This window comes from Novosphingobium sp. BL-S-20, from assembly GCF_055521635.1.
Genome location: NZ_CM145493.1, coordinates 863,730 through 921,400, shown reverse-complemented (window position 1 = coordinate 921,400; position 57,671 = coordinate 863,730). Strand labels below are relative to the sequence as shown.

The 57,671-nt window shown below is 63.2% G+C and carries 48 protein-coding genes (2 of these 48 cut by a window edge); 14 read left to right on the top strand and 34 right to left on the bottom strand.

The window, feature by feature from the left end:
* From ACZ1II_RS03945 to ACZ1II_RS03935, 3 genes are all read right to left on the bottom strand, one after another.
* Nucleotides 1–963, bottom strand: the beginning of a protein-coding gene (locus ACZ1II_RS03945) for an adenosylcobalamin-dependent ribonucleoside-diphosphate reductase (RefSeq protein ID WP_465144497.1). It extends 1,353 nt beyond the left edge of the window; 963 of the gene's 2,316 nt are visible here — the first part of the coding sequence; its start codon is at nucleotides 961–963; its stop codon lies beyond the left edge, outside the window.
* Nucleotides 964–1,483: 520 nt separating this feature from the next.
* The gene (locus ACZ1II_RS03940; RefSeq protein WP_465144496.1) at nucleotides 1,484–2,053 is read right to left on the bottom strand and encodes a TetR/AcrR family transcriptional regulator; all 570 of its coding nucleotides are present in this window, start codon (nucleotides 2,051–2,053) and stop codon (nucleotides 1,484–1,486) included.
* Between the two features lie 139 nt (nucleotides 2,054–2,192).
* Complete coding sequence (locus ACZ1II_RS03935; RefSeq protein WP_465144495.1) at nucleotides 2,193–2,942, bottom strand: siderophore-interacting protein; 750 nt, start codon at nucleotides 2,940–2,942, stop codon at nucleotides 2,193–2,195.
* A gap of 419 nt (nucleotides 2,943–3,361) precedes the next feature.
* Between ACZ1II_RS03935 and ACZ1II_RS03930 the strand changes: the two genes are divergently transcribed.
* Nucleotides 3,362–6,286 (top strand): TonB-dependent receptor, encoded by a 2,925-nt coding sequence (locus tag ACZ1II_RS03930; protein WP_465144494.1) that lies wholly within the window; start codon nucleotides 3,362–3,364, stop codon nucleotides 6,284–6,286.
* A gap of 71 nt (nucleotides 6,287–6,357) precedes the next feature.
* Here the strand turns inward: ACZ1II_RS03930 and ACZ1II_RS03925 are convergent, their stop codons facing one another.
* The 3 genes from ACZ1II_RS03925 to frc are packed head-to-tail and all read right to left on the bottom strand — an operon-like array spanning nucleotide 6,358 to nucleotide 10,006.
* Nucleotides 6,358–6,951: a YoaK family protein gene (locus ACZ1II_RS03925; RefSeq protein WP_465144493.1), complete on the bottom strand. Its 594-nt coding sequence runs from the start codon at nucleotides 6,949–6,951 to the stop codon at nucleotides 6,358–6,360.
* 50 nt (nucleotides 6,952–7,001) lie between these two features.
* The gene (gene oxc, locus ACZ1II_RS03920; protein ID WP_465144492.1) at nucleotides 7,002–8,711 is read right to left on the bottom strand and encodes an oxalyl-CoA decarboxylase; all 1,710 of its coding nucleotides are present in this window, start codon (nucleotides 8,709–8,711) and stop codon (nucleotides 7,002–7,004) included.
* Nucleotides 8,712–8,755: 44 nt separating this feature from the next.
* The gene (frc, locus tag ACZ1II_RS03915) at nucleotides 8,756–10,006 is read right to left on the bottom strand and encodes a formyl-CoA transferase (protein WP_465144491.1); all 1,251 of its coding nucleotides are present in this window, start codon (nucleotides 10,004–10,006) and stop codon (nucleotides 8,756–8,758) included.
* Nucleotides 10,007–10,444: 438 nt separating this feature from the next.
* On the opposite strand from frc, the gene ACZ1II_RS03910 reads away from it, so the two are divergent.
* The 5 genes from ACZ1II_RS03910 (at nucleotide 10,445) to ACZ1II_RS03890 (ending at nucleotide 17,790) form a co-directional block, all read left to right on the top strand.
* Nucleotides 10,445–11,773 (top strand): outer membrane beta-barrel protein, encoded by a 1,329-nt coding sequence (locus tag ACZ1II_RS03910; protein ID WP_465144490.1) that lies wholly within the window; start codon nucleotides 10,445–10,447, stop codon nucleotides 11,771–11,773.
* Nucleotides 11,774–11,816: 43 nt separating this feature from the next.
* A complete protein-coding gene (locus ACZ1II_RS03905) occupies nucleotides 11,817–14,051 on the top strand; it encodes a GumC family protein (RefSeq protein ID WP_465144489.1) in 2,235 nt (744 codons plus the stop codon).
* Between the two features lie 94 nt (nucleotides 14,052–14,145).
* Complete coding sequence (locus ACZ1II_RS03900; protein ID WP_465144488.1) at nucleotides 14,146–14,691, top strand: polysaccharide biosynthesis/export family protein; 546 nt, start codon at nucleotides 14,146–14,148, stop codon at nucleotides 14,689–14,691.
* A gap of 493 nt (nucleotides 14,692–15,184) precedes the next feature.
* Nucleotides 15,185–16,639 (top strand): hypothetical protein, encoded by a 1,455-nt coding sequence (locus ACZ1II_RS03895; protein ID WP_465144487.1) that lies wholly within the window; start codon nucleotides 15,185–15,187, stop codon nucleotides 16,637–16,639.
* A complete protein-coding gene (locus tag ACZ1II_RS03890; protein WP_465144486.1) occupies nucleotides 16,636–17,790 on the top strand; it encodes an acyltransferase family protein in 1,155 nt (384 codons plus the stop codon). The genes ACZ1II_RS03895 and ACZ1II_RS03890 overlap by 4 nt, the downstream gene beginning before the upstream one ends.
* A 45-nt stretch (nucleotides 17,791–17,835) precedes the next feature.
* Here the strand turns inward: ACZ1II_RS03890 and ACZ1II_RS03885 are convergent, their stop codons facing one another.
* The 9 genes from ACZ1II_RS03885 to ACZ1II_RS03845 all read right to left on the bottom strand — a co-directional run bounded on the left by ACZ1II_RS03885 (nucleotide 17,836) and on the right by ACZ1II_RS03845 (nucleotide 28,314).
* A complete protein-coding gene (locus tag ACZ1II_RS03885) occupies nucleotides 17,836–20,364 on the bottom strand; it encodes a TonB-dependent receptor plug domain-containing protein (RefSeq protein ID WP_465144485.1) in 2,529 nt (842 codons plus the stop codon).
* A gap of 96 nt (nucleotides 20,365–20,460) precedes the next feature.
* The gene (locus tag ACZ1II_RS03880; RefSeq protein WP_465144484.1) at nucleotides 20,461–21,399 is read right to left on the bottom strand and encodes an ABC transporter substrate-binding protein; all 939 of its coding nucleotides are present in this window, start codon (nucleotides 21,397–21,399) and stop codon (nucleotides 20,461–20,463) included.
* Nucleotides 21,400–21,402: 3 nt separating this feature from the next.
* The gene (locus ACZ1II_RS03875) at nucleotides 21,403–22,263 is read right to left on the bottom strand and encodes a TauD/TfdA dioxygenase family protein (protein WP_465144483.1); all 861 of its coding nucleotides are present in this window, start codon (nucleotides 22,261–22,263) and stop codon (nucleotides 21,403–21,405) included.
* 26 nt (nucleotides 22,264–22,289) lie between these two features.
* A complete protein-coding gene (locus ACZ1II_RS03870) occupies nucleotides 22,290–23,624 on the bottom strand; it encodes an LLM class flavin-dependent oxidoreductase (protein WP_465144482.1) in 1,335 nt (444 codons plus the stop codon).
* A gap of 105 nt (nucleotides 23,625–23,729) precedes the next feature.
* A complete protein-coding gene (locus ACZ1II_RS03865; RefSeq protein ID WP_465144481.1) occupies nucleotides 23,730–24,821 on the bottom strand; it encodes an LLM class flavin-dependent oxidoreductase in 1,092 nt (363 codons plus the stop codon).
* 22 nt (nucleotides 24,822–24,843) lie between these two features.
* Entirely contained in the window at nucleotides 24,844–26,076 is a 1,233-nt protein-coding gene (locus tag ACZ1II_RS03860; protein WP_465144480.1) for a rhodanese-like domain-containing protein, read from the bottom strand.
* Nucleotides 26,073–26,693: a cysteine dioxygenase family protein gene (locus ACZ1II_RS03855; RefSeq protein ID WP_465144479.1), complete on the bottom strand. Its 621-nt coding sequence runs from the start codon at nucleotides 26,691–26,693 to the stop codon at nucleotides 26,073–26,075. The genes ACZ1II_RS03860 and ACZ1II_RS03855 overlap by 4 nt, the downstream gene beginning before the upstream one ends.
* On the bottom strand, nucleotides 26,690–27,478 hold the full coding sequence (locus tag ACZ1II_RS03850) for an ABC transporter ATP-binding protein (RefSeq protein WP_465144478.1): 789 nt from the start codon (nucleotides 27,476–27,478) through the stop codon (nucleotides 26,690–26,692). The genes ACZ1II_RS03855 and ACZ1II_RS03850 overlap by 4 nt, the downstream gene beginning before the upstream one ends.
* 53 nt (nucleotides 27,479–27,531) lie before the next feature.
* Complete coding sequence (locus ACZ1II_RS03845) at nucleotides 27,532–28,314, bottom strand: ABC transporter permease (protein WP_465144477.1); 783 nt, start codon at nucleotides 28,312–28,314, stop codon at nucleotides 27,532–27,534.
* 264 nt (nucleotides 28,315–28,578) lie between these two features.
* Here ACZ1II_RS03845 and ACZ1II_RS03840 point away from each other — a divergent pair, with 264 nt between their 5' ends.
* A complete protein-coding gene (locus ACZ1II_RS03840) occupies nucleotides 28,579–29,256 on the top strand; it encodes a peroxiredoxin-like family protein (protein ID WP_465144476.1) in 678 nt (225 codons plus the stop codon).
* Between the two features lie 10 nt (nucleotides 29,257–29,266).
* Here ACZ1II_RS03840 and ACZ1II_RS03835 read toward each other — a convergent pair whose 3' ends face one another.
* Both ACZ1II_RS03835 and ACZ1II_RS03830 read right to left on the bottom strand, forming a co-directional pair.
* Nucleotides 29,267–30,538 carry a glycoside hydrolase family 28 protein gene (locus ACZ1II_RS03835; protein ID WP_465144475.1) on the bottom strand — a complete coding sequence of 424 codons (1,272 nt, stop codon included), beginning with the start codon at nucleotides 30,536–30,538 and terminating at the stop codon, nucleotides 29,267–29,269.
* 164 nt (nucleotides 30,539–30,702) lie between these two features.
* Nucleotides 30,703–31,173 carry a c-type cytochrome gene (locus tag ACZ1II_RS03830; RefSeq protein ID WP_465144474.1) on the bottom strand — a complete coding sequence of 157 codons (471 nt, stop codon included), beginning with the start codon at nucleotides 31,171–31,173 and terminating at the stop codon, nucleotides 30,703–30,705.
* Nucleotides 31,174–31,306: 133 nt separating this feature from the next.
* Here ACZ1II_RS03830 and gloA2 point away from each other — a divergent pair, with 133 nt between their 5' ends.
* The 4 genes from gloA2 (at nucleotide 31,307) to tenA (ending at nucleotide 34,114) form a co-directional block, all read left to right on the top strand.
* Nucleotides 31,307–31,687, top strand: coding sequence for an SMU1112c/YaeR family gloxylase I-like metalloprotein (gene gloA2, locus ACZ1II_RS03825; protein ID WP_465144473.1), 381 nt, complete (start codon nucleotides 31,307–31,309; stop codon nucleotides 31,685–31,687).
* A 107-nt stretch (nucleotides 31,688–31,794) separates the two neighbouring features.
* Nucleotides 31,795–32,574, top strand: a complete 780-nt coding sequence (locus ACZ1II_RS03820; RefSeq protein WP_465144472.1) for a hypothetical protein — start codon at nucleotides 31,795–31,797, stop codon at nucleotides 32,572–32,574.
* 65 nt (nucleotides 32,575–32,639) lie between these two features.
* On the top strand, nucleotides 32,640–33,455 hold the full coding sequence (locus ACZ1II_RS03815; protein ID WP_465144471.1) for a S1/P1 nuclease: 816 nt from the start codon (nucleotides 32,640–32,642) through the stop codon (nucleotides 33,453–33,455).
* Entirely contained in the window at nucleotides 33,452–34,114 is a 663-nt protein-coding gene (gene tenA, locus ACZ1II_RS03810; protein WP_465144470.1) for a thiaminase II, read from the top strand. The genes ACZ1II_RS03815 and tenA overlap by 4 nt, the downstream gene beginning before the upstream one ends.
* A gap of 22 nt (nucleotides 34,115–34,136) precedes the next feature.
* On the opposite strand, the gene ACZ1II_RS03805 is transcribed toward tenA, so the two are convergent.
* The 17 genes from ACZ1II_RS03805 to ACZ1II_RS03725 all read right to left on the bottom strand — a co-directional run bounded on the left by ACZ1II_RS03805 (nucleotide 34,137) and on the right by ACZ1II_RS03725 (nucleotide 54,260).
* Nucleotides 34,137–35,480: an Hsp70 family protein gene (locus ACZ1II_RS03805; RefSeq protein ID WP_465144469.1), complete on the bottom strand. Its 1,344-nt coding sequence runs from the start codon at nucleotides 35,478–35,480 to the stop codon at nucleotides 34,137–34,139.
* A 157-nt stretch (nucleotides 35,481–35,637) separates the two neighbouring features.
* Entirely contained in the window at nucleotides 35,638–38,064 is a 2,427-nt protein-coding gene (locus ACZ1II_RS03800) for a glycoside hydrolase family 2 TIM barrel-domain containing protein (RefSeq protein ID WP_465144468.1), read from the bottom strand.
* A 431-nt stretch (nucleotides 38,065–38,495) separates the two neighbouring features.
* A complete protein-coding gene (locus ACZ1II_RS03795; RefSeq protein WP_465144467.1) occupies nucleotides 38,496–39,107 on the bottom strand; it encodes a hypothetical protein in 612 nt (203 codons plus the stop codon).
* 50 nt (nucleotides 39,108–39,157) lie between these two features.
* Nucleotides 39,158–40,138: a sterol desaturase family protein gene (locus ACZ1II_RS03790; protein ID WP_465144466.1), complete on the bottom strand. Its 981-nt coding sequence runs from the start codon at nucleotides 40,136–40,138 to the stop codon at nucleotides 39,158–39,160.
* A 301-nt stretch (nucleotides 40,139–40,439) separates the two neighbouring features.
* Nucleotides 40,440–40,784, bottom strand: coding sequence for a UrcA family protein (locus ACZ1II_RS03785; protein WP_465144465.1), 345 nt, complete (start codon nucleotides 40,782–40,784; stop codon nucleotides 40,440–40,442).
* A gap of 113 nt (nucleotides 40,785–40,897) precedes the next feature.
* Nucleotides 40,898–41,317, bottom strand: coding sequence for a hypothetical protein (locus ACZ1II_RS03780; protein ID WP_465144464.1), 420 nt, complete (start codon nucleotides 41,315–41,317; stop codon nucleotides 40,898–40,900).
* A gap of 271 nt (nucleotides 41,318–41,588) precedes the next feature.
* Nucleotides 41,589–42,527: a LysR family transcriptional regulator gene (locus ACZ1II_RS03775; RefSeq protein WP_465144463.1), complete on the bottom strand. Its 939-nt coding sequence runs from the start codon at nucleotides 42,525–42,527 to the stop codon at nucleotides 41,589–41,591.
* A gap of 114 nt (nucleotides 42,528–42,641) precedes the next feature.
* Nucleotides 42,642–43,571: a Vgb family protein gene (locus tag ACZ1II_RS03770; RefSeq protein WP_465144462.1), complete on the bottom strand. Its 930-nt coding sequence runs from the start codon at nucleotides 43,569–43,571 to the stop codon at nucleotides 42,642–42,644.
* A gap of 28 nt (nucleotides 43,572–43,599) precedes the next feature.
* Nucleotides 43,600–45,369, bottom strand: a complete 1,770-nt coding sequence (gene atzF, locus ACZ1II_RS03765; RefSeq protein ID WP_465144461.1) for an allophanate hydrolase — start codon at nucleotides 45,367–45,369, stop codon at nucleotides 43,600–43,602.
* Nucleotides 45,366–48,962, bottom strand: a complete 3,597-nt coding sequence (uca, locus tag ACZ1II_RS03760; RefSeq protein ID WP_465144460.1) for an urea carboxylase — start codon at nucleotides 48,960–48,962, stop codon at nucleotides 45,366–45,368. The genes atzF and uca overlap by 4 nt, the downstream gene beginning before the upstream one ends.
* Nucleotides 48,959–49,594 (bottom strand): urea amidolyase associated protein UAAP2, encoded by a 636-nt coding sequence (locus ACZ1II_RS03755; protein ID WP_465144459.1) that lies wholly within the window; start codon nucleotides 49,592–49,594, stop codon nucleotides 48,959–48,961. The genes uca and ACZ1II_RS03755 overlap by 4 nt, the downstream gene beginning before the upstream one ends.
* Before the next feature lie 14 nt (nucleotides 49,595–49,608).
* Nucleotides 49,609–50,433 carry an urea amidolyase associated protein UAAP1 gene (locus ACZ1II_RS03750; protein WP_465144458.1) on the bottom strand — a complete coding sequence of 275 codons (825 nt, stop codon included), beginning with the start codon at nucleotides 50,431–50,433 and terminating at the stop codon, nucleotides 49,609–49,611.
* On the bottom strand, nucleotides 50,430–50,909 hold the full coding sequence (locus tag ACZ1II_RS03745; RefSeq protein ID WP_465144457.1) for a CopG family ribbon-helix-helix protein: 480 nt from the start codon (nucleotides 50,907–50,909) through the stop codon (nucleotides 50,430–50,432). The genes ACZ1II_RS03750 and ACZ1II_RS03745 overlap by 4 nt, the downstream gene beginning before the upstream one ends.
* Before the next feature lie 13 nt (nucleotides 50,910–50,922).
* Nucleotides 50,923–51,705, bottom strand: a complete 783-nt coding sequence (locus ACZ1II_RS03740) for an ATP-binding cassette domain-containing protein (RefSeq protein ID WP_465144456.1) — start codon at nucleotides 51,703–51,705, stop codon at nucleotides 50,923–50,925.
* Complete coding sequence (locus tag ACZ1II_RS03735; RefSeq protein WP_465144524.1) at nucleotides 51,702–52,517, bottom strand: ABC transporter permease; 816 nt, start codon at nucleotides 52,515–52,517, stop codon at nucleotides 51,702–51,704. Before ACZ1II_RS03735 ends, ACZ1II_RS03740 begins: the two co-directional genes overlap by 4 nt.
* A 45-nt stretch (nucleotides 52,518–52,562) precedes the next feature.
* Nucleotides 52,563–53,654: a putative urea ABC transporter substrate-binding protein gene (locus ACZ1II_RS03730; RefSeq protein WP_465144455.1), complete on the bottom strand. Its 1,092-nt coding sequence runs from the start codon at nucleotides 53,652–53,654 to the stop codon at nucleotides 52,563–52,565.
* A gap of 135 nt (nucleotides 53,655–53,789) precedes the next feature.
* The gene (locus ACZ1II_RS03725) at nucleotides 53,790–54,260 is read right to left on the bottom strand and encodes a CopG family ribbon-helix-helix protein (protein WP_465144523.1); all 471 of its coding nucleotides are present in this window, start codon (nucleotides 54,258–54,260) and stop codon (nucleotides 53,790–53,792) included.
* A gap of 270 nt (nucleotides 54,261–54,530) precedes the next feature.
* Between ACZ1II_RS03725 and ACZ1II_RS03720 the strand changes: the two genes are divergently transcribed.
* From ACZ1II_RS03720 to ACZ1II_RS03710, 3 genes are all read left to right on the top strand, one after another.
* Nucleotides 54,531–55,607: an MBL fold metallo-hydrolase gene (locus tag ACZ1II_RS03720; protein WP_465144454.1), complete on the top strand. Its 1,077-nt coding sequence runs from the start codon at nucleotides 54,531–54,533 to the stop codon at nucleotides 55,605–55,607.
* A gap of 26 nt (nucleotides 55,608–55,633) precedes the next feature.
* Nucleotides 55,634–56,647 (top strand): MBL fold metallo-hydrolase, encoded by a 1,014-nt coding sequence (locus ACZ1II_RS03715; protein ID WP_465144453.1) that lies wholly within the window; start codon nucleotides 55,634–55,636, stop codon nucleotides 56,645–56,647.
* Nucleotides 56,648–57,038: 391 nt separating this feature from the next.
* A protein-coding gene (locus ACZ1II_RS03710; protein WP_465144522.1) for a sterol desaturase family protein crosses the window boundary here: on the top strand, nucleotides 57,039–57,671 show its 5' portion. The gene runs 228 nt beyond the window's last position; only the first 633 of its 861 coding nucleotides appear in the window; its start codon is at nucleotides 57,039–57,041; the stop codon falls past the right edge of the window.

Here is a 57,671-nt window from a genome sequence, read left to right as displayed (position 1 = left end):
CTCGCTGGTAAAAGGATCGAGCACCATGTTGGCGAGATTGACGTGACCGAGATCGCAATCGCCGTTGGGCGGCAGGGGCTGCTCGCCGCAGGGGTTGGTCGCGGAAATCGTCTCACAATAGGAAAGGTTGTTGAGCCGGTTCACCCGGTCCACGAAGACGACGCCGGGTTCCGCATATTCGTAAGTCGTGCGGGTGATGAGATCGAACAGTTCCGCCGCGCGCATGCGGCGATAGACGTACCAGGGCTTGCCGTCGCGCTCGGTTACGGCGACATGGCTGCCGTCGGCGCGCGGGATCGGGAAGCCCAGGTCCCAGTCGCCGTCGGCCTCCAGCGCGGCCATGAAATCGTCGGTGATCGCCACCGAGACGTTGAAGTTCTTGAGCACGTCCTTGCGCGTCTTCGCCTCGATGAAGGCGATCACGTCCGGGTGCCAGACCGGCAGCATCGCCATCATCGCCCCGCGCCGCGAGCCGCTGCTGCGGATCGTCACGCACATGCCGTCCCACATGACCATGAAGGGGATCACGCCCGAAGAGACCGAAGCGGTGCGCGCCACCAGGGCGCCGTCCGGGCGGATCGTGCCGAAATCCATGCCGATGCCGCCGCCCTGCTGCTGGGTGAAGGCAGCGACTTTCAGCGCATCCATGATGCCGACGCCCGGCAGGTCCGGTTCGGTATCCATGGAATCCTGGATCGTCGGACTGACGAAGCAGTTTATCCAGGTGACGCGCTTGCCGGTGCCCGCGCCTGCGAAGATGCGCCCGCCGGGCACCCAGTCACGCGCCTCCAGCGCCGCCAGCGCCTGTGCGGCATGGGCCGGATCGTCCTTGGCATAGACCCCCGCGACGACGCGGCGGAACGTGTCCGAAGGGCTCTGCTCGTCGGCGTGGCGATACTTCTCCTTCCAGACGTGGAGGGTAACGGGCTGGTCGAGCGGGCCGGACGAAGTCGGGGCGGACATGTTGGTTCCTTGTAGAAAGCGGATGGACGGCGGGCGCGCGCCTGCCCGAGGACCATCACCGGTGTAACGGCCTCCAGGCGCATTTGGTTGTCGGTGAGCGATGGCCGCTTCAGGGCGGAGCGATAGTCACGACCGGGGAATGGGTGTGCGTCGAACTGCGCAACCTAAACCCCGTCGCCCCCGCGAAGGCGGGGCCCCGCTTCCTTTGGCGAGGCCGCGGGCAAGAAGCGGGGTCCCCGCCTGCCCTTTGGGCAGTTCATCCTGAGCGGCCGGCCTGCCGGCCAGCCGAAGGGCGGGGACGACGGGGAAGGAACTGCAAAACTCAAGCGCGAAACCCACCGCGGCCTGCGTCCGGCCGCCCTGAAGGCGTGAATCATCAGGGCGCGAAGCGGCGCCTGGGCAGCGATCATGGCGGTATCTCCATCGCGCCCAACCCTTTGGGCAGCGATGGAGATCAGGATACCGATCGGTTTTTCAAATACAACCCGGCACCGAAATTTTCATGGTGGAGGAAGGCTGCTCAGCGCTCCAGCAAGGGCGGAAGCGCAAGCCGCACGAGGTCTCCGGCACGCGGCTCTGCCACGAACGTCAGGGCCGGAGCGAAGGCGATCTCGAACAACAGCGCCCCCAGCGTCTCGGCCTCGGCAGTGCAGTGCGGGAAGCGGCCCAGAAGGTATATCCCAAGCCTCTGCCATTGCGACCGGACGATCGCTTCCTGGCGGCGCAGCGAGTCCTTCCCCTGCGCCACGCGGGCATGTTCCAGGATCGTCAGCGACCAGCCGCCGAACTGCGACCGCTCATCCGCCCATTCTGCTAGGATATCCACGATATCTGCGGATTCCGATACCTTCTCCAGACGCCCCAACAGGCCCTGAAGGTTCTCTTCGTTCTCCGATTCCAGCACGGCGAGGAAGATCGCCTCCTTGCCGTCGAAGTTCGAATAGACCGCCCCCTTGCTATAGCCCGCCGCCTCGGCGATGCGATCCAGCGAGGTCACGGCATAGCCGTCGCGGCGAAACAGTTCGCGCGCGGATTCCAACAGCCGCAGGCGCGTCAGCGCCTGGGTTTCGCTTCGCGTCAAGCGCGTCATATGCCCACTTCTCCTGTCGGCCCGCCTCTTCCGGGCGGCCTTTTCCTGGTCTTGCCGACAGGGCGCCCGCAAGGCGCCATGTCGGATACTCATTGGAATTTCGTATTCCCGTTTCCGCCCGCTGGAAACGGGTTTCGGGTCAGCTTTCGAACTTCTCGGTCGTATCCGCCGCACCCTTGACCCAATAGCCGCTGGCCTTGAGCCATTGCGGCACATGGCCAAGGTCTTCCAGCACGTAAGTCCGCAAGGTCCGCGTCACGCCGCCCTCGGCGGCAATGAAGATGAAACCGTCGCCCGGCGGCGGCACGAAAGTACGCAAAGCCTCCAGCAGCGGCGCGGCATCCGCTGCCTGTCCGGCGGGACGATGGACCCAGATCGCCTCATGCCGCGCCTCGGTCTCGAAAGACTGTTCCTCCGCTGCCCCGGTCACGGCCACGATGCTCGTGACCGGAGTGCCCGGCGCGAATTCCTCGATCCGGCGGCCGATCGCGGGGAGCGCGGTCTCGTCGCCGACCAGCAGCCACCAGTCGAAGTCCTGCGGCACCACCAGCGAGCCGCGCGGCCCGCCTATCCGCGCCTCGTCACCGACTTTCGCACCGACGGCCCAAGCCGTAACCGGCCCGGCCTCGTGAATAGCGAAATCGATGGTCAGTTCGTTCCGCTCGGCATCGTAGCGACGCGGCGTATAGTCGCGCATCGCCATGCCGCCCGCCTCCCCTTCCGGTACGAAGACCTTGATGTGATCGTCGGGCGCGAGGCTGGTGAAACCGGCGAGTTCCTCGCCCGCCAGGGTAAGACGCAGCATGTTCGGCGTGACATGCTCGGTCCGGCTGACCGCCAGCGTGCGGCGGTGCAGTTCGTGGCGAATGCGGTTGATCTGATGCTTCAATGGGCTCTCCTGCGAGCGGGCTGGGCCTTCCCTTCTATTCAGATACTCACGGGTATCCGCATCTGCAAGAGCGCACAGCAATAAAATCTTACGACAGCCCACTCTTTCGCCCATCATTGCTATGAGGTTTTCTTATAGAATATTGTCCAATTCACTCAGTCATTTGCATAGATTTCGAGATCGAACGCCGCAGCCCGAAAGCGGCAAGTCCCGGCGGAAATCGGCTTCCAACGGATCGGTTTCAGGAATTTCCGGATGGGTTGGAAATACAGGCCATACCCCTCAAAAATCCCGCAATATGGTTTTACATTCCAAATATATAGAAGAAGTTGGCCCCGGAAAAACAATAATTTGTCGGACTAATAGAGGCATCCGCTATCCATTCTCCACTGATTCAGTTGAGAACAGGGGTGCGATAGATGACGAAGAACCGGCGATCGAAACGACTAGCATGGCATGCGGCAGCCACCACGATCCTGGCGGGGAATTGGGCCTTTGCCGCCGGGGCCGAGGAAGCGCCGCCACCCGAGGACCCGCAGATCGTCGTGGTCGGCACCCGCGCCAGCCTTGAATCGGCGATCGCCCGCAAGCGCAGTGCGGATACCGTGGCGGATTCGATCGTGGCGGAAGACGTCTCCCAATTCCCGGACAAGAACATCGGCGAGGCGCTTCAGCGTATCACCGGCGTCCAGTTGCAGCGGGAATTCGGCGAAGGCGTCGCCGTCTCCATCCGCGGCGTCGAGCCGGACCTCAACCGCGTGGAGATCAACGGCGTCTCCCTGCTCGGCAACAGCGGGAGCGGCGAGCGCGGGGCAGACTTCCGCGAACTCGCCTCGGAACTGGTGAAATCGATCGACGTCTTCAAGGGCTATACCGCCGACATGACCGAAGGCGGCATCGGCGGGACGGTATCGATCAAGACCCGCAAGCCGCTGGAACTCCAGAAGCCGCTGCTTTCGGCCATGCTCTCGGGCCAGGTGCTGGACGGCGCCGACAAGACGGTAAGGCCCCGCGCCAACCTGACGGCGGGCCGCAAGTTCCTGAACGGCCGCCTGGGCGTGCTGTTCAACGTCACCTACGACCACAACCTCACGCGCGGCGACTTCATCCGCAATACCGAGTGGGTACGCCTGGCTGATTTCAACGGCGACGACCGGGTGGTCGTACCCAATCCGAACTTCAGCGACATCACTTCGCTGGCCGGTTGCCGCCGCGTCCCGCAGGGTCCGGACTTGCGCGCGGCTTGCCAGCGGCAGTTCTACGACAACACGCCGCGCATTCCCCGCTACGGCATCTGGACGCGCGACGACAAGCGCATCTCGGCCATGGGAACCCTGCAATACCAGTTCACCGACAATCTCAACGCCTGGGTCGAAGGACAATACAACCGCCGCCGCAACCGGATGATCGATTACAACTATGCGATCAACCTGGCCGCGGCCACGCGCTTCGCCACCGGCACGGTGGTCACGGACGAGAACAACAACGCGGTCGAGCTGATCACGGCCCCTACCGCCCCCACCGACACCACTGGCGCGGGATCGATCTTCAGCTCCACCAAGCGCGACTTCATCTACAACCAGCGCTCGCGCTATCTCTCGGGCGGTTTCGACTGGGAGGTCGACCGGCTGCACCTGACCGGCTTGGCCGTCTCCTCGAAAGCCACGGTGAAGAGCGACAGCAAGACGATCAGCCTCAGCGCCTCGATTCCCTCGATCAGCATCGTGCTCGATCCCGATACCGGCATTCCCCGCTTCACGTTCCCGGAGGGTTACGATCCCGCCGACGTCTCTACTTACACGAGCGGCATCCGCCCCGTCGGCCCGTCGCTGGAGTATCGCCCCGACGAAGTGACCACGAAGGAAACCCAGTTCAAGCTGGACGCCGATTACGATCTGGACAGCCCTGTGCTGCGCAGTCTTGAGGCGGGTGTCCAATACCGCAAGTCGGGATCGCTACGCTATCGCGGCGGCGGGCGCGTCGAGCCTGACGGAACCACCGTGCCGACCGCCAATGTCGATTATGACGTCGCGATCCGGTCGAACGGTGCGACCGCGCTGGTCTGGACTCCGGAAAAGCTCGCGCAGTTCATCGCCGATTCCTCGGAACAGACCCCGGGCACCTTCTTCAACGGCGGCGGCATCGACACAACCGGCCTGCCGCAATCCTGGCTCGCGCCGAATTTCGATGCCGTGGCCGACTATTTCGATCTGTCCGGTTTCAATCGCGACTGCATCCGGACCTGCAACGGTCTGGCGCAGATCCCCGATCACGACTTGTCCGAGACGATCGCCGCGACGTACCTCAAGGCCAATCTGGAAGGCGAACTGCTGGGCCTCTCGCTTTCCGGCAATGTCGGCGTGCGCTATGTCGCCACCCGCACCCATGTGACCGGCTCCAACGTCCGGCGCGAGCGGGTGACCGATCCGGTCAGCGGCACCAATAGCATCGTGATCGTCGGCACCCAGTCGGTAACGCTGAACAACCGTTACGACGACATCCTGCCCAGCGCCAACCTGGCGGTGGATTTCGGCCGCAACGTGACCCTGCGCCTCGGCTATGCGAAAGTCATGGCCCGTCCGAAGCCGACCGACCTCGTTCCCAATGCCAACTGCATCTACGACCTCACCCTGGATGCCGAGGAAGGAACGCTCGACACTTGCGCGGCGGGCAATCCCGACCTCAAGCCCTACCGCGCCAACCAGTTCGACGTGAACCTGGCCTGGTACGCCAACCGCGACACGCTGTTCAACGCCTCGTTCTTCTACAAGGACGTGAAGAGCTTCATCCTCGGCCGCACGCTGCGTACCGGGGTGGACCTGTTCAAGGACGGAATCCTCTACGACGTGACCCAGCCGATCAACGGCGGCGGCGCCAAAATCCGCGGCGTTGAGCTTTCCGCGCAGACGGCTTTCACTTTCCTGCCCTCCCCGCTCGACGGGTTCGGCGCCATCGTGAACTATACCTACAGCACCGCGCAGGACGTCGGTCTCTACAACGAACTCGACGGCTCGGAACTGGACTTCCCCGGACTTTCCAAGCACAGCTACAACCTGATCGCCTATTACGACAAATACGGCATCAACGCGCGACTGGCCTATAACGGCAGGAGCAAGTACCTGCTGACAGCCGCCGAACGCTCGGGCAATCCGGTGTACCGGGACGGTACCGGCTATCTGGACGCCCGCGTCTCCTACCGGATTCCGCGAACCGGGGTCTCGGTATTCGTGGAAGCCAAGAACCTTACCGGCGAAACGGAACGTGCGACCGCTGGCGACATGCGCCTCACGGAAATCAGCTATCCGGGCAAGCGCTACCTCGCCGGCGCGACGATGCAGCTTTAGAGCATTTTACAACTTCAGACCCCGTTCGGGAATGCCCCTCACGAGGGGGCATTTCCGGCACGGAAACCGCTCTAGGACACGCCCGGAAAGATCGCGCATATCGCCATGCCCAGCAGCAGGACGACAACAGCCAGCGACAGCGCCAGTCCCATTCCCGCGAGTGCAAGCGCTCCCGCAAACACGCCCGCCACGAACGCACCCCAGGACAGGAAATTCGACAGAACCTGAAGCGGCCGGACCTTGCCCTGCAGGCAATGCACGAGCGAGGCCCCGAACGCGAAGAGCACCCCGGTGATGAAGCCCTTGCCGACATCGGCTCCCGCAATGGCCTGATGCTGGGTATTCTGCATACCCATGGCGACCGCGACAAGTGCCAGCCCGATCCGACCGTGCCCGGACAGAACGAGACCGATCGCAACCAGAAACACCGCAATCTCGCCCACGAATACCGCCACGAGCGCAAATTTCGTGCTGGTCTCGGCCAGCAAGGTGCCGAGGGCGCTTCCCAGTACGAAGGAAGCTATGATTGCAAGTATCAGCGCCACGGGGCGGCCTTCCGCCAGTGCCATGCCGAGCTGGGTGGAATTGCCGCTCATGAACGACACGTAGAGATGGCCAAGCTGAACATAGCCCACCGCATCGAGATAGCCGGCGATCCACGTCATCAGCAAGGCGAAACCCAGCCGATGACGCGGAGCGGTTCGCGCCGGGACGTTCATCCCCCCACCTGAATCCTGCTCCGCGGATTGAGGTTTCCGATATGACCGCTTTCGGTCCCCGCGGCAGGATCGATCATGCAGTTGATGAGCGCAGGCCTGCCCGACGCTATCGCCGCTTTCAGCGCCTGCTTCAGCGCCTCGGGCTCGTCCACATGGTAGCCGATCCCGCCGAAAGCCTCGATCATCTTCTCGTAACCGGCCCGCAGCAGGACGGTGGGAGCTGGGTCCGATCCGCCCGAAAGGTTGGTGCCGTCGCCGCGATAGATGCCGCCGTTGTTGAAGATCACGGTGGTCACCGGCAGATCGTAACGGCAGATCGTCTCCAGCTCCATTCCGCTGAAGCCGAAGGCGCTGTCCCCCTCGATGGCTATGACCGGCTTGCCCGTGGTAACCGCCGCACCGATGGCATAGCCCATCCCGATTCCCATCACCCCCCAGGTTCCGGTATCGAGCCGGTGGCGCGGGACCTTCATGTCGATGACGTTGCGGCAGATATCGAGCGTATTCGCGCCCTCGTTGACGAGATAGTGCTCAGGCGCGTCATCGAGTACGGCCTTGATCGCACCAAGCGCACCGTAGAACTCCATGGGCTGCGGACTGGCGGCAAGCCGGGCCGCCATGTGCTCGCCGTTGTGCCGCTTCTTTGCCTCCAGCGCAGTGATCCATTCGGGACTGGGCGCGATTTCCCGCGAATCCAGCCCCTCAAGCAGAGCGGCGACCGAGGAGCCGATGTCGCCTATCACAGGCGCGGCAATAGCCCGGTTGCTGTCAGCCTCGGTGGGTGCAATGTCGAGCTGGATGAACCTCGCCGCCGCCGACCATTGCGGACTTCGGCCGTGGCCCAGCAGCCAGTTGAGCCGGGCGCCCACCAGTACCACCACATCGGCCTCTGCCAGCGCCAGCGACCGAGCAGCGGCGGCCGACAGCGGGTGATCGTCCGGCAGCAGTCCCTTGGCCATCGACATCGGCAGGAAGGGAATGCCGGTCCGTTCTACCAGGCTGCGGATATCGGCATCGGCCTGCGCATAGGCGGCGCCCTTGCCCAGCAAGATCAGCGGCTTCTTCGCAGTGACCAGAAGATCCAGCGCCCGCTCGACGGCCTCGGGTGCAGGCAACTGACGCGGCGCGGCGTCCACCACCTCGATCAGCGACGCAGCCCCTTCGGCCGCGTCCATCGTCGCTGCGAGGACTTCTGCGGTCAGGTCCAGGTAGACCCCGCCCGGACGACCGGAAACGGCAGCCCGGATCGCGCGGGCAAGACCGATGCCGATATCCTCCGGCCGGTTCACCCGGAAGGCGGCCTTGGCATAAGGCTTGGCCGCGTTCATCTGGTCGAGTTCCTCATAATCGCCCTGCTGCAGATCGACGATCGCGCGGTTGCTGGAACCGCTGATCTGGATCATCGGAAACCCGTTCACCGTCGCATTGGCCAGCGCGACCAGGCCGTTGAGGAAGCCCGGAGCGGATACGGTAAGGCAGATGCCGGGCTTCCGGGTGAGATAGCCGGAAATCGCCGCGGCATTGCCCGCCGAAGCCTCATGGCGAAAGCCGATGTAACGAATCCCCGCACCCTGCGCGATACGCGCCAGATCGGTCACGGGAATTCCGGCGACACCGAAGATGCTGTCTATGCCGTTGAGCCGGAGGGCATCGACGATGAGATGAAAACCGTTGGTCAGCGAAACGGAATCGGTCGGGGTCGCCATGGAGGTCAACCTTTCGTGCAAGGACGCGGGAAACGGCGACGACTTCAGACCACGCCCGAAGCGTGCAGCGCCGCGATCTCGGCGGGCGTATAGCCAAGCTCGGCCAGAACCTCGTCCGAATGCTCGCCCAGCAACGGCGCGCCCTTGATATCCGGCGCGAAGGACGAAAACTTGATCGGGCTGCCCACGGTCAGGTACTTTCCGCGCTTCTCCTCCTCGACTTCGACGATCGATCCGCTGGCCCGCAGCGCCGGATCGTAGGCGATCTCCTTCATCGACAGCACCGGCGCGCAGGGCACCTCGAACTTCGACAGGATCGCCACGGCCTCGAACTTGGTCTTGTCGGCAAGCCAGACCTCGACCTCCCGGAAGATGTCGAAAAGATGGGCCTGCCGGGCCTTTGCGGTGGCATAGGCCGGATCGCCCTGCCACTCCGGATGGCCGACCGCTTCGCAGGTTCGCGCCCAGTTCTGCTCCTGGATGGTGAAATAGATATAGGCGTTGGGATCGCTCTCCCAGCCCTTGCACTTCAATATCCATCCCGGTTGGCCGCCGCCGCCCGCATTGCCGCCGCGCGGCACGGCATCGCCGAAAGGCGTATTCGGATACTGCGGATATTCCTCCAGGTAGCCGACCCGCTCCAGCCGCTCCTGGTCGCGCAGCTTGACCCGGCACAGATTGAGCACGGCATCCTGCATCGATACCGCCACCTTCTGCCCCTTCCCGGTCTTTTCCCGGTGCAGCAGCGCGGTCAGGATGCCGATCAGCAGGTGCATGCCGGAATTGCTGTCGCCCAGCGCCGCAGCGCTCACTGTCGGCGGGCCGTCCCAGAAGCCAGTCGTCGAAGCAGCGCCGCCAGCACACTGCGCGACGTTCTCGTAGACCTTGAGGTCCGCGTAAGGCGATTCCTCGCTAAAGCCCTTGATGGAACCGAACACGAGGCGAGGATTGAGTTCCTGGATACGCTCCCAGCTGAAGCCCATGCGGTCGAGCGCGCCCGGCGCGAAGTTCTCGACCATCACGTCCGCACCGCGGATCAGCTGTTCGAGGATGCGCTTGCCGTCCTCGGTCTTGGTGTCCAGTTCCAGAGACCGCTTGTTGCTGTTGAGCATCGTGAAATAGAGGGCATCGAGATCGGGAATGTCACGCAATTGCGACCGGGTAATATCGCCCTTTCCGGGGCGCTCGACCTTCAGGACGCTGGCGCCGTACCACGCCATCATCTGCGTACAGGCGGGACCTGCCTGAACTCCGGTAAAATCGACGACTTTTACACCTTCCAGCGGCAATACCATGATGATGCTCCAATTCCTGGAGACAAGAGGTGGTCGCCCCGCAAAGCGATTCAATAACACCAAGGTCTGTATGAACTTATACCGGGAAGCAGGATGCCCCTGCAGATCCGGCGATCTCCGTACTGCCTGGCAATAGAAAGTGCCTCATGGCGCCCGACACGGTCAGGCGTCGCCTGCGATCCGGTGACTGCCTCCATTCCGGACCAAGAATGCAAACGCCCGCACAATCGGCGCCTTTCCCTCGCCTTGACGATCGAAACACCCCTCCGTCCGAAAGCGGAACCTCGGCATCCGGATAGTTACCGCGCTTTCGGATCAATCAAGGCACGCGGTTCACCGAACACCTCCTGTAAGCCTTACTCACTTTTCCTAAGTCGAATCCCAAGGTTCGAATTGGACGATTAAGTAATGCCTCAATCCGCAAAGCGAACCGACCGGATGATACTGCGCGTAATGTTTCCAGGGCGCTTACCGGCGTTCAAGGCGTCGTCGAAGCGCAGGCTGTTCGAAACCATCGCGGCCTGGGGCGTCACGCTCTGCCCCGGAACCGTGCTTGCACAAGTTGGTGAGGGGACATCCATCGTCATCGCACCTCAGTTGAACCGTTCGGACGTTGCCGGAGCCCGGCTCGAACCGGACTATCAGCAACCGCCCATCCGGATTGGGTCGTTCGCCCTGCAACCCGCCCTTTCCATCGCCGGTGGATTTTCAGGCAATGTCTTCAACCGGAAAGAAGGCGTTTCGGACATCATGGTGCTCATCTCGCCAGCACTTCGCGTGAATGTCGAAACCCCGCCCTATGCGCTGAATCTCTCGGCCAGCGGCACCGCCCGCCGGTTCGCGAAATTCAAGGGCGAGAACAGCGAAGAGTTCGAAACCGCCGCAGAAGCGCGCCTGAATCCGGCAGCCGAAACAACCTTCACCGCCAAGGCCGACTATGCGCACCTGATCGAACCTCGCAGCAGTGCAGGAACGATCGCCGATGCATCGGAACCCGTGAGCTATCGCCGGATCGAAAGCAGCCTCGCGCTGGACTGGGCATTCGGCAAGTTCAGGCTGGTCCCGTCAGCCGGCTATCAGCAGCTTCATTACAATCCGCTCGCCCGAGAAAGCGGGCCGGATGTGGATCAGTCCTTCCGCGACACCCGCACCATCCGCGCAGAAGTGCAGCTGAACTACGATTTCACCGGCTTGGTTTCCAGCTTCATCAGCGCCACCGTGTCCGACAGCGATTCAACCGCCGGGCCTGACGATTTGCGGCGAAATTCGCGAAGTACCTCGGCCGTTGTCGGCCTCAAAGGCAGTGTCACACCCCTTCTATCGGCGCAGATCGGCATCGGCTACCAACGACGCGATTACACGTTGCAGATCTATCGCGATTTTGCGGGGATCACGTTTCTCGCAGATGTCCAGTGGTACGTCACGCCGCTGACGACGTTGCGCATCCAGGCCAACCGGACCTTCCAGAACAGCGGTGAACGGGAAGTCGCAGGCATCCTGAACGATACACTCATTGCCTCTGCCTATTTCGATCCCTTACGCAATCTGCGCCTGAGTCTCAGCGCGACGAGCGAAAGAGGGGCCTATCGCGATGTCGATACCCGAACTGCACGCCGAACGCTGCGCCTCGGCGGCCAGTACCGGCTGAACCCGATGCTATCCCTCGGCGGCTATGTTTCCGTCGTCGATCAGGACGTCGAAGGTACGCCTCTCGTCAGTGGCTTCAAGTCCATTTCCGCCGGCATCGGTGTCACCATCACCCCTTGATGCGGGGGTTGAATGTCCAGTTCGACTGCAAGGAGTGCCTCGCTTGAATCTTCCCGCGCTCTACGAATCTCCCGACGGTGTACCCCAGCTCATGACCGAAGCTGCCGCCGAATATCGGTTGTCGGAGGATCAAATCACGGTCAAATACCTTTTCGCCATGCTGCGGCGGCGCAGGGAAGCCTTTTTCCTGACCCTGGCCATCTGCGTTATCGTCGCGCTTCTCTGGACGACTGCTCTGCCGCGGACTTACCTGGCAACCGCCGATGTCGTCATGATAACCAAGCCGACCAAAGTCGTTCCCCACGAAGACGATAACGCCCCCACGGCCCCGGTTCGTTCGGAAGAAGTCGAAACGCAGATACAACTGATAACCTCACGCAAGATGGCGGAGCAGGTTCTGGATTCCATCGACCTTCTCCAGGATCGCAACTTCATCCTGGACGTGGCCTACCCACGGTCATTCCTGGACAATCTGCTCGTTTCGATTGGCTTCGACCGAAATGCCGGCAAGACTTTCGAAAACCTGCAACCGGACGCCTTGCGAAACAGGGCCGTGACGTATCTGCTCAGGCATCTCAACGTTACCCGCATCGGCGATTCCTACACATTGCGGCTTTCATTTTCGGATTCGAATGCCGAAAGGGCAGCACTGGTCACCAATAGCTTCGCCCGTTTCTATACGACGGATGACGCGCGCGAGACGGAAAAGGCCCACACTACAGCCGCTCGGGTGCTGAAGGGACGGGTTGACGAGTTGCGACGCTCGGCCAATGACGACTTTGCCGCCGTACAGGCTTATCGCATCCGCAACGGACTGCTCAGTTCCGCCGCGACAGGTCTGACCGAACAGGAAATTTCAACTTATAATCAGCAAGTTGCTCAAGCACGCGCAGAATCGGCGCGCGATACCGCAGCCCTTGCTAGCGCGCAGCGACAACTTCGGTCCGGTGGAGCGAACAATGTGGGCGAAGCGGCCACGTCGCCGGTCGTGACGGCCCTGCGAACCCAGCGGGCCCAGCTGATCGTCAAGGAACGGGATTTTTCGGAGCGCTATTTCGACAGCAACGACGACCTGATAACCGTGCGCCAGCAGATCGCCGATATCGACAGGCAGATTGCGGCCGAAGTCGCCCGTTCGATCAAATTGCTGGAAACCACCGCAGACACGTCGTCCCAACGGCTTGCCTCGCTGCTATCCAGTCGCAACGGCGCTCAATCGCAGTTGAGCACCGATAACAATGCGCTCGTCGTTCTGGCCGATCTCGAGAAGCGCGCAGAAGCGACGCAAGGCCTCTATCAATCCTACCTTGAACGCTACAATTCGATCATCGCCGGATCGGGATCGGAGCAGCCCACCGCAAGGCTGGTTTCCCCTGCCAATATCCCAACATTGCCGATTTCACCAAACTTGTCCTTGAATTTGGCTATCGGCTTTACCGTCGGAATACTGATGGGGGCGATCGTCGCCGTCGCGTCGGAATTATCCTATCGAGGCTTCACGACGCTCGACGACATCGAAAGCCGGCTGGGCTTTCGCGCGCTCGGCTTCATCCCCGCGCATCGCACCGTTGAGCCCTATTCGGCAACGCCGCTCGAAACGGTGCGCGAGCACTCGAACGGAGCATTTTCCGAATCCATACGCAATGTGATCGTCTCGATCCGTCAATCCGGCAACCGCCAAGGCAAAGTGATCGCAACGACATCGGCACTTCCCGGCGAAGGCAAATCGACCATCGCATCCTGTCGGGCCCGCTCGCTGGCCTTGGCAAACGAATACGTCATCGTCGTCGATTGCGACGTGATACGTGCCCAGTTGAGCAAGCAGTTCGGATTTCGCGATGAAGATCCCGGCCTCTACGAGGCGCTTCATTCCGAAAACTGGCAAATCACCCACTATCCCGATCCTGGATCGCCGTTGCGCATCCTCCCCATAACCCGCCCCTTTCCCAAAGGAGAACGCCTGACTGAAAAAGGCCGCCTCCACCGAGTAATCGCCAAGCTCAAGGAAGAATTTGACGTTATCGTTCTCGATTGCCCCCCCGTTCTGCCGATTGCGGAAGCGCGGGAAATCATCGCCCAGGCAGACAATATAATTTTTGCCGTGCACTGGCGCAAAACGATCGAGCGCATTGCGAAAGCCGCGATCAGGCAAATACCGGCACGGGAAACCAAGCGGCTTGGGATCGTTCTGAACAAAGTCGACATGAAGAAACAAAGTCGCTTTGGCGGAAACGATATTTCAAGTTTCTACAGAAGCTATCGCGGATATTACTCATGATCCACGCAATGCCCTCCATCGTCGAGATTTCGACGATTAAATCCACGCGCATTCATGCCGGACAAAAATATTCATGCCGATCGGAAGGTTCGCGATGAAACATGCAATTGTTCTTGCCTTGAGCGCCTTGCTTATCGCCTGCAGGTCAGTTCCCTCAGCGGAACTACCACGGGTCAGTCTCGTGCAATACCGGCTTGCAATCGGTGACAGGCTCCAATTGGATATATTTCGTGAAAAAGATCTTTCAGGAGAATACATCATTGACGGCAATGGCTTTCTGAGCTTGCCCATGGCCGGCAGCGTCGCCGCGGCGGGAAAAACCCTTCCAGAACTCCGCACCGAACTTTCTCAGATTTTCAGCCGTGAATATGTCCGAAATGCCAAAATAACTTTGGAAATATCGAGCTACAAGCCAATATATATACTGGGAGAAATTCAAAAACCTGGAGAGTACACCTATACAGAGGGAATGTCTGTCTTCGCACTCGTGGCAAAAGCAGGAGGCTTTACATACCGCGCAAATCAGGGCCGGGTTTATATTCGACATTCGAACGACAGCACCGAACAAGCATACCGCTTGACCAGCGGAGCCGCGGTGCTTCCTGGGGACACGATCCGCATATCCTCGCGATTTTTCTAAGATCTATTTTGAAATGAATCGCCGCGAACAGCGCTGACGGTTCCGAGGGCTATTCCCTGGAAGAAGCGCATCCCTCGTCGACGCATGCCAATCAATGAAATATGGGCAACTTGATAGGCATCTCGATAAAAAATACAACACCATATTGGACGAATTTTTTCTGAGATATCGAGAGTTTTCATCTAAAAATTGACCAGTCCTTTTAGAGATTGACTGCCGGTATGTTTAATTCTCACTCCTCACCTTTATGCCGAAAAATAGCGGAAGAATGCCTCAAAAATGTCCGCACAGGTATTCTCGAGGCGGCCATGGCCCACAAACTCATCCTACGAGCCAACGGCAATATCGCTCGAGTGGTAAGGTGGGCAATTAGTCCGGTGCTGCGAAATTCGCATTTCACGAGTTTCCAAACCAGCTCTAAGTCCGGGCCTAGTAGCGCCCGACTGACAAGTCGCGTTTCGATCAATTCTAGTATAGCAGCGCGTACTCAGTCGTGAATACGATCCCCATCATCATCTTCTGGGTACTCGTGTTCGCCGCCATGATCGCGCCGCGCCCCATGGCGCTTTACCTGTTCTTCGCAACGATGCCTTTCGGAGCATGCGCTGCTATCCCTACAATTGTCACCGGCGGACTGACATTCATCGCAACTCCGATCGTCGCGCTGGTCCTCATCGGCAAGGCCTTCCTGAACAGGCAGGGTCCAGCATCGTTCCTCGCCCTGGCTCTCCTTCCAGATCGCCTGCTGTTCCTTTTCGCCTTCTGGATCGTTGCGAGCGTGACGACGCTATTCATGCCGCGCCTGTTCGCAGGCAGGATACCCGTCGTTCCCGTGCGCGGCATTTTGAGCGAAAGCGCACCATTGTATCCATCGACGCAGAACCTGTCGCAGTGGGTATACATCACGATCTCAGTACTCACGGTTTTCGCCTTTGCGCAACTTCTCCAATCGGCACGTATGCGACAACATGCTTTGCAGGCCATGTGCCTCGGCGCCGCCGTGCTGATCGCCACAGGACTGCTCGACTACGCAAGTCAGTTCCTACCGCTCGACCCAGTCCTCGCCCCCTTCCGCACCGCGTCCTATGCACTGGCCACAGAGGTCGAAGTTCTCGGTTCGAAGCGCGTCGTCGGACTGATGCCCGAGGCATCAGCTTTTGGAAACTATTGCCTAGGCTTTCTGTGCGCGGTTCATTTCTATCGGCGCGCTATCGTCAATGCCAGATTGCGGAAGACGATCTGCCCCATTCTGATAGCACTGCTTTTCCTTCTGTGCTGGCAGGCAAAGTCATCGGCAACGTATGTGGGGGTCGTGATCTTCGTTCTGATGGCCATGCTGGAGTGGCTGCTGCGCATAAACGTGCACGGCCGGGACATGGCGATTTACAGGCAAGGTCTGCTTGGCGAATTGACGCTGCTCATCGGCATCCTGATCGCCGTCACGACGACACTACTGTTCAAGCCGGAGCTTCTGGACCCGATAGTCTCGATGATCGATCGAATGGTCCTGCAGAAAGCCTCTTCCTATTCGTTTGAGGAACGCGGGATGTGGCGCTACGTTGCTTTGTCCAGCCTGTTCGAAAGCCAGGGCATCGGCATAGGGCTGGGAAGCACGCGATCCTCCAGCAGCCTCGTCGCTGTCTTCAGCGCCACCGGGATACTGGGCGGGCTTTCCTTCTATACCTTTTCGCTGATCTCGTTCTTTCGCGCCCCTCGGTTCGGAACGGCGGAATCGCAAATCATAATCTCCGCATTTCGCTTTTCCTACATACCCGGTTTGACTGTGTCGCTGATGATCGCAGATGCCAACTTCGATCCGCTTACGGGGTTCGGCTTCGCAATCACCACTGCATTATCGATGACGCTCCGCCATCGACCGCCCCCACCCATCCGAACCGCTTCGGCACATAACTTAGGCAGCCCACCTTACGTGAAGGGTTTCGCATGAGGCGCATTGGCACGAAACACGCCCGGTACGGACTTCTCGACGAACTTCGCGGCATTGCCGCCGTGATCGTTCTAATTTTTCATATCGGCACCCGCGCCCAGGCTCCCGCCCTCGCGCCGAACGGTTATCTTGCCGTCGATTTCTTCTTCATGCTGAGCGGCTTCGTCATCGCGGAAGCCTATCGGGAGCGCCTTCTACAAGGCATGTCGTTCCGAGAATTCGCGGTACGACGCCTGGCAAGAATGATGCCGGTAGTCACGATGGGGATCTGCTTGGGCGCGGCCTATGCCTTGGCCCGCTGGATTATAGCCCCGTCCCGCTCGGACAGTCTCCCTGACATCCTTTCCGCGACCCTGCTGAACATGTTCCTTCTGCCGAAATGGTGGCCGGGGCATGCTTCGGGATGGGAGGCCTTTCCGATCAACGGCCCCTTGTGGTCCTTGTTTTTCGAACTCGTCATCAATTTCATCTGGGCAGGCCTCATCGTATTCCGCGGCCGCTTCACCCTCATCGTCCTCGCCCTCGCCGGATTGCTCAGCCTTTCAGGGCTGACGGCAATACAAGGGACTCTGGACATGGGCTGGGACATTCCCTCATTTCCCGGCGGCCTCGCGCGGGTCTGCTTCGGTTTCTCCGTGGGCTTGCTGATCCATGCCTATCGCAGACACCTGCCACGCCTTGGGAGAGCGGCGGGTGCCGTCGCCGCAGGCCTGCTGATCCTTTTTCTTGCCGCTCCGATATCGGGAAATGGATGGACACTGGGCATCGCAGCACTGGGCCTGCCGCTGATATTGATGCTCGCGATATGCTCGCCAAATGGAAGCGGTATTCCCGGCACACGCTTTCTGGGGAGTATTTCCTACGCTCTCTACGGTATCCATGTGCCGATACTCGCAATTTACTCCGGCGGCGCCGAGAAACTCTTCGGAATGAACCGCGCCGGTTTCGAATCCTACCTGCTTGTGCCGGTAATCATCCTCGCTGCAGCTGGGGTGACGATATACCTAGACCGCCCCGCGCAGCGGCACCTGCGCCACCTGATCGAAAAACGGCCATTTTTGAGGCGTGCCGGCCAAGGAGAAATCGTGCGACAGGATGCCGGGCCAACTATCCTGCAAGCGCCCCCTTCCGACGCACCGCTCTCTCCGTGAGGCACGGGCGGCGGCCCTCAATCGACCATCGCCCGCATCATGCCTTCAGAATTTGTAGCCCAGACGGGCATAGTAGAAACCGCCGCTCAGGCCGAACGGCGCGAAATTGCCGTAAAGACCGGAGCCGTCGGCGGCGATGGCACCATTCTTGTCGGGGTAGCTATCGAAGAGATTGTTCGCCCCCACCGCAATATCGAGGGCTTGCGTGAGTTGATAGCCGATCTCGGCATCGGCCACCCACTTCGCACCGAACGTGCGATCGGATGTCGCGACATTGCTTGACTCCGTATATCCACCATAGCGCGTCACGCGCACCAACGCGCGCAGCTTGTCGAGCGACCAGTTGCTCGACAGCACCACCTTGCTGCGCGGCAGTGCCGCCACGAGATCGCGCTGGGCCTGGCGCCCGAATAGGGTAACATTGAGGCTGCTGAGTTCTTCCGGATTATCGATCACGTGCAGGATCTTGGTCCGGTTGTAGCTGTAGGCCGCGTTGAGACGGACAGTGCCGAGCGCGGCGGTATCGAGGGTATATTCGCCCACTACATCGACACCGCGCGTGCGGGTGTCGATGGCATTGGTGAAGAACTGGGCGCTGTCCACATCATCGATACCGTTGGCGACGAGAATATCCTTGATCGCTGCGCCGCCGTTGGAAGCCGTACCGAGGAATTCAGTCTTGACGATACGGTCGTCGATGCGGATCTGATAGGCATCGATCGTCAGGCGGAACGGGCCCGTCTCGTAAGTCACACCCGCCGTGAAGTTGAGCGACTTTTCCGGCTTCAGCGGCTTTGCGCCAAGCGCAACCGCCGCCGCACTGTTGACGGGCAGGAACTTCGAGACCGTCGAAACGCGCTCGTCGCCGATCACGGTGACGGTGTTCTGCGTGGTCGAGAATGCCGTCTGTGCCAGTGACGGTGCCCGGAAACCGGTGTTGACGCCTCCGCGTAATGCAAGCCCCCTCGCCAGTTCGACACGGGTCGAAGCCTTCGCGCTGAACGTGTTTCCAGCGCTGTCCGAATAGTGTTCGAACCGCCCCGCAAGTCCCAGGAACCAGCCGGGCGTCAGGTCTGTCGAGAGATCGACATAAGCCGCCACATTGTTGCGGCTGATGCTCGACGCATCGGCGGGCGAGGTGCCTGTGAACGATACAAGCCCCGGCGACGGCGAACGGCCTCCATAAAGCTGGCCGAACGGCGTGCCGTCCGCCGGGATCACATAGCCGCCGTCACGATAGGAATCCGGTTCGCCGGCAATGTTCTGGAAGCGCTCCCAGCGATGCTCGACACCCAACGAAAGGCTGACCGGCTTGGCCAGGCCCAAATCTACATCGCGGCTGAGATCGAGATTGTTGACCCAGAGATCCTGCTTCTGCCGCCCCATGAAGAAGCTGCTCTTGGAATCCGGCCCCAGCGAGGGGTTGAGCGTGTTGTCCGCGCCGAGCTTGACGTTGTCGCGTCCGAAGCTGGTGGAGAGATCGAGCGACCAGCCTGCAAATTCGCTGCGAAGGCCGAGGGCGGCCTGCCAGTCCCACTCCCAGATTCGACGGTAGGCCTGGAAGCCCGCAGGATAGAGCTGCGGCAGCACCGAGGCGCCGGACGTATTGGCCAATCCACCGTAGCCCGTCGCCGACGCGAAATAGGCGCCGCGTGCGTCGTTGATGTCGCGATAGCTCAGGGTCGAGAACGAATAGAGCGTGGTATCGTCGCCAACGGGCAGTTCGGCGTTGTAGCTGGTGTTGACGATCTTGTCGCGATTTGAGCGGCCATAGCCGCCGGCGATCAGGTGGTTGGCATCGGCCTCCCGCGGGTCGGGCTGACCGTTTACCAGCGGGTAGACATAGGGCACCGGCTGAGCCGAGGAATCCGCGCGGTCATGATATTTTGCCTCGATCGAGAAGCGCGCGAAGCCGCCGTCGCCCAGCGGCGTGCCGTAGGACCCGGCGATTTGCACCAGCGCCCCGCCCTTCTCATAGAGCTGACCGCCCGTTACCGAAAATTCGCCGCCGCGCGGCGCATTGTCGAGAATGATGTTGATGACGCCGGAAATCGCATCCGAACCGTACTGCGCCGCCGCGCCGTCGCGCAACACTTCGATCCGGCCAACCGCGCTGGTGGGAATCAGGTCGATGTCCACCGGGGTCGACCCGCCTGAAATGCGCGAGAGATTGTTGATGAGCGAGGTCGTATGGCGGCGCTTGCCGTTGACGAGGACCAGCACATAGTCGCCGGAAAGACCCCGGATCGAGATCGGCCTGACACTCGCCGATGTACCGCCGCCGCCGAGCGCGGGCATGCTCAACGAGGGAATGATATTGCCGAGGATTTCCTTGAGGCCAGTGCGGCCGGTGTTCTTCAGTTCCTGCGGGCTGATGACATCGATCGGCACTGGGCTGTCTGCGACCGAGCGCTGAATGCGCCCGCGCGCGCCGGTCACGACGATCGCGGAACCCTCCGCATCCGCCGCTGTGGTGTCGGCAGCAGGCGCTGCCACTTCCTCTTCCGCTCGCGCCGGGCTGACGGCGAGGAAAGAAACGCCGGCAAGAAAACTGGATACCAAAAACTTCTTCACAGGAGCCCCCGAATTCAGAAACATGAGAGCTTCGTGCCATCTCAACAAAATTAGTTGAAATTGAATTAGCTTATCTCAGACCAAGTTTTTCTTGATTCATGCATTCAAAACGAATGCGCCATCGAGCGGCCTTGCCGACTTCACTTCCCCAAACTTCCGGAATGTATCCAGAACGACCTTCTGGTCGGAGATAACTCTATTGTCGATCGGAACGCGGAGGCGGATATTCTTCTCTGCCGTCGCGCGCGCGATATCCGGGGGCAGGCCCGTTTCCTTGGCCAGGACCGCGCCATAATCGTCGATATGCCCCTTGGCCCATTCGAGCGCCTTCGCCTCTCTGCGGAGAAAATCGCTCAACTGGTCGCGCTTGCTGGCGATGGCGCTTTCCGGGGCGACCTCGAAGCCATAGCCCTGCACGAATTCACGACCGTCCACGACGATCCGGTCGCCTTCGGCCTGAGCCGCCGCGACATAGGGCATCCATGTCGACCAGGCATCCACAGCACCGCTCTGAAGCGCGGCACGGGAATCGCTGGGAGAAAGGAACACGATCTTCACATCCTCGGGCTTGAGACCCGAAGCGATCATCGAACGGAGAACGAGATAATGCCCCACGCTCCCGCGCGTCGTGGCGACACGCCTGCCCTTCAGGCCCCTGCCGTCACGCACCGGCGACTTTGCCGGCACGAGGATGGATAGCGCGCCATCGAACCGCGCCTGCGTACGCTGGGCGCCCACCGCCTTGATGGGACTGCCCGCCTGGTAGGCGAACTGAAACGGCGCATCGCCGACGAGACCAAGGTCGACCGCACTGCTACCAAGCGCTTCGAGCAGGTTCTGCGCCGCCGGAAACTCCGACCATTCGACCTGATAGGGTGCTCCGTCCAGCGCACCGGAAGCCCGCATCAGGGATTTGGTACTGCCCTTCTGGCTGCCGACGCGCAGCACCCGCGCATTTGCGCCGCCGCCCCGGCCGCAAGCGGCCAGGGCGACAGTCGTGGCTAGTCCGAAAAGCAGATTACGTCTGTCCAACATCGATCAGAGGTCCGTCCAGAGCGGTTCGTCGGCGATCAGGATGCGGTGCAGTTCGCGTGGGAAATCACCGTAGTTGCGGACCGCGAAATGCACCGTGGCGCGGTTGTCCCAGAAGGCCACCGTCCCCGGCCGCCACGAGAAGCGCGCCTGAAGATCGGGCCGCTTGTACTGGCGCAGCACTTCTTCCAGCAGTTCGCGGCTTTCCGACAGTTCCAGTCCGAGAATCTGCGGTTGCTGCGAGAAGTTGACCCAGAGGATCTTCTCGCCGGTCTCGCGGTGGGTTCGCACGATCTTGTGGGCAACGATCGGATATTCGTGACCGGAAAGTTCCAGCGCGGGCACGAAGTTATGGGTAACGTGCTTGCCTTCGAGTCGTGCCTTCAGGTCTTCGGGAAGCGTCTCGTAGGCGAGATAGGCATCGACCCAGATCGTGTCCCCACCCACTTCCGGCAGGTTCACGTCGCGCAGCACTGCCCCCCAGGTGGGCACGAGCCGCCAGCTGGTGTCGGTATGATAAGCCTCGCCGGGGCGCAGCTTGTAGCCGAGCTTCTTCTCGTACTCGCGGTCTTCCCGCGCGGCGATGGCGTGGACTTCCTTGTTCGCCGCATCGTGCCGCGTGGTGGGATGGGTGTAGAGCGGACCGAAGTTCGCCGCGAAAGCCGCCTGCTGGGCGTCGTCGATCGACTGGTCTCGGAAGAACAGGACCTTCCATTTCAGCAGGGCCGCGCGGATCGCCTGCCGCAATTCATCGGTCAGCGGCTTCGAAAGATCGACGCCCTCGACTTCGGCGCCGATGGTCGGCTGGACCGGGCGAATGACGAGACCGGCATTCGAAACATCGAAGGTGGAAGCGGTACTGGCCATGAGTCTTCTCCTTTCCGTGTTGTCTGTCAGGCCGCCGTGCGGCGCAGGCGTGCGGCAGTGTTACGATTGACCGGAACCTCCAGTCCCAGCGTCTCGCGCAAGGTGCCGCCAGGGTAGTCCTGCTTGTAGATCCCCCGCGCCTGAAGGATCGGCACGACATGGTCCACAAAGACCTCAAGCTGTCCCGGCAGGGATTCGAACAAATTGAACCCGTCCGAGCCGCGCTGTTCCAGCCAGAGCTGGAAACGGTCGGCGATCTGCTCAGGCGTGCCGGTGAAGTGGCTGCGCGGCGTGGCGACGCGCAGGGCGATCTCGCCCAGAGTCAGCCCGCGCGCGGCATCGGCCAGCACGCGCTCCGAAGCGCTCTGGTTGCTCTTGCGGCCTTCTTCCGCGACATGCTGCGGGAACGGGCCATCGGGATCGTAGACGCTGAAATTGTGGTCGTTGAACGACCGTCCGAGCGCCCGCAATGCGTTCTCCAAACTGACCAGTCCTGCCAGTTCGCCGTAAAGCCGCTCGGCTTCCTCCTCGGTCGAACCCACGACGGGACGGCCGCCGGGCAGCACCAGAAGCTGCTCGGGATCGCGACCGAAGCCCCGCGCCCGCCCCTTGACGTCGGCATAGAAGGCCTGCCCCTCGGCAAGGTCTTCCTGATGGGTGAAGATCGCCTCGGCATGGCGCGCGGCGAAATTGCGCCCGTCTTCCGAGGAACCGGCCTGGAAGATCACCGGCTGCCCTTGCGGCGAGCGCGAGATGTTGAGCGGGCCTTTCACCGAAAGGAATTCGCCCTTGTGGCCCAGCTCGTGCAGCTTGTCGGGATCGAGGAACTGCCCGGAAGCCTTGTCACGGACCAGGGCATCGTCTTCCCAGCTGTCCCAAAGGCCCTTCACGACATCAAGATATTCCTCTGCGAGGCGATACCGCACATCGTGGTCGAGGTGCTTGTCCCGTCCGAAGTTGGCGGCGCTGCCTTCCAGCCAGGAGGTGACGACGTTCCATCCAGCGCGGCCGCCGCTGATATGGTCGAGCGAGGCGAACTGGCGGGCGAGATTATAGGGCTCGGTGTAACTGACGGTCGCCGTACCGACGAGGCCGATATGCTCGGTCACGGCAGCAACGGCGGAAAGGATCGTCAGCGGCTCGAAGCGGTTGAGATAATGCGGCGATGAGCGCGCATTGATCGAAACGCTATCGGCCACGAACAGGTAATCGAACTTGCCCCGCTCGGCGATTTGCGCCTGGCGGGTATAGAACGAAAGGCTGGTGCTGGCATCGACCTGCGCGTCAGGGTGGCGCCAGTCGTCCCAACCGGGGCCGACGCCGTGCAGGATGAAACCGAGTTTGAGTTGGCGTGTGCTCATGTCATTCCTCCTTCTGCATGGGTTCAGGCTATTGCGTGCGAGGGCCGTGAACCAACGCGGATGGCTGATAGGAACGTGAGTATTTCCAATGCTCGAAACGCCGTTTCAGCTTGCCAGCGCGACTTTGTCGGTACCTTCGCGGGCGGCCACTTTGGCGCGCACGAGGGGGATCAGATCGCGGCCATAGTCGATGGCATCGGCCAGCGGTTCGAAGCCCCGGATCAGGAAATGATCGATGCCGATGTCGTAATATTCGAGCAGGGCATCGGCGACCTGTTCGGGCGTACCGACAAGGCCAGTGCTGTTCCCCGCCGCCCCGGTAAGCGCGGCCACGCCGGTCCAGAGGCGGGTGTCGCGGCGCTGGGTCTGCGCGGTTTCCAGCAGGCGCAGCGATCCGGCATTGGGAGGACGGTGGCCGCTCGTCGGCAAGCCTGCCGCCTCACGCTGGGCGCGGACCTTTTCGGTGATCTCGTCAGCCTTCTTCCACGCCGCTTCCTCGGTATCGGCAATGACCGGGCGCAGGGAGAGCGAGAATCCGGGATTGCGACCGTGCTGCGCGGCGGCATGGCGCACCGAGCGCACGGCTTCGCCCACTTGCTCCAGCGTCTCGCCCCAGAGCGCGTAGACATCGGCATGGCGGCCAGCGACCTCGATCGCTTCGGGCGAGGAGCCGCCGAAGAAGACCGGCAGGTTGTCCGGCTTCACCGCACTGAAACCGCCGCGCACTTCGTAGAAGCGGCCGGAATGGTCGAAGGGGCGGCTTTCGCTCCACTCGCGCTTGAGCACGTCGAGGTATTCGTCGCTGCGCAAGTAGCGTTCGGCCTTCAGGGTATGCACATCGCCGTCGCGTGCCATCTCGTCATCGGCGCCGCCGGTGATGATGTGCACGGCGCCGCGCCCGCCCGAAAGCTGATCCAGCGTCGCCAGCTGGCGCGCAGCCACGGTCGGCTGGGTGAAACCGGGCCGGTGCGCGACGAGGAAGCCGAGCCGCGTGGTGATCGCTGCGGCATGGGCGGCGACGATCTGGCTTTCCGGCGAACTGGAACCGAACGGGATCAACACCCGGTCGAACCCGCCTTCTTCCTGCGCGCGGGCGGCGGCATCCACATATTCGCGATCGAGCACGCGCGAACGCGGGCCTGCGTGGATTTCGGACGTGTCGTTGAAGCCGATATAGCCGATGAACTTGACGGACATGATGCAATTCTCCCTGAGGGGATCAGATGACGAAGAAGCCGTGGGTGCCGTCGCGCTCCAATTGGGCGACGAGGCCATATTCCCAGTCGAGATAGGCCTGCATGGCGGCCTCGCGGTTGTCGGTACCCTCGTAAGGGCGCTTGTAGCGACCATGAGCGCCGCGCGGCGCCGGAGCGCCGTCCTCGCCGGTTTCGAGCGGGCCGTCGAAAGCATCCGCCAGCACCAGCACGTCCCAGCCGAGTTGGGCGAGCCAGGACGCGGTCATGTCGGCGCGCGCACCGAGATCGTCGGCGAGCACGATACGGGCACCGCGCACGGGTGCGAAATGGTCGGTTTCCTGCACGAGCTGGCCGCCCGGCGCATTGCGGAAGCCCGCCGGATGCCCGGCCGCGAAATCGGCAGGCTGGCGCACATCGAAGCGGTAAAGTGTGCGGTCGCTTTCCGCGAGAAGTGCCTTGAGGTCGGCGCTGTCGATCCGGCGGACACCGGCGCGATAGGCCACATCGCGGGCACGCTCACGGGCCAGGTCGAATTCGCTGCCGTCCCCTTTATCGACGCTTTCCTGCCGCCCGGTCTCCAGCGCCTGCCCGGCCAGCGTCCAGCCGATCGTGCCGTTGCGCAAGGCAAACACCTTGTTGGGCAGCCCCGCATTGATAAGCGACTGGGTGCCGATGATGCTGCGGGTGCGGCCCGCGCAATTGACGATGATCGTCGTGTCCGGATCGGGCGCGGCGACCGGCGCCCGCAGTACCAACTCCGCGCCCGGCACGCTGCGGCCGCCGGGAATGCTCATCGTTGCATATTCGTCGAAACGGCGAGCATCGAGAATGGCGATATCCGCCTTTTCCTCGATCAGCGCGAGCACGTCGGGCGCGGGAAGCGAGGGCGTATGGCGGCGGTGTTCGACGAGTTCACCGAACGCCTTGGAGTAGCTGTTGACGTCCTCGAACAGCTCGTATCCCGCGGCCTTCCATCCGCCGAGACCGCCTTCCAGCACGTCCACCTGCGTATAGCCGAGCGCGCGGAACTGATGCAGCGCCGGTTCCGCCAGCCCTTCCCCGTCATCGTAGATGACGATCGGGGTATCCTTGCGCGGAATGCGCCAGGGTGCTTCGAGAGCGATGCGCTGCAACGGAATCTGCGCTGCGAACAGCGGATGGCCGAGCGCGAACTGCGCTTCCTCGCGCACGTCTATCAGGGCGATCTCGCGCTGGGCCAGCAAGGTGCTGCGGATTTGCGACGGCGTAACACTCATGCCCGGATCACTCCATTCCAGAGGTTGGGCAGGACCTCGTTCGCATAGCCCGAGATGAAGGGACGCTCCTCGCCGTTGTCGCGGTAGGTCGCGCGTTCGACCGCGCCGATATTGGCGCCGTAGACGTGGATCGAGATCGAGGTGCGGTCGGCAAAGGCATTGGCGACGCGGTGGATGTCGCCCGTCTGGGGATCGATCGGATCGACATCGCCCGGCCGCAGCTCTTCGGTCGCGCCCTGCTGTACCAGCGATCCATCGCTGCGGCGGCGATAGCTCTGCACTTTCTCCGCCCCGCGCAGCACGCCGACGAGGCCCCAGACGCGGTGGTCGTGGATCGGCGTCGCCTGCCCCGGCCCCCAGACGAACGAGACGACACTGAAGCGTTCGGCGCTGTCGCAGTGGAGCAGGTATTGCTGGTAGCGTTCGGGGTGCGGCTGGGCGAATTCGTCGGGGAGCCAGTCGTCCTGCGAAACGAGCCGGGCCAGCAGATTGCCGCCCTGTTCGAGGATCGCAGGCTGCCCCGCGCCGCTATCGAGGATCGCGGCAAATCCGGTCACGAAACGGCGCAGCGGGGTCACATCGAGCTTCGGAACGACGAGCGAAACCGGCGCGTTCATGCCAGCCCCCCGGCGTGGAGGGCAATGACTTCAGCAGGGGACGGCCCTTCCGAGACCTGCCCTCCGAGCGCCCGCAGCAGGCGGCTGCGCAAGGCGCGCGCGACCTGGCCGCGCTCGCCGCGAGGCGCCTCGATCCGTTCCTGCAGGACGATGCGGCCCTGATCGAGCAGGACCACGCGGTCGGCCAGGGCAATGGCCTCGTCCACGTCGTGCGTGACCATCATGACTGCCGGGCGGTGGCGGGTCCAGAGCGAGAGCACCAGTTCGTGCATGCGCAGACGGGTCAGCGCATCGAGGGCGGCGAAAGGCTCGTCCAGCAGCAGCAGGCTCGGTTCGCGCACCAATGCACGGGCAAGGGCCACGCGCTGCGCCTCGCCGCCGGACAGCGTAAGCGGCCAGGCGTCGAGCCGGTGTCCAAGGCCCACCTCGCGCAGGGCATCCTCGGCCCGCTGACGCACGTCGCCCTGCCTGAGACCGAGCGCAACGTTACGCCAGACTTTCTTCCACGGCAGCAGCCGCGCGTCCTGGAACACGACGGCACGGGAATCGGGGACGATCACGTCCTGTCCCGGCGTGGGATCAAGCCCGGCAAGCGTGCGCAGCAGGGTGGTCTTGCCCGACCCCGAACGGCCGAGCAGGGTCACGAACTCGCCGGGCGCGATATCGAGGTCGAGGCCGGAGATGATCGTGTTGTCACCGAAGCTGCGCGTGAAATCGCGCAGGCGGACGACGGGATCGACGTAGGGGGCGGTCACGCGGGAAAAGCCGGTCGGGCGAGCGTCCATGGCATTGTTCTCCGTTGAAAAGGCGGTTGTGAAAGTCATTGGGAGACTATGCGTCATTGAGAGACGATACTGGGGCGCCAGACGAGCGCACGGTTCTCGATCGCCCGCACCAGCGCGTCGGCGGCGAGCCCAAGCACGGCGTAGATCATCAGGCAGACGACGATGATGTCGGTGCGCATGAAGTCGCGGGCATTGTTGATGAGATAGCCGAGACCGGCCGAGGCGTTGATCTGTTCGGCCACGACGAGCACCAGGATGGCCACCGAAAGCGAATAACGCAGCCCGACCAACAGCGACGGCAGTGCACCGGGCAGGATCACATGAACGATCTGTTCCACGCGGCTGAGGCCGAAGCTGCGTGCACCTTCCAGCAGGCGCAGGTCCACGCCGCGAATGCCGCTGTAGAGGTTGAGATAGACCGGAAAGATCGACGCGAAGGCAATCAGCGCGATCTTCGGGGTCTCGCCGATGCCGAACCAGACGATAAACAGCGGCGTCAATGCCAGCGTCGGAATGGTTCGCTTGATCTGCATGAGCGGGTCCACCGCCACTTCGCCCTGCCGTGACAGCCCGGCAACAAGCGCCAGCACCACGCCGACACTCACGCCGATCGTCAGACCAACGGCGATGCGCAGAAACGAGACCCAGAGGTTATCCGCCAGCTCGCCCGAAACCGCCATGTCCAGCAGGGTCGACAGCACTTTCGAAGGCGCCGCGAGGGTGCGTTCGGGAATCAGCCCCGAGCGGGAACCAGCCTCCCAGGCGAACAGGAACAGCAGCGGCGAAAGCCAGCGTGCGCTTCCCAGCGAGGCGGATATGCGGTGCGAAATGGCCATTGTCTTTCTCGTCCACGAGGAACCCGGAGAAGACTATGCATTCTCAACCAATTCAATTGAGTTTTGTCAGAGCGACGTATCAGCAATGCTCATAGTGACGCAAAAGCGTGCCTCATGCCCGCCCAACCGTGGCCTGTTCGGGGTGAACGCCATCTCCGAGGCACGGGCCTATTGGAAACTCTCAAGTCATTTGCCGGTCTTCTCGTTATCCAGACCTCTCTCTTCACAGCTAGGCTCTGCTCCGTGACAAACAGGAGCAAGAAAATGGGCAAGACCCTCAAGGATCGTTTCAACGAACTTCAGGCGGAACGCGAGCGCACCTGGAACGCCGAGCAACTGGCTCGCAATGCCGGGCAGCGCCGGTTGCTCGCCGAACGGCACGATCCCGCGAAACTGCCGCAAGTCGGCGACGAAATCCCGCCTTTCACGCTGATCGACGCCGAAGGCCGGGAACTGACGCGGGACGCACTTGTCGGCCAAGGTCCGGCAGTGCTGGTCTTTTTCCGCTTCGGCGGTTGTCCGGCCTGCAATATCGCGCTGCCTTACTATGACGAGACGCTCCGGCCCGAACTGGAAGCACGCGGCATTCCCCTCGTGGCAGTGAGCGCGCAAACCCCTGTCGATCGCGCGCTCATCGCGCGTCACGATCTGGCTTTCCCGGTAACGAGCGATCCCGGCTATGCCCTCGCCCGCAGCCTCGGGATCACTTTCTTCCCCGAGGATCGACCCGAAGTCGCACCCGGCCAGGATTGGATCGGCGCGACGCTGGGCACGCTCAGCTACGAGATCGACCAACCCGCCGTCCTCGTGCTTGGCCCGGACGGAAAGATCCTGTTCCTGGATGTCAGCCCGGACTGGCTCGACAGGACGGAAAGCGAAACGATCCTGGCAGCACTGGCGGAAACGGTTCCGATATCATCACCCCGCCGCGCAACCGCCTGACCGCGAGAGGCTACCGCTCTCCTGCTGCTGAGGGCGGCGGCAGGAGCTTCCCGTTGATCGTCACCCGATCGAACAGGATATCGTGCACGCCCTCCAGTTTCAGGCTGGCGTCACGGACCTGCAAGTCGAAATCACGCAGGACCACATCGTCGATCTCGGTCTGGCCGGGATTGGGGCGTATCGTGCCCAGCGCCCCGAACCGGCCGCTTATGCCCGAAAACGAGAGTCCCCTCACCCGCGACATCGGCGGTTTCATGCCCCTGAGGTCGGTATACTGGCTCCACGGCTCGACCGCCATGACCGTGCCTTCGCTGCTGTCGAGGACGATGTTGCGGAAACGGATGTTCTCGTAGCTTTGCGGCGTATCGGCCCGCAGCTTCAGCCGGGCCAGAACCATCGGGCCAGTCACCCGGCTATCCTCCACGGTGACATCACGGACCACCGTCGCCTCGCTGCCGCAGGCGAGCGCATGGTGTCCACGCCGGAAGTGGCAGCGCCGCACCGTCAGTCCCTCGACCGGAGGACTGTCCCGGTACTCCAGAGCCAGCGGCCCTTTCGATCCCTTGGCGGCGATGCAATCGTCGGTGACCGAGAAATAGCAGTCCTCCACCGTGATGCGCCGACTGCTGTCCACGTCGATCCCGTCGCTGCTCGGGGCCTGATGGTAGTCGTCGGGTACTTCGAAGCGGGCATTGCGGACCAGCACGTCCTCGCACTTGTAGAGGTGCAGGTTCCAGAACTGCGCGTCCCTGAAGGTGACGCCGTCGACCACGACGCCTTTCGAATTCTCGATCAGCGCGAGCCGGGCGCGCGGCAGGCCGAGGTTCGGAAACTCGTTCGGATCGGGCGCGGCATTCCGCAGCTTCCAGAACATGTCCCAGATCGGCCGCCCGGCTCCGTCAAGCGTACCGGCTCCGGTGATCCGCAATCCGTCGCAGCCGTCGGCATTGAGGAGTGCCGGGGTGAAGCTCGGCTCGAAATGGCCCTCGATCCGGGTTCGGCGGGGTGGGAAATGCTCCATCCGCGTGCTGCATCGCAGGACGGCGCCGGTAGCGAGATGGAGATTGACCCCGGGCTTCAGGAACAGTGCTCCGCTGACGAAAATGCCTGCGGGGATGACAACGGTCCCGCCGCCCTGCCCGGCAAGCCGATCTATCGCGGACTGGATCGCCTGCGTGTTGATCGTCGCCCCGTCAGGAACCGCTCCGAACTCGGCAATCGACACGCGCTTGCCGGAGAGTTCTTCCGCGCCTCCGCTTCCGGCGAACAAGGGCAGCGTCAACAGGGACAAGGCTATGGCCCGGCGATCGCAGCGGAAAGGAGATGCTTGCGCTGCAGATGTTTCGATCGCCGTTTTCCCACGCGCCATTCGCCTCGTCCCATATTGTGCTCTTTGGGTCCATCTTACATGACACGCCGGGCAAGGGAAGGTCGAGAAGCGGCTGGCTATTTATCTTGCGGTTCGGGAACCTGCGTGCGGATATAGGCGATCAGATCGGCTCGATCGAGCGCATCCGGCACGCCGCCGAACTGCATGGTCGTGCCCGGCACCACCGAAGCCGGCGCCGCAATCCAGGCATTCAGCGTCCGCTCGTCCCAGGTGCCGCCCGCCTGGGTGAGCGCCGCCGTATAACCGTAGCGGGAACTGTTGGTCCCGAACCTCTTGCCGAAAACGCCGAAGAGGTTCGGCCCGCCTCGATCCATCGCGCCTTCGAGCATGCTGTGACAGGCCGCACATTGCCGGAACTTGCGCCCGCCCGCTTTCGCGCTGGCCACTTTCATCAGGGCCTCCAGCGAAGGGTTCGGACCGGCGGCCTTCAACCGCTCGTCCCGGTGGTCGTTACCGCAGCCGCCGAGCAGGAGCGCGGTTCCCGACAGCAGCAGGACGGCTTGCCGGATACCTGCCATGAACTTCATGCCCGCCAACGGCAACACAACCACCTTCGATCCGGGACGACAAAGCGCGCCTCACTATGCGCGAGTTCCCTATTCACGCCTTTCCGCGAAGGCAATGGCAGCAAATCGCGCACAGCGGTGCTAAGGACCATGGATGCGCGCCATTCATCATATCGCCATCATCGGTTCGGACTACGACCGCTCCCGCCGTTTCTATAACGAAGTGCTCGAACTGCCGATCATCCGCGAGGTCTACCGCGAAGAACGCGCCTCGTGGAAATGCGATCTCGATGCCGGGAATGCCCAGATCGAACTGTTCTCCTTCCCCTCGCCGCCGCCACGCCCCTCGCACCCGGAAGCCTGCGGGCTGCGCCACCTTTCCTTCGCCGTGGACGACCTCGACGCGGAAGTGGCCCGGCTCGGGGCGGTGGGGGTCGAATGCGAACCGATCCGCGTCGATCCCTACACGGACAGGCGGTTCACCTTCTTCGCCGATCCCGATGGCTTGCCGCTGGAACTTTACGAAAACGCTTGAGAGAAGCCCCCTCAAAAGCGCGTCATTCCAGAGACGTAAAGCATTGAAGCCTTGCCGGAAGGCGCGCGGCGGTTATGACGGGGCGTCACGCTGAAAGGGATGATCGGATGCGCCTCGCTCTCGGACTGTCGCTCTGCATGGTCGCAGCTCTTTCCAGCGCGCCCGTCTCGGCGGCCGACAAAGTGATCCGGACCATGGACCTTTCGGCACCGTTCCACACCCGCGCGCCCTGGCAGTTCATCGCGACCCAAGGCGCCGAGGAGGAAGACCCGAGCGGCGACACCGCGCCCGGCGCGATCACCCCCTGCATCACCCGTGACAAGGGCGCGACTTGCCATCCCGCCGCCACCGAGGCGCTGCGCCTGCCCGGATCGGACGATGTGTTCTCCGTCCCGCATTTCATCAGCCGGTTGGAAGTGGTTCATCCCGCTGCCGACAAGCCGCTCCTTCTGCTGCAACTCGCCAGCTTCCAGGCCGGCAACGGCGACCGGCGCGTGGCACTGCAACTCTACGCCTACGACCGCGAGAAGGACGACTTCACCTCCGTCTTCACCCACCGCGCCGGGCGCAACAACAACCAGGAACTGCGCTATGTCGAGAAGGGTCCGCTGCGCGGCGACGTGATCATAGCCGAACCGACCGCCGATGCACCCTACGGCTACTGGATCACCGTCCATAAACCCTCTCCCTCGGGGAAATACGAACAGGCCCTGCGCTTCCGCAGTGCCACGACTTACGGTGACGGGAACCCGCTGGCCGTGATCGATTCCGAAATGCCCAACATTCTCAAGCGGCTTGGCCTGTGGCGTGCAGGAATGCCGCTCCCCTTGCCTACCGGTGAATGCCCCCGCCCGCATCTGGTCGGCATGGCCCTCTGGTGCCGCTGAAACGAACACCGGATTTCCTTCTCTCCGGCTGGCGTGACGCGCCGGTTGCTATATGGAGTGCGCCCATGCGCTACCTCACTCTTCCCGCTTTCGTTCTTGCCGCCTCGCTCGGCGCCGCTTCCCCCGCCCAGGCCTGGGGACCGATCGGCCACCGCATCACCGGCGCCATTGCCGACGAGAACCTGAGCGGCGTCGCCCGCGCGCAGGTTCATTTGCTGCTTGGCAACGAAGACCTTGCCGAAGCGGCGACCTGGCCCGACGATATGAAGTCCGATCCAGCCGAGTTCTGGCAGAAGAAGGCCAGCCCCTGGCACTACGTCACGGTGCGCGAGGGCGACGCCTACAAGCCCTCCGACGCGCCGCCCGAAGGTGACGCCCTCACCGCGCTGCCTCGCTTCACCGCCACGCTGCGCGATCCGAAGGCCTCGATCGAGGACAAGCGCCTGGCGCTGCGCTTCATCGTCCACATCATCGGCGACCTGCATCAGCCGCTCCACGTCGGCGGTGGCAACGACCGGGGCGGCAACGACGTCAAGGTGACGTGGTTCGGCAAGGAGACCAACCTGCACTCGGTGTGGGACTCCGGCCTGATCGAGCAGCGTTCGCTGTCCTATTCGGAATATGCGCATTGGCTTTCGCGCAAGATCACGCCTGAAGACATGGTCGCCTGGAACGTGCGCGACCCGCTCGTCTGGACCTCCGAAAGCATCGCGCTGCGAAAGACGATCTACCCGGCGAACCCGAACCTCTCGTGGGACTATGCCTACCAGCATCGCGGCGAAATCGACGACCGGCTGGAACACGCGGGCGTGCGCATCGCCGCCTACCTGAACTGGATCTTCGATCAGGAAGCGCCCAAGGCGAAGAGCAGCCGCCCGTGAGCTTCTGCGACGCGATCTGGGAAGAAATCGCCCCGCTGCGCCGGGCGATCCTGGCGCAGCCCTTCCTGAGCGAACTGGCGGACGGTTCACTCGCTCCGGAGAGCTTCCGGCACTACATCGTGCAGGACAGCCTCTACCTCGCGGAATATGCCCGCGCACTCGCCATAGCCGCCGCCCGCGCGCCGACGGCGGCGGGTCGGCTGGAGTTCTCCGACGGCGCCAAAGTGGCCGTGCAGGTCGAGGAAGCGCTGCACCAGGCCTTCTTCGCGCAGTTCGGCGTAACCGCGGAAATGGCGCATGACAGCGAGGCCAGCCCGGCCTGCCTCGGCTATACCAGCTACCTCGCCAGTCTGGCGGCAACGCGCAGCTACGAGGAACTGATTGCCGGAATCCTGCCCTGCTTCTGGGTCTATTGGGAAGTCGGCTGCGCCATCAAGCCGCGCGCCGCCTCGCCAAATCCTTACGCCGCCTGGATCGACACTTACGCCGCCCCCTCGTTCGGCGAGGCGACCGACCGCGTGCGCGCGCTCGTCGACGAAGCCGCCGCCAATGCCACGCCAACGACCCGCGTCGCCATGGCCACGGCTTTCCGCAACGCCGCGCGCTACGAGTGGATGTTCTGGGATTCCGCCTATCGCCGCGAGCAATGGCCGATCTGACCGGCCACTGAAGCGCGGAGGATCAGGCCTGATCCTCCGCGATCCACTCGCCAAGATCAGCCGACTGCCCGATCAGCGCGAGGCCGTGGGCGATCGAGGTCAGTTCGTTGCCGGTGGCGATCCGTTCCTCGCCGAAGCGCTGCTCGAACAGGCCGCGCACGGCGGGGATCAGCGAGGAGCCGCCGGTCAGGAAGACATGGTCGATCTCGTCGGCGCGCAGCCCCGACTGCACCAGCGCGCCGTCCACGGTCTCGCCGATGCGCTGGAGATCGGGCGCGATCCATCCTTCGAAATCGGCACGGCTGACTTCGGCCTCGATGGTCAGCGCATCGCTCTCGAACCGGAAGGCACCATGCTCGGCGCCCGAGAGAGCTCGCTTCAATCCGCCCACGGCTTCGTAGAGGCCGAAGCCGAGTTCATGCTCGACGACCGCGATCATCCGGCCAATCGCCGCGGGATCGGTAGCGCCGTGCTTCAGCTTTGCGAGCTGTTCCAGCGTACGACGGTTGCGCATCATGGCGAGACGCGACCAGTCGCCGAAGTCCGCGAAATGCCCGGCGGGGATTTCCAGAACCTTGTCGAACGAACGATAAGTGCCACCCTTGCCCAGCAGCGGCAGCACCAGATTATCCATGATGCGGTAGTCGAAACGGTCGCCGGCGATACCGATACCCGCAGAACCGAGCGGCTCGCAGCGCCGCGTCGAACCGGGCGCATTCACTCGCACGATCGAAAAGTCGCTGGTACCGCCGCCGAAGTCGGCTACCAGCAAAGTCGCAGGCTCGGTGAGCCGGGAAGCAAAACTGAAGGCCGCCCCGATCGGCTCGTAGACGTAGTGGACCGGACGGCCCAGCAGAGCGAACATCGCATCGTAACGGGTGCGCGCCAGTGCCGCATCGGGACGCGCGCCGACATAGCGCACCGGCCTGCCGACAACGATGCTTTCGGGAAGGTCAGCGAGCGCCCCGCCGGTATGCTCCACGAGATGTTCTAGGAACACCTGCCCCAGTTCCTCGAAGCGCAGACGCTTTTCGAACAGCGTCGCCTGCTCGAAAGCGGGATTGGCCGCAACCGACTTGAACGATTGCAGGAAGCGCGAGCCCTGCGGGAATTCGAGAAACTCCGAAATCGCCCAGGGACCTGCCTCATGAGCGAGGCCGCCACGCACCCCTTCCTCCTGCCAGAAGCACAGGGCCGAACGGAACACCGAACTCGTTCCGCCCGGTGCGGCGAAGTCCACGAGATCGGCGTCTCCCCCGTGCCCCAGCGCAATGACGGAATTGGTCGTGCCGAAGTCGATACCGACTGCACGGGGAGCGACCGAACTGGAACCGGCGGAACGGGGCGAGACCATGCTGGTCGGCATGTGGGAAGTCCTTGCGAGAATCGGAGCGGGCCGCGCCTATCGCAGCGCCGCCGACATCGCGCAACCCGCTCGGGATCCGATCCGGCTGCGATACCGCAAGGATTGCAGCCTCTCGCAAGCGTTGCAACCCGGCGGCAGGGCAGCGCGGCAAGCCCTGTCAGGGCGTGGCACCAGGAGCGGGTTCCTGATCCACCGCAAGCATTTCCGCCATGCCGGATTTCAGCCCCTCTGCGGTTGCCGTCACCGTGAAACGCCCTGCCCCGGCGCCGCGAACCAGAGCGACGGCCATGCCGCCCAAGGCAGCACGATCGTGCGAGGGGAACGGTGTGTGATCCACCGACGAGCCGTTGTCCGTCGCGATGATCGCACCGGCGCCCTTGACCGCAAAGTGCAGGCGATGCGTGGCGGATGGCACGGTGACGCCGTTCGCATCTACGATCCTTGCCCGCACATAAGTCATGTCGTCGAAATGCGATCCCACACGCACCGCCTCGGCCTGCAAGTCGATGCGAACGGGCGCGCCCGCCGTCCGCAAGCTGTCCGACATCCCCGCCGCACCGTCATCCCGGCAGACCGCGCGCACTTCGCCCGGTTCATAGCGCACCGGCCAACGACGCGGCGATGCATCCCCGTTGATCGGCAGCGAACCCAGCGAGCGCCCGTTCAGAAAGGCTTCGACCTGCTGGCAATTGCTAAAGACTTCGATCGTTTCCTCGTGCGGAGTGCGATCGTCCGGTGTCCAGTCGTCGAACAGCGCCACTTTGGGCTTCGGCGTGGCGACGGCGATCATCGTCGGCAGCACCGGCTGGTTCGGTCCGCCCGCCCCATCGGTTGCAGGCCCCGCTGCCGCCGGATCGGCATTGCGGACCAGATGGACAACCGGACGCTGCGACCACCAGCTCTCGCGCTCCATTCCACTGATCTTCTGCCGCCCAGTGCGATCGAGCAGCCCCGCTGGATTCTGGATGTTCGGCCAGCCGGACCGATTGGCCTCGCCCAGATAGTCTACCCCCGTCCACAGGAACATCCCCGAGAACGGCGCATAATCGCGCACCGGCACCCAATTGCTGCGATTATGCCCGTTCTCGGTACCGACGATACTGCGCTTCGGGTTCTGCTTGCTGGCAGCGATCAGCTCATTCTCGCGGTAGTTCTGACCGACCACGTCCAGCATGTCGGCCAGGCCGTTCTCATAATCCTTGGTGACGTTCGGGCGGAACAGCGCCATCGTCACCGGGCGCGACGGGTCGGCGGCATGCACGATATCGAGAATACTGCGCAGCGCCGCCTTGGCCTGAACCGGATAGGCGGTGTCGTGAATTTCGTTGCCCGCGCTCCACAGGACGATGCTGGGATGATTGCGATCCCGCCGCACCATGTCGAGTGCATCCCGCTTATGCCAATCGCCGAAGAACAGGTGATAGTCCTCAGGGGTCTTGGCGACATTCCACTGATCGAACAGCTCATCCATGACGATCAGCCCGAGTCTGTCCGCCAGGTCCAGGAACTCGGGGCTGGGCACATTGTGGGCCGTGCGAACGGCGTTGACGCCCTGCGCCTTCAATGCCGTCAGGCGCTGCCGCCAAACGGCAAGCGGAACCGCCGCGCCCACGGCGCCGCCGTCATGATGCAGTGCGACGCCCTTCAGCTTGAAATTGCGGCCGTTGAGCCAGAACCCGGTCGCCGGATCGAAACGCACCTCGCGAATACCGAAAGGCACCTCCTCATCGTCGAGCACGGCGCCGTCAGCCGCGAGAACGCGAATGGCGGCATGATAGAGCGCCGGATCGTCGATGTCCCAGCGATGCGCATCGGCCAGCGGCAGATCGAGCGGCACCGTCACGGTACGTCCGCCCGGCAGGCTCACAATCGGCGTTACCCCGCGCGCGGCTTCCCGGCCCTCGGGATCGGTCAGCACCACCTCGACCCTGACCTCTCCGGCGGCATCGACAGCATTGCTCACTTCCGCCGCAACCGCGATCACGGCCCGGGCTCCGTCGATCATCTTCACCCGCACGAAGGCACCGCCTTGCGGAATATGAACGTCGCCGGTCTCGATCAGCCGGACACGGCGATAGATGCCCGAACCCGTGTACCAGCGCGAGGAAGGCGCCGCGGAGGTGTCGGCCCGCACGGCGATCACATTCTTGCCGTCAGAACGAAGATGGCGAGTCAGATCGTAGCGCTGACTGACATAGCCCATCGGGCGATAACCGACATGATGCCCGTTCACCCAGACGCCGCTGCGTTCCATGATACCGTCGAACTCGATGAAATATCGGCGTCCAGGCTTCGGCCTGATATCCAGTACCTTGCGATACCAGGCGACGCCGCTCGGAAGGAAGCCGTTCTCCCCCGCGGCCTTCGCATCGGCATCGAAGGGGCCTGCGATCGCCCAGTCGTGCGGAACGGACACGACCTGCCATGAAGAATCGTTCAGCAGCGGTGTCTCGGCACCTTCCGGATCGCCCTTGAGGAAACGCCAGCCGTCAGGCAGTTCGGTCACCGCGCGCGGCGCGGCAGCCGCCATGCCGGTCGGCGCAAAGCCCGCGATCGCCCCGCCCATGATCGCCAGAGACACCATGACTGCGCGCCGCCCGCCTCGCAGCAAGCCATCGCCATTCGATCTACCCTGAGCATTGCTGCGAGCCCTGCGCACCGACATCCTTGTTTCTCCCCCGCACCGTTCGCCCGGCGCATGTTTCTTCGGCATCGTTCAGGCGTCTGTTCAGCCCAAACCGATGTACCAAGGAGGGCATACTCCACTATTTGCAATCTAGTTTCAACATGCGGATTTTTCGTGAACGTGCGATTGAAACTGAAAGTTTATCGTCCCGCCCACGAACACGCTCTTGAGTCGGGAAAAGTCCTGCGAGGCTAAAACCGCGGATGCGATGCTTCGTGACCTCGGTGCCGAGCGAAACCATGGCATTCACAAAAACACACCGACCCCATGCACTCGCATTCTCTTGCGAGTGCATGGGGTCGGTCCAGTCGATACCGAAAGGAGCTATCCTATTCGGAAAGCCTTTTTCTGAACAACGTGCCGACCAACCTGCCTTCCAGGATACGACCAATCAGATAGAGCGCAGCAAAGATTCCGGCGAATATGTAAGCTGCCTTTGGCGAGGCTTTCCTCTCGGCACTGCGCTTCTCGTCTTTTTTCGGCTTTTCAGGGGCCGGTGCACCCAAAGCCTTGTCTATCGGGTTCTGGATGAGCTTCGCGCTTTCCTTTTCGGCCTTTTTCAGCGCTTCGGATTTGCTCGCGGGCTCAGCAGGAGGCTTGTCAAATTTGCCCTTGAGAATGGTAAGCTGAGCGAAGGCCAGGAACAGCAGGGGCGCCAGAAAACAGAACAACAGGGCCCGGCTCGTCAGGTTGTAATGCAGGACAGCTCCGCCCGCTTCTCTCTCGATCTTCAGGATGCCACCGTCGAACACCGACATCTTGTCTTGCGCGGCAGGGTCAATCTTGCGGAAGGTCAGGCTGTCCTGCGTTCGCTTGTGGCTCGTTCCAGTCTGCCGGAACAGCGGCGCAAGCCTATCGAAGGCATCCTCGCTGGACTGCTCCGGGGCAAGCGCCAGGCTGCCCCTGACGTGCCAGATCCAATTGATGAAACGTGAGTTCATGAGATCGTTTCTCTGGAAGGATGCTGCGATTCCGGCGTAGCTTTTGAGCGTCACTCGGCGGGAACGGCGGTAGTACGGCCGAACCGCTCCTTCATGGTCTTCCAGCCTTCGGTGAAGGGGAAGGTCATCTGCTCGCGGATCGACATGCGGCGACCGCCTTCCATCCCGAGCAGTTCCGCCTCGCCGTCCACGCAAGTGCCGAACATGCGGTCGATGAAGATGAAGGTGTTGGAATAATTGCTGCGGCTCGCCTCGAAATCCTGCGAATGATGCAGGCTGTGATGCTCGGTCGTGTTGAACAGATAGCGCCACCAGCGGGGGGAATTGAAGCGGACGTTGATGTGCTGATACGTCCCGATCGCCATGCCGAAGGCACCCGCCAGCAGAGCGGCGCGCGGCAGGAAATCGAAGAACCCGCCAATACCGAGGCCGATCAGGAACAGTTCCACCGGATTGCCCACCGCGCCTTTGTTGATGTTCAGCTGGGTAATGTAATGGTGCACCGAATGCGTCAGCCAGAGCGGATACCAGTTGTGCATGCCCCGGTGCATCCAATATTGCCCGAAGTCGAAGATGAAGGCGATCAGGAAAGCCTGGAGCAGCAGCGGCAGGCCGAGGAACCAGTTGAACTTGTCCCAGTCGAACTGGTGCAGGATGCTTTCGATCATCACCCCGTCGCCGATAAAGTCATCCACCAGGCGCAACACGGTATAGCCGAGACCGACGTAGAACAGGTCGGTGGTCAGTTCCTTCCAGGTCAGGCGCCAGCTTTCGTGGCGCGGGAAGGCCCATTCCATAGCCAGCAACAACACCTTGAAACCGATGCCGATGCCGATGGCGGTCGATGCCTTGGCAATCGAGTTCGGGGCATAGTACCAGAAGGCGATCAGCGCGAACAGGATCGTCGGCTGGAACCAGGTGAAGACGAACTGCTTCACCGGGCCGCCTTCCACCTTGGGGATGTTCTCCCACCCCACGATGACCGGCGACTGCCCGCCGATGATCCGTTTTCCTACGCGAACCCCTTCCATATGCCTGCCCTCGTCGTATTTTCCACCCAATCGAGCGATCTGGCCCGGCAAGAGCGATCACCCGCTGCGGCTCATCGAACGGGCGTGAGCATGCGTCGCTCTTCGCCCTGAGCTTGAGTCGAACATCCTGAAAGCGGCGACATCACGCCAGATGGCAAAGCCATATGCAGAACATAGTTTCGGTCTATGCCGGAACGACTGCAGCCGAAACGACTGTCGTTGCGCAGAAACAGAAAAGCCCCCTTGCGCATGGCAAGGAGGCTTTCAGCCGGATCAATCTCTGGCCCGTTCGGACCTGCCGTCAGCGCGCGAGTGCGAGCTTTGCCGTCGATGCCGCTGAAGCATCGGCGCGGCGGTTCTCGATGCGATCACGGATATCGGCCAGAACTGCAGCACGGCAATCCTGCGCCTTGCGTTCGAGGGCGAGGTGCACATTTGCCATCTTTTCACCGCAGACCGAGCGAGCAGCATTGTCCATGCGGATGGCAAGGCGCTGCTGTCCATCGGCCGTGGCAAGGTCCAGCCCCTTCAGATCGAGGACGGCCTGATCGCGAGCGAAAGGATTTTCGCCGGTTGCGGTTCCGGCCTCAGCCGATGCACCGGTCGCGATGGCCAGCGATGCCAGCGCCAGAATGCCAATCTTCATCATCTTCTCCAAAGCGCAGATACGAGGCCACGTCTACGGTGACTGATGTCGCCATAGCGCTTTTGGGAAGATACTGCAATATATCGGGCAGTTTTGGCGCCCTTTGCAGCCGATTATCGCCGCGGTATTACCAGATATGCCAGTTCAGTAATACTCCCCAACATGCCTACCGGCAGATCAACTTGATTTACAACGCTATCCTTTGAGTCCGCACTCTGTGTGGAAACGGCGATACTGCGCGCTCCGGGCAAGGACCAATCGCGCACGCTCTGTACCGGCAGAAGCACTTTCCAGCCCCGCCCGTTTCCTTCCGCATGGACAAGGTGCCCATTGACGCGGACCGGAGTCTCGGCGCTGTCGCGCGTGCCAGCCAGCATCAAGCAATCGCCATCGCCGCACGACACCAGCCTTGCCTTGTGATGCGGCTCCGCCAGGACCGGCTGCGCCAGCGCGGCAATCGAAACCGCCCCGCAAAACGCGAGACGCCGCAAAAGAGATGAAGTCGCGATCCGTGACGACGGGCCGAAGCTCATCGGCCACTCCGCCGGTTGGACGCGCCATCGCGCGCTCCGCAAACGGCACCTGCCCGTACCTCGATACCTTCGCGCAGGAACGTAAGGAGCATAATGGCGAATACCTGAATACCGCCGGTCAGACTCGTCCGCTTGTCAGGAAGATTGGTTCTGAGGATAACCTGCCGCCTTCGCCTTGCCTCGATCACGGCAAGACTGAAGCGAAGGGCCTCATCGGGACAGGGGCGAATTCGCGATGGAAGGCATAGACCCGATTTATGCCTCGCCCAGACTACACCCTCGGATGCGCCCGAATGCGGCGGAACACTTCATCCACGAAAAGCTGCGTGGCGGTATCCCGTTCCGGCTCGGCGCGGGCCAGCAGGAAGATGTCGTAGCCCGGCTCGAAATCCCCATGGAGCAGCGGCCAGAGCAAGCCCCGCTCCACGTCCGCCTGAACCACCGAAGTTGGCAGGAAGCCGATGCCCACACCGCAGAGGATCAGGCGGCGAACCTCGTTCATGTCATCAGCCAGCGCCGCCACCCGCGTTCCCAGCCGGTAGCGGCGGCGCAAGTGGGTGATGATCTCGATTTCGCCCTCGCCCATGAGCACGAAGGCCTCGCTCTTGAGTTCCTGCGGCTGAGTGATGCGATAGCCGAACAGCGGGTGGCTGCGGCTGCAATAGAGTTGCTGGCGCTCGACGAACAGCGGCTCGTAGACGAGATTGCCACGCACGCTGTTATCATAGCCGATACCGACTTCCACTTCGCCCGACTCCAGCGCATCGAGCACCTGGCGCCAGGAGGAGACCCGGATCTCGATCTGGATATCGGGATTGCGCCGGTGAAAGCTGGCGATCGCCTCGTCGAATTCCTCGGAAACGATGGCCGAAACGATCTGGATGCGCACCACGCCTTCGACGCGCTTGGTCGCCTGGGCGATCTGGTGCGGCATCATCCGCGCGGATTCGAGCATGTCCTCGCAAAGCGCCATCATCGCCTTGCCCGCTGCCGTCATCTCCACGCCGGCCGCGGTGCGGTGGAGCAGGGTGGCACCGACGTGATCTTCCAGCCGCTTGAGCGCGGCGCTGACACTAGGCTGCTGCTTGTTGAGCTGCCGCGCCGCCGCGCCGATGCCCCCTGCCCGCACGATATCGACGAACGTGCGCATCAGGTTCCAGTCCACCCGGCTGGCGAACTTCCTGTCTGTCAGCGGCGTGCGTTCGCTCATGCCTCGTTCCGTACCTTTATCATTGGCGCCCTCTCTCTGCCGATAGCACGGCATCGGATCAGGCTGATAGAACAGACCGGCGATGAAGCGCGAGCGCCATGTGCAGGCCCGGCTCTAGCGCCCCGATTTCAGTTCCGAGCGGCTCCACCACGAGAGCGTGTGCTCGTCATGGGCCGAGGTCCAGACGCCCTTGCGAGTCCAGCGCAAGGCGCCGCTGCCCGCGGCCTTGCCCTTGCGCGCCGTGACCGTCATCGTGGCGGGGTCGATCACCGCGAAGACCTGATCGTCGGTGGTGCGCAGCCAGACTTTGCCCGCGCCGGTATCGATATCGCCCCACTTGAGGTTGTCGCCCACCTTGATCCGCCCGGCGAGCGCATTGGTGGCGGGATCGATGCGGGCGACGGTGCCATCGCCCTGCTCCTGCACCCAGACACCGCCCTCGCCCGCGACGAGGAAGCCCGGCTCCTTGCCGAGCGGGATCGTCGCGGTGACGGCGTTTGTGGCGGTGTCGATGCGCTGGAGCGACTGCTTCGCCGCGCTCACCGCCCAGACCGCGCCGAAGCCGTAGGTCAGATACCATGTCCCCGGATCGACCGGGACCGAGGCCACGACCTTGTTCGTCGCCGGATCGATGCGGGCGACGAGGCCCCCGCGCCCCTCGGCGCCGTTGTCGCTGGCGACCCAGATCGCGCCGTCGCCCGCCACTACGTTGAGTTCGCCGCTGGAGGCGATGCCGGTGGGGATCGTAGCAACCAGCTTTGCGGTCTTCACATCGATCCGCTTGACCGCCTTCTCATCGCAATCGGCCACCCACAGCGAGCCGGAGGCGATCGCCATCGCCCCGCAAGGATGCGCCATCGCCACTTCGGCGCGCTTGCCCTTGCGGGACCACTGCTCGACCCGGCCCTTGTTCGTCACCCAGACGGTCTTGCCGTCCACCGCGAGGAAATCCGCGAAGCCCGGCACCTGAATCACCTGCTCTGCCTGAGCAAGCGAAGGCAGGGTGGCACTGGCGGCCAGCAGCATCGTGACGAACTTGCGCATGGATTTCCCCCTTGATGATGTCTGCGGATCAGCCCTTGCTGGCGATATAGGCGCGCCAGCCGCCGAGGTGCGTGATGTCCTCCGCGCCGTTCAAGGCACGCGGTTCGGAGACGAATCCCTTGACGGTGGTGCCGTCGGCCAGCGTCACATTGCCGATGGCGAGCGGGGCGGGAACGTCCACGGTGAAGCTGCCGAATTCGGCGACACCCAGTTCGTAGACTTCCACCTTGATCGCCGCACCGTCTTCGTCATGCACCAGCGCGGGCTTGGGCGGTACGCTATCGGCGATGGCGTAGAGCCTGTAGCTGCTGGCCGTCTCGAAAGCGCCGACGAACTCGGCCTCGCGGCTGGTCAGCTGCCAGTGGAGCGGCATGTCCTTGAGGTGGGCACCGACGACGGCGAGTTTTACAGTCTGCATCTTTCCCTCCAGATCGAGTGGCGGCGGCGCGGGAAGATCCGCGGCCGCAAGGTAGGCGTCCGCCGCGTCCAGTAGGGCGCGGTCGGTGTCGGCGGGGCCGATCAGGGTGATCCCGAAGCCCGTGGCATTGGCGCGAATGCCCGCCGGGACCGCGAGCGCGGCCATATCCAGCAGGTTCACGAAATTGGTGTAGAGTCCGAGATTGCTGTTGAGCGCCACCGGCGCGGCGAGCATCTCGGCCACGCGGTAGGTCGCCCCCGTCGTGGGGAAGGCGAGCATGTCGATCTCGCCCCACAGCAGGTCGGCGTGGCGCTTGAGATCGGCCATGCGGTAGATGCCATTGAACAGCTCCACCGCACTCATGTCCTTGCCCGGCTCGACCACCGCACGCACGGTCGGATCGACGGCGAGCGGGTTGCTGGCAAGGATGCCTTCCATCGCGGCGGTGCGCTCGGCCACCCAGGGGCCGCCGTAGAGCAGTTGCGCGGCTTCGAGCAGCGGCGCGAGGTCGATCTCGACGATCTCGCCAAGCCCCGCCAGCGTTTCCAGCGCCCTGTCGTAGAGATATTCGGACTCGACATCGCCAAAGAACACGCGCTGCTCGCGGCGCGGTACGCCGATGCGCTTCACCGCGAGGGGGCTGTCGGCCAGAGCCTTGGAGTAAGGATCGGCCATGTCGAACCCGGCCACCACCGCATCGACCAGCCGGGCATCGGCGGTATCGTCGGTGAAAACGGTGATGCAGTCGATGGTGCGACAGGCCGGGACGAGGCCCCGCGTGGACCAGCGGCCCTTGGTCGGCTTGAAGCCGATCAGGTGGTTGAAGGCGGCAGGCACGCGGCCCGATCCCGCCGTGTCGGTGCCGAGCGCGAAAGGCACCAGCCCCGCCGCCACCGCAATCGACGATCCCGAACTCGACCCGCCGCTGACATAGGCGAGGTTCGAGGCGTTGCGCGGAATGCCGTAAGGACTGCGCGAGCCGTTGAGCCCGGTGGCGAACTGGTCGAGGTTGGTCTTGCCCACGCAGACCGCGCCCGCCGCCAGCAGGCGCTCAATCACGCCTGCGTCGCTTTCGGGTTCATAGGCGAAGGCCGGGCAGGCCGCCGTCGTCTCGAAACCGGCGACGTCGATATTGTCCTTCACCGCGAAAGGCACGCCTGCCAGCGGCAAGTCCTCGCCTGCGGCAACCCGCGCATCCACGGCGCTAGCGGCAGCCAGCAGATCCTCGCGAGAGGCCCGGCTGATCCAGATCTGCGGCTGGACGGCATCGTAGGCTTCGATGCGGGCGAAGGCATCCTCGGCCACGGCCACGGCTGTGGTCTCGCCTGTCCTGACGGCAGCGGCGATGCGGCTGGCGCTCTGGCGGTTCAGTTCGGTCATGCTTGCCTCCGCAAGGCCAGCATCGGCGCGCCGGGCTGCAAGGACTGCCCTTCGCGCATATAGAGCGCTTCCACCGTCCCGCTGCCGGGGCTTTCGACTGGACATTCCATCTTCATCGCCTCGATGACGGCGATCTTGTCGCCTGCTTCGATATGATCGCCCGGCGCGACCAGCAGCCTGGCAACGCTGCCGCCATAGGGTGCTTCCACCAGGTCCGAACCTTCTGGCAGGACGATCGCCGCCTCTACCGGCGCGTCGGCCTCTTCCAGCTTCGCGACATGGTCGAACTCGCCCAGCCGCTGCCATTCCTCGCGCTCGGCATCGAAGGCGGCCTTGCGGGTTTCCTCGAAGGCCGCGATGCCCTCAGCGTTTTCGGCCAGGAAAGCGCGGTAGTCGGCCAGACGGAACTCGGAAGGCTCGATGCGGATCGAGCGGCGGCCGGTCGGGAATTCACGGCGCCAGTCGGCCAGTTCCTCGGGCGTAACGGGGTAGAAGCGAATCTGGTCGAAGAAGCGCAGCAGCCAGGGCTTGCCTTCGGTGAAGGCATCGGTCTGGCGATAGGTGTTCCAGACCTGAAGCGTGCGCCCGAACAGCTGGTAGCCGCCCGGCCCCTCCATCCCGTAGATGCACATATAGGCGCCGCCGATGCCCACGACATTGGGCGGGGTCCAGGTGCGGGCCGGGTTGTACTTGGTGGTGACAAGCCGGTGGCGCGGATCGACCGGCGTGGCCACGGGCGCGCCGAGATAGACATCGCCCAGGCCCATCACGAGGTAGTTGGCCTCGAAGATCAGGTTCTCCACCGCAGCCTGATCGCGCATGCCGTTGATGCGGCGGATGAACTCGATATTGTCCGGGCACCAAGGCGCATCGTCACGCACGGTGGCCATGTATTTCTCGATCGTCTCGATCGTGGCGGGATCGCGCCAGCTCAGCGGCAGGTGGACGATGCGCGAGGGGATCGCGAAGTCCTCAAGATCGCCGAGGCGCTCCTCCGCCTCCATCAGCGCCGCGAGGGCCGCCTGCTGGGTCAGCGCCGCGCCGTCGAAATGGAGCTGGAGCGAGCGGATGCCGGGGACCACGTCGGTCACGCCCGGCAGATCGAGCCGCTCCAGTTCCGTCATCAGGGCATGGACGCGGATGCGCAGCTCGATATCGAGCACGATCGGGCCGTATTCGACCAGGATGTTGCGGTCGCCCTGCTGGCGATAGACCGTGCGCGGACGGCCCGGTGCCTCGGGAATCTCTCCGAGAATGGGCGAAAGATCCGCGACGGCACGCACAGGCGACGATGCCGACGGCGCTCCAGTCGCCACCAGGTCGCGCTGCGCGGTTTCCGCGGCGATGGCATCCTTGATGGTGACGGGCGCGAAGCGCAGGCGGTCGCCCGGCGTCAGTTGCCCGATCTTCCAGCGGTCGGCCGCGATCACCACGAAGGGACAGACGAAGCCGCCCAGCGACGGGCCATCCGGTCCGAGAATGATCGGCATGTCGCCGGTGAAGTCCACCGCGCCGATGGCATAGGGATTGTCGTGGATGTTAGAGGGGTGCAAGCCCGCCTCGCCGCCGTCGCTGCGCGCCCAGCGCGGCTTGGGGCCGATCAGGCGCACGCCGGTGCGGTTGGAGTTGTAGTGGACCTTCCATTCGGCGCCGAGGAACGTCTCGACATCCTCTCCGGTGAAGAAGTCCGGGGCGCCGTGCGGGCCGTAGAGGACGCGCAGGGTCCAGTCGGTGCCGATCTCCGGCAGGTCCACGGCGGGCAGTGCCGCATCCGTGGCCGCTCCGGCGAGATGCAGCGTATCGCCCGCCAGCAGGCGCCGCGCGGCATGGCCGCCGAACTGCCCGAGTTCGAACGTGCTGCGGCTGCCCAGATAAGCCGCGATGTCCAGCCCGCCCGCGAAGAGGATATAGCCGCGAAGCCCGCCGGTCGAAGCGCGGCCGAGCGCGAGCGTCTGGCCCGCCGCGATATCGATCGGCACGCCGCGCGAGACCGGCACCCCGTCCAGGGTCGCGCCAAAATCGGCGCCCATCAGGCAGACGCGCGCGGCCGATACGAAGGCAAGCGTCGGCCCGGTGACGGTGACCTCAAGGCCCTCGGTGCCTTCGGGATTACCCAGCAGGCGGTTGCCGAGGCGGAAGGACTGGTCGTCCATCGGCCCCGAGGGCGGCACGCCGACGCCCCAGAGCTTCTGGCGGCCCGGCCAGTCCTGCACCGTCGTCGCGGTGCCGCCGCTGACCACGCGGACCGCGCGGGGGTGATAGGCGATGGCATCGAGCACGCGGGTCGAGACTTCGCCGCTGGTAAAGGCTGGCGAGCGGACGACATCGCACAGCCAGCGCACATTGGTCTCGATACCGTCGATCCGGCTGCGGTCGATCGCCGCCTGTGCCGCGGCCACGGCTTCCTCGCGGGTCGGAGCATGGACGATCAGCTTGGCCAGCATCGGATCGTACCAGGCGCTGACCGTGCTGCCCGAGGAGCACCAGGTTTCGACGCGGATATCCTCGGGGAATTCGACGCAAGTCAGCTGGCCCGAAGTCGGGCGATAATCGAGCGAGGGGTCCTCGGCATAGAGGCGCATCTGCACCGAATGGCCCTTGGGCGTCGGGGCCGGGCCGTCGAGGAAGGCGAAGTCGCCCGCCCCGCCGCGCACCATCCATTCGACAAGGTCGATGCCCATGACCTCTTCGGTCACGCCGTGCTCCACCTGGAGGCGGGTGTTCATCTCCAGGAAGAAGAATTCCTCGCGGTCGGCGTCGTAGAGATATTCCACCGTGCCTGCCGAGCGGTAGCGCGCCGCCTCGCCCAGGCGCACGGCCGAGGCGATCAGTTCCGCGCGGACATGCTGCGGCAGCAGCGGCGCCGGGGCTTCCTCCACCACTTTCTGGTTGCGGCGCTGGAGCGAGCAATCACGCTCGCCAAGCGCCATGACGCGGCCCTCGCCGTCTCCGAACAGCTGCACCTCGATATGGCGCGCGCGGCGCACATAGCGTTCGAGAAAGACGCTGGCATCACCGAAATTGCTGAGGCCAAGCCGCGCGACGGTGGCGAAACCTTCGCGCAGGTCCGCCTCGTTCTCGCAGACCTTCATGCCGATGCCGCCGCCACCTGCGGTCGCCTTGAGGATCACCGGATATTCGATCCCGGCAGCGGCGGTTACTGCCTCTTCCTCGTCGGTCAGCAGGCCGGTTCCCGGCGCCAGCGGCACGCCATGATCGGCAGCGAGTGCGCGGGCGCTGTGCTTGAGGCCGAACGTGCGGATATTGTCGGGCGTCGGGCCGATGAAGACGATTCCGGCTGCCGCGCAGGCTTCCGCGAACTCGACATTTTCGGCCAGAAAGCCGTAGCCGGGATGGATCGCCCCGGCGCCGGTCTTCTTTGCCGCATCCAGGATTGCCGCGATGTTAAGGTAGCTCTCGGACGCCTTGGCCGGGCCGATCAGCACGGCCTCGTCCGCTTCCGATACGTGGTTGGAGCCTTCGTCCGCCTCGGAATAGACCGCCACGGATTTCAGGCCCATGCGGCGCAAGGTGCGGATGATGCGGGTGGCGATCGCGCCTCGGTTGGCGATAAGAACCGTGTCGAAGCTCATGCGGTGACGATCATGCGAACGGGGGTGGGGTTGAAGCCGTTGCAGGGGTTGTTGACCTGCGGGCAGTTGGAGACGACGACGACGACGTCCATTTCCGCCCGCAGGTCCACAGTCAGGCCCGGCGCGGATATTCCGTCGACGATGCCCAGCGACCCGTCCGGCTCGACCGGTACGTTCATGAAGAAGTTGATGTTGGAGACGATGTCCCGCTTGCCGCGCCCTTCGAGGAGGTTGGCCTCCAGGAAGTTCTCGACGCAGGCATGCTCGGCCTTGGTGTGGTGGCCGTAGCGCAAGGTGTTTGACTCGCAGGAACAGGCACCGCCGATGGTGTCATGGTAATCGACCGAGGTGGCGGCGATCGTCATCAGCACATTGCCTTCGTTGGAAAGCAGCTTGGTGCCCGCGCGCAGGAACAGATTGCCCTGCGCCGAGACGGTGTCCTGCGCGCTGTAGCGCTCGGCATCGTCGGCGGCGGAGTAGAGAAGGAAGTCTACGGCCTGATTGCCTTCGAGATCGACGATCCGCAGTGTCTGCCCGGCCTTGACGTGGTGCAGCCAGGGCGCGCGGGCGGGAACGACGACATCGTGAACCAGGGTGCCGGTGAGGCCGGACATGTGAGGATCGGTGCTCATGATCGCGTGTCCTTTCAGCGGCGGAAATAGTCTTCGACATTGGTGAAGGCGCGCAGGCCCTCGGGCGTCGCATTGCGGACAGCGTCGTCCTCCGCCGTCACCGGCCCCCGCCATGCCGTCGCGCGCAGCGGCGTCACGCTCCATTCGGCGCGCGGGTCGAGGACGTGGGGGACATTGGCGATCACCACGATCACGTCCATCTCCGCGCGCAGGATCACGCTGCGACCCGGCGCGAAGGGGCCGACTTCGGGCGTGATCGTGCCGTCGGCCTCGATCTTCGCGCCCTTGAACAAGTTCACGCAAGGGTGGACATCGCGGCGGCCAAGGCCGTGTTTTGCGGCGCCGAGCAGGAACCTGTCACGCCCGCTGGGATAGGCGCCACTGTTGCGGCCCTCGCCGTACTTCGCGGCGTTGGTGGCGGGGTTCGAGGTGCCGCAGAAGGTGTCGTGCGTGCCCGCATCGTCTTCGAGAATGCTGAACAGCACCCGGCCCATGTCGGACAGGAGCAGCTTCCCGGCACCGAGATAGGCGTTCCACTGAATCTTGACCGTATCGGCCACATTGAGCCGCTCGGTCGGCATCTCGGCATTGAAGACCAGCAGCGAGGCACAGGCATCGCCATGAAGGTCGATCAGGCGCAGGCGCGATCCGCGCGACAGGCGCCGCGTGGCATAGCCGCCTGCCGCGATGGTTTCCTCCCACACGAGGTCGGCGGTATCGACACCGGCGGGCAGGTCGTCCGCCACCGGGGGCAGCACCGGCATGCTCTCGACGACGGTGCCGCCCTGCGCCCGTGCATGGTCGCGCGCGGCAAGCGGATCGGCCAGGGTCTGGGTCATGAATGCGCTCCGATGCTTCGAATGTCATCACCGCTCGTGTCGTAGAGCGGCGGCAGGAGGGACGTCGTGGTGACCAGCTCCAACTGCTGCACCCCGCGTACCCGGCGAATGGCGTCGCAGAGTTCCTTCAGTCTTGCTGCGGGACCCTGCACGAGAAGAACTTCGAGGGACTGGTCATCCTCCAGCACGACATGCTGCGAGGAGATCACTTCCTTCAGATAACCGGCCTGCGTCTGCGAGAGCTGGTGGCGCACCCGCCCGCGCTCGCTGCGGTAGACCAGGGTAATCGTTCCGGCGAACATCTCCTCCGGATGCATGAGCGAGCCGTGTTCCGTCAGTGCATGGCGGATCAGTTCAGCGATGAGCTGGGAGCGGGAAGGCAGGCCGCGTTCCGCCACCATCAGGTCGAGCTGTCTGAAGAGATCTGCCGGGAGACTCATGCTGAGCCGCGCCAGGCCTGTGGTTTCGGAACCCATGCCCACTCTCTTTTCAGTTATTACTATTTACGTCAATCGTAATAATATCAGCCTGGTCGATTTCCTCTTCGGGACGCTCGCGCATCGGCAGGTCGTAGACCACCGTGGCGCCGAAACGGTGCGGCGCGTGGGGATCGTGACGGCGCTTGTCGAGCGCGAGGACGCGGGTGCCGAGCGTGAAAGCCTCGCGGATATCGTGCGTCACCATGACGATGGTCAGCGCCCGTTCGCGCCAGAGGCTGCGGATCAGCTTGTGCATGTCGGCACGGATACCGGGGTCGAGCGCGCCGAACGGCTCGTCCAGCAGGAGGATGCGCGGCCGCTTCACCAGCGCCTGCGCGATCGCCAGACGCTGCTGCATACCGCCCGACATCTGCGCGGGATAGAGATCAAGGCTGTGCCCGAGCCCCACCGCCGTCAGCATCTCGATCGCCTCTTCCTCGGCGGCGCGGCGGGCGCTGCCGAACAGGCGGCCGAGCACCGGCGCCTTCTCGCACTCCAGCCCAAGGATCGTGTTGCGCAGTGCGGTAAGGTGCGGGAACACCGAATAGCGCTGGAAAACCACGCCCCGGTCGGGGCCGCATTCGGGCCTCAGCGGCACGTCGTCCATCAGGATCGTGCCCTGGCTCGGCCCCTCCTGCCCCAGGATCAGGCGCAGGAAGCTGCTCTTGCCCGCGCCCGAGGGGCCGACGATGGAAACAAAGGCGCCTTCCTCGATATCGAGGTTCAGCTTCTCGATGATGATCCGGTCGCCATATTCGACCCAGACATCGCGAAAGCTCAGCAAAGTGCTCAATGGCTTTCTCCATGGGCCCAGGGAAACAGACGTCGGCTGAGGAAAGTGAGCGCCAGATCCATCAGGATCGCCAGCAGCGCGATCCAGGCGACATAGGGCAGGATCACGTCCATCGAGAGATAGCGGCGCACAAGAAAGATGCGGTAGCCGAGGCCCACGTCCGAGGCGATCGCTTCGGCGGAGATCAGGAAGACCCAGGCGGGGCCGAGCGCCAGACGCATCGCGTATAGCAGGCGCGGCATGGCCTGCGGCAAAGCGACGCGGATCATCACCTGCCAGCTGTTCGCACCAAGCGTCAGCGCCTTGATGGTCTGTTCGCGAGGGAGCGCGCCGACATGCGCGGCAATGTCGCGGATCATGACCGGCGCGATACCGATCACGATCAGCGCCACCTTAGCGGTCTCGCCAAGGCCCAAGGCAATGAACAGGATCGGCAGCAACGCGATCGGCGGAATCACGGCAATGCCCGTCACCAGCGGACCGAGCGTGGCGCGCACCGGCGGCAGCACGCCCAGTGCCAGCCCCACCATGAGCGCCATCAGCGTCGAGATGCCGAGGCCGATACCGAGGCGCTGGAGGCTGGCCAGAGTGTCGGCCCAGAACACCAGTTGCCCGGTCAGCTGGTCCGGCACGAAGAGCAGCGCCGACATGCTTTCGGCCATGGCGCCGGGAAGCGGCAGAATCTTGTCCGCCGGGTTCACCGCATGGCGGTTCGCCGCCATGACGATATAGACCAGCACCAAGAGCAGGATCGGCACTGCACCGAGGAGCACCCGCCCCCCTCGCCCGACCTGACGATTCACCCAACGCATTGTCATGGCCTCACTTGAAAGGTTTCGTGCCCGATCGGACCCGAGCTAGAGCTTGCCGTCTGCCGCCATCTTCATGAAGCTGTCGTCGAAGCGCAGCGTCACATGCTGGGCGTCGCCGAGCGTCTTGCCGCCGGGGAAGGCCATGCCCACCGCATCGGCAGACGTCGCGCCCTTGAACAGGCCCTTCGAGAAGCTGAAATCGCGCACCCGCGTCATCGTCGTCAGCAGCGCAGGCGCATCGGCCGCCGCGACCGCCGCCTTCGGATCGGAATAGAGATACGTCGTGCTGAGCTGGCTGTCGAACGCCTCTGGCGTGGAGCCCGCGAGCTTCGCCATCGCCGCACGCGCCGCCTTGCCCTCGGCATCCTGACGCACCATCAGCGCGGTCGTCTCGTACCAGATCCCCGCCAGCGCCTTGCCGAGGTTCGGATTGGCCTTGAGCGTCGCCGTATCGACGCAAAGCAAGTCGAGAATCTCGCCGGGAATATCGGCCGAGCTGAACACGAGCTTCGCGCCCGGCTGCGCCTTCATGGCCGTGAGCTGCGGGTTCCACGCGACCGCGACCTTGACGTCGGGGCTGGCGAAGGCGCCGACGATGTCCGCGTCTCCGGTATTGACCGTCTTCACGTCCTTGAGCTGGAGACCCACCGAATTGAGACCGCGCGCGAGCAGGTAGTGCGACACCGAAAGCTCGACGAGGTTGACCGACTGCCCCTTGATCGCCTTCAGATCGCCAGCACCCTTCATCAGGATGCCGTCGTTGCCGTTGGAGTAGTCGCCGACGATGATCGCGCTGGTGTCCTTGCCGCCCGCGGCGGGGATCGTCAGCGCGTCCATGTTGGCGACGGTCACGCCGTCCAGCTTGCCCGCAGTGAACTGGTTGACCGATTCGACGTAGTCGTTGACCTGGACCACATTGATCTTGAGGCCGTACTTGTCGGCCCACTTCTTCACGATACCGGCCTGCTGGGCATAGGGCCAGGGCATCCAGCCCGCATAGATCGACCATCCGATATTGAATTCGGTGCGCTTGGGCGCTTCGCTCGGCCCCTGAGAGCAGGCGGTGGTGGCGAGCAGCCCAGGTATCACTGCCGCCATCAGCGTGGCCCTGGCAATGCTGCGGATCGATACGATCATGACTCGGTCCCCTTTCGCAGTGCAGCATTGCCGCAATCGAGGACGTTGTCCATCACAAAATATTACGACGAGAAGATTCTGTAATACTGCACATAACAAGGCTATCGAACAGGCCTTGACCCGCTACAACGTACTTCAGGCGATCTCTTCGCCAGCCGCCTGCACTTTGCCCGCACGCCGCGTGGGCCGCTTCACCCCACCCTTGTCATGGAGCGGCGGCAACAATGCCGTGGTCGTGACCAGTTCGAGCTGGTGCACGCCGCGTATCGCCCGCAGCGCATCGCAGAGTTCCTTGAGGCGGGCCGCAGGCCCCTGCACCAGCAGCACTTCCAGCGACTGGTCGTCCTCCAGGAAGACATGCTGCGAGGAGATCACTTCCTTGAGGTATTCCGCCTGGCTCTGCGCCAGCTGCTGCCGCACCCGCCCGCGATCGCCGCGATAAACGAGAGTGATGGTCCCCGCGAGCATCTCCTCGGGCCGGGTCAGCGCCTCATGCTCGGCAAGGGCGTGGCGAATCAGTTCGGCGATGAGCTGCGAGCGCGACGGCAAGCCCCGCTCCTCCACCATCACATCGAGCTGGCGGAACAGGTCGGCGGGCAGGCTCATGCTGAGCCGGGCCAGATTGGCGGCATCGCTGCTCACGCGGCATCCATCCCTTTGGCCATTATCACAATAGTCGTACGGTACATCGTTGCATTGCCTACCGGGAGGCGAAGCTTCCGTCCAGAGCACGCCGCGAACGCCGGGGAGATCGGATTTTACCGGAAATCTCGCCTCATCAATCACATCGATGAGGTCCATAGAATTATTACTGTTGAAACAAATCGTATTATCAATAACCTGACTGCCGAGATGCGGGCAGTTTGGGGACCTTCCGTGACGCAAGATACAGCATGCAGTCCGACGCCTGCGGTGAAGCCGCAGCCCTATTACCCCAACGGCAATATCGCGCTGGGATACAACCTTCCCGGCACCCGCAACACCGACAGCGCGCTGCCGCTGCACCGCACGCAGCCGGTCGTCCATGACTACACTTGCGATGGCCCCGCCCCCGGAAGCCTGGCCTTCCGCTGGACATACGGCTCAAATATTGCGGCGAAGAATCGCGATCCGCGCGTACAGGTCGTGCAGTACAACGAAGACACGTTCGTCCTGCGCCAGAACGTCTGCGTCCACTGGGAAGCGCCGTTTACCTACTTGCTGTTCGGCAATGCCGGCGCGCTGCTGATCGACACCGGCGCCACGGGCGATGCCCGGCACTATCCCCTGCGCGAAACCGTCGATGCCATCGTGACGCGCTGGTGCCAGGCACGCGGGCGCACTTCTATACTGCTCACCGTCGCGCTGACATCGGGCGAGGATATCGCGCAGAACCAGGGCCTCGTGCAATTCGCCGGGCGACCAGCAACCACCGTGGTCCCGAAGCCGCTTGCGGTCATGAAGCAGTTCTACGGCCTCGACGCCAGCTGGCCTTCGGGTACGGGCCGCATCGATCTCGGCGACCGGGTGATCGAGGTGATCCCGACCCCCGGCACCCACAAGGACGGCGTCAGCTTCTACGATCCCTACTGCGACCTGCTCTTCACCGGCGACTTGCTGTTCCCCGGCAAGATCAACATCGGCAACGACCGCGATTTCCTCGCCTCGCTGGAGCGCCTGCGGGACTTTGCCGCCAGCAAGCCGGTCAAGTGGCTGCTCGGCGGGCATATCGAAATGATGTTCGTGCCGGGCAAGTACTATCCGCGCTTCGCCACGTACAAACCCTATGAGCGGCTGCTGGAAATGACCCCCGACATCCTCGACGAGGCGATCGTCCACGCGCGCGCAGTCCTGGGCAAAGACATGATGCTGATCCGGCCCGACTTCGTGCTGTTCAACGGCGTCAGCCCCGACCAGAAAACCAAGGTCTGGCCCGAAGGCGTGCCCAGGATCGACGCGCCCCACCCGTTCTGACCCATTCGAACATCGGGAATTCCATAATGGATCGCCGCAGGTTCCTTGTCCACAATGCCGCCATCGCCGCCGTGCCCCTGACCGGCGCGGCGCTCACTGCGGCAACCGATGCCGCCGCAGCCGTCACTCGGCCCGCACCGATCGATTTTCGCAGCAATCTTCCCGCGCCGGGAGCCTTCCCGAAGCGGTGGATCTGCGGTTCTTCGTCCTGCATGGACAATACCGATCCGCCGGTACAGGTTCACTGGTACAATCCGCATACTGCGATCCTCCGACAGAACAAGGCCTACAGTTACGAGGCCCCCTTCGCGCCGCTCTACTTCGGCAACGACCGCGTTCTGCTGCTGGATGAAGGCTACGTGCAACTGCGAAGCGACTGCGACTACCGCGCCGTCGTCGACCAGTGCATCGACGAGTGGTGCCGCCGCAACCGGCGCGATCCCGCCAGCCTGGAACTCCTGGTCGCCTTCACCCACCTCCATGCCGATCATTACGCCGCCACCAACCAGTTCGTCGACCGTCCGAACACCCGCTGCATGGGCCTCACGCACGAGGAAATGGTCGGCTTCTGGGGAATGACGAACTACCCGGAACAGCGCGTCACCTTGGACCTGGGCGGGCGCGAAATCCTGATCTGGGGCTCGCCCGGCCACGTCGTGTCCGAATTCGCCTATTACGACAGCTATACACAGATCCTCTATACCGGCGACATGTTCTACCGCGGCCGCTGCTACATAAGCTTCTGGCAACCGTGGTTCGACAGCATGAAACGACTGATCGACTTCTGCGACACCCACCCGGTCACGCATGTGATGGGCTGCCATGTAGAGATCAGCAAGGACGGGCAGGACTACGCCTACGGCATGACCTGGCAGCCCGATGAAGCGCCGGTTGAAATGACCGTCCAGCAACTGCGCGAAGCCTATGCCCATGCACAGAAGATCACCGAGCCCGGCATCTACTTCACCGGCACCGTCTTCCTCTGCAACCAGACGCGCGGGATGACGACGATCGATCGCAATCCCTATCGCTACGATTGACCGGCAGGCGGCGAGTCGGCCCTTTCCCCGGATCCCAACACGCCATAAAAACAATCTTCACGGGAAAGCTTCACGGGTCCGCGAATAACCCGAAATGGCAGAATTCCAGCATTCACAAGCCAATATAGCCAAAACCGGGCCACGCAAAATTAATACTCTTGACGCGAAATGTAATATCCATACCGTGTAGAAAGTCGCCTGGCAGAGCGATGAAAATCCGGGAGAGAGAATCTGTAACAACGGGCCGGTCAACCGGCCTGGAGGGGGGTTTTCGATGGAACAACTGCCAATCTCCTATACGGTTCTCTCGAACGAAAGTTCGCATGACGGGCTGGCGTATCATGATCGCAAGGGCCGGGACCGAAAGAGCCACGCGCCTGTCGGCAGGACGATGAAGCAGACGCTTTTCGATCTGATCCCGGCCGCCTATCTCGTCGCCATCGCAGCATTCTGGGGCCTCTCCCCCAAATCGCTGGTGGAAGCGCCGTGGACCCTGACCATCGTGACCTCGCTGATCACGCTCAGCGTGCTCGGACTGGAATGGGTCAACGAGCGCCACGCGGGCTGGCGGATGAACCGGCGGGAATTTTTCACTGACCTGTTCTATGTGGTGCTAGGCACCACGGCGATATCCTGGGCCTCGACCAGGCTGGCCGAAGATCCGCTGAAGGCGCTCAAGGCCTCGCTCGGCATCTCGACCGAATGGGCGATGCACCTGCCGTTCCTCGTGCAGGTGGCGATGGTGGTCTTCATCATCGAGTTCGGGCAATACTGGATGCATCGGCTGATGCACAATTCCACGCCGTTCTGGCTGACGCATGCGCCGCACCACCACATCACCCAGCTCAATGCCGCGAAAGGCTACGTCGGCAATCCCATCGAACTGTTCCTGATCAGCCTGAGCGTGCTGGCCCTGTTCGACCTGCCGCTCGCGGCGGTATTCTGCGGATTGAACGTTCTGGGCGCAGTCTCGACATTCGCTCACGCCAATGTGCGCGCGGACCCGCCGAAGTTCTACTCGCTG

Excerpts from the sequence above, each read along its gene's own strand:
- ACZ1II_RS03880 (WP_465144484.1), bottom strand. The coding sequence starts at position 21,399 with ATGTTGGACAGACGTAATCTGCTTTTCGGACTAGCCACGACTGTCGCC.
- ACZ1II_RS03845 (WP_465144477.1), bottom strand. The coding sequence starts at position 28,314 with ATGGCCATTTCGCACCGCATATCCGCCTCGCTGGGAAGCGCACGCTGG.
- ACZ1II_RS03730 (WP_465144455.1), bottom strand. The coding sequence starts at position 53,654 with ATGATCGTATCGATCCGCAGCATTGCCAGGGCCACGCTGATGGCGGCA.
- ACZ1II_RS03850 (WP_465144478.1), bottom strand. The coding sequence starts at position 27,478 with ATGGACGCTCGCCCGACCGGCTTTTCCCGCGTGACCGCCCCCTACGTC.
- ACZ1II_RS03735 (WP_465144524.1), bottom strand. The coding sequence starts at position 52,517 with ATGCGTTGGGTGAATCGTCAGGTCGGGCGAGGGGGGCGGGTGCTCCTC.
- ACZ1II_RS03940 (WP_465144496.1), bottom strand. The coding sequence starts at position 2,053 with ATGACGCGCTTGACGCGAAGCGAAACCCAGGCGCTGACGCGCCTGCGG.
- ACZ1II_RS03725 (WP_465144523.1), bottom strand. The coding sequence starts at position 54,260 with ATGAGCCTGCCCGCCGACCTGTTCCGCCAGCTCGATGTGATGGTGGAG.
- ACZ1II_RS03900 (WP_465144488.1), top strand. The coding sequence starts at position 14,146 with ATGAAACATGCAATTGTTCTTGCCTTGAGCGCCTTGCTTATCGCCTGC.
- ACZ1II_RS03770 (WP_465144462.1), bottom strand. The coding sequence starts at position 43,571 with ATGCGCAAGTTCGTCACGATGCTGCTGGCCGCCAGTGCCACCCTGCCT.
- ACZ1II_RS03840 (WP_465144476.1), top strand. The coding sequence starts at position 28,579 with ATGGGCAAGACCCTCAAGGATCGTTTCAACGAACTTCAGGCGGAACGC.
- ACZ1II_RS03890 (WP_465144486.1), top strand. The coding sequence starts at position 16,636 with ATGAGGCGCATTGGCACGAAACACGCCCGGTACGGACTTCTCGACGAA.
- ACZ1II_RS03930 (WP_465144494.1), top strand. The coding sequence starts at position 3,362 with ATGACGAAGAACCGGCGATCGAAACGACTAGCATGGCATGCGGCAGCC.
- ACZ1II_RS03870 (WP_465144482.1), bottom strand. The coding sequence starts at position 23,624 with ATGAGCACACGCCAACTCAAACTCGGTTTCATCCTGCACGGCGTCGGC.
- ACZ1II_RS03805 (WP_465144469.1), bottom strand. The coding sequence starts at position 35,480 with ATGCCGACCAGCATGGTCTCGCCCCGTTCCGCCGGTTCCAGTTCGGTC.
- ACZ1II_RS03785 (WP_465144465.1), bottom strand. The coding sequence starts at position 40,784 with ATGAAGATTGGCATTCTGGCGCTGGCATCGCTGGCCATCGCGACCGGT.
- ACZ1II_RS03795 (WP_465144467.1), bottom strand. The coding sequence starts at position 39,107 with ATGAACTCACGTTTCATCAATTGGATCTGGCACGTCAGGGGCAGCCTG.
- frc (WP_465144491.1), bottom strand. The coding sequence starts at position 10,006 with ATGGTATTGCCGCTGGAAGGTGTAAAAGTCGTCGATTTTACCGGAGTT.
- ACZ1II_RS03715 (WP_465144453.1), top strand. The coding sequence starts at position 55,634 with ATGGATCGCCGCAGGTTCCTTGTCCACAATGCCGCCATCGCCGCCGTG.
- ACZ1II_RS03830 (WP_465144474.1), bottom strand. The coding sequence starts at position 31,173 with ATGAAGTTCATGGCAGGTATCCGGCAAGCCGTCCTGCTGCTGTCGGGA.
- ACZ1II_RS03755 (WP_465144459.1), bottom strand. The coding sequence starts at position 49,594 with ATGAGCACCGATCCTCACATGTCCGGCCTCACCGGCACCCTGGTTCAC.
- ACZ1II_RS03860 (WP_465144480.1), bottom strand. The coding sequence starts at position 26,076 with ATGAGTGTTACGCCGTCGCAAATCCGCAGCACCTTGCTGGCCCAGCGC.
- ACZ1II_RS03865 (WP_465144481.1), bottom strand. The coding sequence starts at position 24,821 with ATGTCCGTCAAGTTCATCGGCTATATCGGCTTCAACGACACGTCCGAA.
- ACZ1II_RS03820 (WP_465144472.1), top strand. The coding sequence starts at position 31,795 with ATGCGCCTCGCTCTCGGACTGTCGCTCTGCATGGTCGCAGCTCTTTCC.
- oxc (WP_465144492.1), bottom strand. The coding sequence starts at position 8,711 with ATGGCGACCCCGACCGATTCCGTTTCGCTGACCAACGGTTTTCATCTC.
- ACZ1II_RS03855 (WP_465144479.1), bottom strand. The coding sequence starts at position 26,693 with ATGAACGCGCCGGTTTCGCTCGTCGTTCCGAAGCTCGATGTGACCCCG.
- ACZ1II_RS03750 (WP_465144458.1), bottom strand. The coding sequence starts at position 50,433 with ATGACCCAGACCCTGGCCGATCCGCTTGCCGCGCGCGACCATGCACGG.
- ACZ1II_RS03745 (WP_465144457.1), bottom strand. The coding sequence starts at position 50,909 with ATGGGTTCCGAAACCACAGGCCTGGCGCGGCTCAGCATGAGTCTCCCG.
- ACZ1II_RS03875 (WP_465144483.1), bottom strand. The coding sequence starts at position 22,263 with ATGGCCAGTACCGCTTCCACCTTCGATGTTTCGAATGCCGGTCTCGTC.
- ACZ1II_RS03775 (WP_465144463.1), bottom strand. The coding sequence starts at position 42,527 with ATGAGCGAACGCACGCCGCTGACAGACAGGAAGTTCGCCAGCCGGGTG.
- ACZ1II_RS03910 (WP_465144490.1), top strand. The coding sequence starts at position 10,445 with ATGATACTGCGCGTAATGTTTCCAGGGCGCTTACCGGCGTTCAAGGCG.
- ACZ1II_RS03780 (WP_465144464.1), bottom strand. The coding sequence starts at position 41,317 with ATGAGCTTCGGCCCGTCGTCACGGATCGCGACTTCATCTCTTTTGCGG.
- atzF (WP_465144461.1), bottom strand. The coding sequence starts at position 45,369 with ATGACCGAACTGAACCGCCAGAGCGCCAGCCGCATCGCCGCTGCCGTC.
- ACZ1II_RS03925 (WP_465144493.1), bottom strand. The coding sequence starts at position 6,951 with ATGACGTGGATCGCCGGCTATCTCGATGCGGTGGGCTATGTTCAGCTT.
- ACZ1II_RS03790 (WP_465144466.1), bottom strand. The coding sequence starts at position 40,138 with ATGGAAGGGGTTCGCGTAGGAAAACGGATCATCGGCGGGCAGTCGCCG.
- ACZ1II_RS03800 (WP_465144468.1), bottom strand. The coding sequence starts at position 38,064 with ATGGTGTCTCTGGCGATCATGGGCGGGGCGATCGCGGGCTTTGCGCCG.
- uca (WP_465144460.1), bottom strand. The coding sequence starts at position 48,962 with ATGAGCTTCGACACGGTTCTTATCGCCAACCGAGGCGCGATCGCCACC.
- ACZ1II_RS03815 (WP_465144471.1), top strand. The coding sequence starts at position 32,640 with ATGCGCTACCTCACTCTTCCCGCTTTCGTTCTTGCCGCCTCGCTCGGC.
- gloA2 (WP_465144473.1), top strand. The coding sequence starts at position 31,307 with ATGCGCGCCATTCATCATATCGCCATCATCGGTTCGGACTACGACCGC.